The organism is Burkholderia sp. Tr-20355 (assembly GCF_017104685.1).
Classification (GTDB): Bacteria; Pseudomonadota; Gammaproteobacteria; order Burkholderiales; family Burkholderiaceae; genus Burkholderia; species Burkholderia seminalis.
Window position 1 is genome coordinate 1 of sequence record NZ_JAAGPK010000040.1, and the last position, 56,699, is coordinate 56,699.

The 56,699-nt window shown below is 67.8% G+C and carries 52 protein-coding genes and 1 other RNA gene (1 of these 53 running past the window's edge); 25 read left to right on the forward strand and 28 right to left on the reverse strand.

Going from position 1 to position 56,699, the window contains the following annotated elements:
• The first annotated feature begins 54 nt into the window (after window positions 1-54).
• Entirely contained in the window at window positions 55-1,359 is a 1,305-nt protein-coding gene (locus G3N62_RS13340) for a class I SAM-dependent RNA methyltransferase (protein WP_034187133.1), read from the forward strand.
• A gap of 88 nt (window positions 1,360-1,447) precedes the next feature.
• On the opposite strand, the gene G3N62_RS13345 is transcribed toward G3N62_RS13340, so the two are convergent.
• Window positions 1,448-1,609 (reverse strand): toxin-antitoxin system, toxin component, encoded by a 162-nt coding sequence (locus G3N62_RS13345; RefSeq protein WP_124669291.1) that lies wholly within the window; start codon window positions 1,607-1,609, stop codon window positions 1,448-1,450.
• A 362-nt stretch (window positions 1,610-1,971) separates the two neighbouring features.
• Here G3N62_RS13345 and G3N62_RS13350 point away from each other — a divergent pair, with 362 nt between their 5' ends.
• Window positions 1,972-2,376, forward strand: a complete 405-nt coding sequence (locus G3N62_RS13350) for a glyoxalase (protein WP_034187132.1) — start codon at window positions 1,972-1,974, stop codon at window positions 2,374-2,376.
• 73 nt (window positions 2,377-2,449) lie between these two features.
• Window positions 2,450-3,136, forward strand: coding sequence for a YafY family protein (locus tag G3N62_RS13355; RefSeq protein ID WP_034187131.1), 687 nt, complete (start codon window positions 2,450-2,452; stop codon window positions 3,134-3,136).
• Between the two features lie 102 nt (window positions 3,137-3,238).
• Here the strand turns inward: G3N62_RS13355 and G3N62_RS13360 are convergent, their stop codons facing one another.
• A complete protein-coding gene (locus G3N62_RS13360; RefSeq protein WP_059557342.1) occupies window positions 3,239-4,162 on the reverse strand; it encodes a carbon-nitrogen hydrolase family protein in 924 nt (307 codons plus the stop codon).
• Window positions 4,163-4,242: 80 nt separating this feature from the next.
• On the opposite strand from G3N62_RS13360, the gene G3N62_RS13365 reads away from it, so the two are divergent.
• The 4 genes from G3N62_RS13365 to G3N62_RS13380 all read left to right on the forward strand — a co-directional run bounded on the left by G3N62_RS13365 (window position 4,243) and on the right by G3N62_RS13380 (window position 8,818).
• On the forward strand, window positions 4,243-5,163 hold the full coding sequence (locus G3N62_RS13365; protein ID WP_034187129.1) for a LysR family transcriptional regulator: 921 nt from the start codon (window positions 4,243-4,245) through the stop codon (window positions 5,161-5,163).
• Window positions 5,164-5,410: 247 nt separating this feature from the next.
• Window positions 5,411-5,920 (forward strand): NUDIX hydrolase, encoded by a 510-nt coding sequence (locus G3N62_RS13370; RefSeq protein ID WP_049030822.1) that lies wholly within the window; start codon window positions 5,411-5,413, stop codon window positions 5,918-5,920.
• The gene (mnmA, locus tag G3N62_RS13375; RefSeq protein ID WP_034187127.1) at window positions 5,917-7,080 is read left to right on the forward strand and encodes a tRNA 2-thiouridine(34) synthase MnmA; all 1,164 of its coding nucleotides are present in this window, start codon (window positions 5,917-5,919) and stop codon (window positions 7,078-7,080) included. Before G3N62_RS13370 ends, mnmA begins: the two co-directional genes overlap by 4 nt.
• Before the next feature lie 118 nt (window positions 7,081-7,198).
• The gene (locus G3N62_RS13380) at window positions 7,199-8,818 is read left to right on the forward strand and encodes an FMN-binding glutamate synthase family protein (RefSeq protein WP_034187126.1); all 1,620 of its coding nucleotides are present in this window, start codon (window positions 7,199-7,201) and stop codon (window positions 8,816-8,818) included.
• Window positions 8,819-8,925: 107 nt separating this feature from the next.
• On the opposite strand, the gene G3N62_RS13385 is transcribed toward G3N62_RS13380, so the two are convergent.
• Window positions 8,926-9,540, reverse strand: coding sequence for a glutathione S-transferase N-terminal domain-containing protein (locus tag G3N62_RS13385; protein ID WP_034187125.1), 615 nt, complete (start codon window positions 9,538-9,540; stop codon window positions 8,926-8,928).
• Between the two features lie 181 nt (window positions 9,541-9,721).
• Between G3N62_RS13385 and G3N62_RS13390 the strand changes: the two genes are divergently transcribed.
• From G3N62_RS13390 to G3N62_RS13435, 10 genes are all read left to right on the forward strand, one after another.
• Complete coding sequence (locus G3N62_RS13390; protein ID WP_034187124.1) at window positions 9,722-11,107, forward strand: aminopeptidase P N-terminal domain-containing protein; 1,386 nt, start codon at window positions 9,722-9,724, stop codon at window positions 11,105-11,107.
• 37 nt (window positions 11,108-11,144) lie between these two features.
• Window positions 11,145-12,332: a UbiH/UbiF/VisC/COQ6 family ubiquinone biosynthesis hydroxylase gene (locus G3N62_RS13395; protein WP_124669292.1), complete on the forward strand. Its 1,188-nt coding sequence runs from the start codon at window positions 11,145-11,147 to the stop codon at window positions 12,330-12,332.
• A gap of 138 nt (window positions 12,333-12,470) precedes the next feature.
• Window positions 12,471-13,538, forward strand: coding sequence for a tRNA dihydrouridine synthase DusB (dusB, locus tag G3N62_RS13400; RefSeq protein ID WP_124669293.1), 1,068 nt, complete (start codon window positions 12,471-12,473; stop codon window positions 13,536-13,538).
• The gene (locus tag G3N62_RS13405; protein ID WP_006476892.1) at window positions 13,535-13,768 is read left to right on the forward strand and encodes a Fis family transcriptional regulator; all 234 of its coding nucleotides are present in this window, start codon (window positions 13,535-13,537) and stop codon (window positions 13,766-13,768) included. Before dusB ends, G3N62_RS13405 begins: the two co-directional genes overlap by 4 nt.
• Window positions 13,769-13,812: 44 nt before the next feature.
• Window positions 13,813-15,378, forward strand: a complete 1,566-nt coding sequence (purH, locus tag G3N62_RS13410) for a bifunctional phosphoribosylaminoimidazolecarboxamide formyltransferase/IMP cyclohydrolase (RefSeq protein WP_034187122.1) — start codon at window positions 13,813-13,815, stop codon at window positions 15,376-15,378.
• Between the two features lie 151 nt (window positions 15,379-15,529).
• Window positions 15,530-16,072 carry a crossover junction endodeoxyribonuclease RuvC gene (gene ruvC / locus G3N62_RS13415; RefSeq protein WP_006476894.1) on the forward strand — a complete coding sequence of 181 codons (543 nt, stop codon included), beginning with the start codon at window positions 15,530-15,532 and terminating at the stop codon, window positions 16,070-16,072.
• 164 nt (window positions 16,073-16,236) lie between these two features.
• Window positions 16,237-16,818, forward strand: a complete 582-nt coding sequence (ruvA, locus tag G3N62_RS13420; protein ID WP_031402135.1) for a Holliday junction branch migration protein RuvA — start codon at window positions 16,237-16,239, stop codon at window positions 16,816-16,818.
• Window positions 16,819-16,926: 108 nt separating this feature from the next.
• Entirely contained in the window at window positions 16,927-17,997 is a 1,071-nt protein-coding gene (ruvB, locus tag G3N62_RS13425) for a Holliday junction branch migration DNA helicase RuvB (RefSeq protein ID WP_006483430.1), read from the forward strand.
• A gap of 23 nt (window positions 17,998-18,020) precedes the next feature.
• On the forward strand, window positions 18,021-18,974 hold the full coding sequence (locus G3N62_RS13430; RefSeq protein ID WP_124669294.1) for an oxygenase MpaB family protein: 954 nt from the start codon (window positions 18,021-18,023) through the stop codon (window positions 18,972-18,974).
• Between the two features lie 152 nt (window positions 18,975-19,126).
• A complete protein-coding gene (locus G3N62_RS13435; protein WP_124669303.1) occupies window positions 19,127-20,254 on the forward strand; it encodes a ParB/Srx family N-terminal domain-containing protein in 1,128 nt (375 codons plus the stop codon).
• Window positions 20,255-20,308: 54 nt separating this feature from the next.
• Here G3N62_RS13435 and G3N62_RS13440 read toward each other — a convergent pair whose 3' ends face one another.
• The 3 genes from G3N62_RS13440 to tyrS are packed head-to-tail and all read right to left on the reverse strand — an operon-like array spanning window position 20,309 to window position 22,691.
• A complete protein-coding gene (locus tag G3N62_RS13440; RefSeq protein ID WP_124607873.1) occupies window positions 20,309-20,971 on the reverse strand; it encodes a histidine phosphatase family protein in 663 nt (220 codons plus the stop codon).
• Window positions 20,972-20,994: 23 nt separating this feature from the next.
• The gene (dtd, locus tag G3N62_RS13445; protein ID WP_034182741.1) at window positions 20,995-21,453 is read right to left on the reverse strand and encodes a D-aminoacyl-tRNA deacylase; all 459 of its coding nucleotides are present in this window, start codon (window positions 21,451-21,453) and stop codon (window positions 20,995-20,997) included.
• Complete coding sequence (gene tyrS, locus G3N62_RS13450; protein WP_034187119.1) at window positions 21,450-22,691, reverse strand: tyrosine--tRNA ligase; 1,242 nt, start codon at window positions 22,689-22,691, stop codon at window positions 21,450-21,452. The genes dtd and tyrS overlap by 4 nt, the downstream gene beginning before the upstream one ends.
• Before the next feature lie 142 nt (window positions 22,692-22,833).
• Between tyrS and G3N62_RS13455 the strand changes: the two genes are divergently transcribed.
• Complete coding sequence (locus tag G3N62_RS13455) at window positions 22,834-23,982, forward strand: anhydro-N-acetylmuramic acid kinase (protein ID WP_034187118.1); 1,149 nt, start codon at window positions 22,834-22,836, stop codon at window positions 23,980-23,982.
• Between the two features lie 107 nt (window positions 23,983-24,089).
• Here the strand turns inward: G3N62_RS13455 and erpA are convergent, their stop codons facing one another.
• From erpA to rplM, 3 genes are all read right to left on the reverse strand, one after another.
• Window positions 24,090-24,461, reverse strand: a complete 372-nt coding sequence (gene erpA / locus G3N62_RS13460; RefSeq protein ID WP_034187117.1) for an iron-sulfur cluster insertion protein ErpA — start codon at window positions 24,459-24,461, stop codon at window positions 24,090-24,092.
• A 228-nt stretch (window positions 24,462-24,689) separates the two neighbouring features.
• The gene (gene rpsI / locus G3N62_RS13465) at window positions 24,690-25,082 is read right to left on the reverse strand and encodes a 30S ribosomal protein S9 (RefSeq protein WP_006476904.1); all 393 of its coding nucleotides are present in this window, start codon (window positions 25,080-25,082) and stop codon (window positions 24,690-24,692) included.
• A gap of 10 nt (window positions 25,083-25,092) precedes the next feature.
• Window positions 25,093-25,521, reverse strand: a complete 429-nt coding sequence (rplM, locus tag G3N62_RS13470) for a 50S ribosomal protein L13 (protein WP_009687896.1) — start codon at window positions 25,519-25,521, stop codon at window positions 25,093-25,095.
• A gap of 307 nt (window positions 25,522-25,828) precedes the next feature.
• On the opposite strand from rplM, the gene G3N62_RS13475 reads away from it, so the two are divergent.
• Window positions 25,829-26,134, forward strand: a complete 306-nt coding sequence (locus G3N62_RS13475; protein WP_069706505.1) for a DUF1090 family protein — start codon at window positions 25,829-25,831, stop codon at window positions 26,132-26,134.
• Between the two features lie 411 nt (window positions 26,135-26,545).
• A complete protein-coding gene (locus tag G3N62_RS13480; protein ID WP_175028623.1) occupies window positions 26,546-27,010 on the forward strand; it encodes an OsmC family protein in 465 nt (154 codons plus the stop codon).
• Window positions 27,011-27,079: 69 nt separating this feature from the next.
• Here the strand turns inward: G3N62_RS13480 and rnpB are convergent.
• From rnpB to pyrC, 3 genes are all read right to left on the reverse strand, one after another.
• An RNA gene (gene rnpB, locus G3N62_RS13485) (RNase P RNA component class A) lies at window positions 27,080-27,491 on the reverse strand.
• Between the two features lie 12 nt (window positions 27,492-27,503).
• Window positions 27,504-28,382, reverse strand: a complete 879-nt coding sequence (locus G3N62_RS13490; RefSeq protein WP_124669295.1) for a DUF3025 domain-containing protein — start codon at window positions 28,380-28,382, stop codon at window positions 27,504-27,506.
• Window positions 28,379-29,443 carry a dihydroorotase gene (pyrC, locus tag G3N62_RS13495; protein WP_011350953.1) on the reverse strand — a complete coding sequence of 355 codons (1,065 nt, stop codon included), beginning with the start codon at window positions 29,441-29,443 and terminating at the stop codon, window positions 28,379-28,381. The genes G3N62_RS13490 and pyrC overlap by 4 nt, the downstream gene beginning before the upstream one ends.
• 205 nt (window positions 29,444-29,648) lie before the next feature.
• Here pyrC and G3N62_RS13500 point away from each other — a divergent pair, with 205 nt between their 5' ends.
• Window positions 29,649-30,560, forward strand: coding sequence for a class II glutamine amidotransferase (locus G3N62_RS13500; RefSeq protein ID WP_034187113.1), 912 nt, complete (start codon window positions 29,649-29,651; stop codon window positions 30,558-30,560).
• Between the two features lie 604 nt (window positions 30,561-31,164).
• A complete protein-coding gene (locus G3N62_RS13505; RefSeq protein ID WP_124669296.1) occupies window positions 31,165-36,390 on the forward strand; it encodes an autotransporter outer membrane beta-barrel domain-containing protein in 5,226 nt (1,741 codons plus the stop codon).
• 84 nt (window positions 36,391-36,474) lie between these two features.
• Here the strand turns inward: G3N62_RS13505 and G3N62_RS13510 are convergent, their stop codons facing one another.
• The 6 genes from G3N62_RS13510 to G3N62_RS13535 form a co-directional block, all read right to left on the reverse strand.
• Window positions 36,475-37,200, reverse strand: coding sequence for an amino acid ABC transporter ATP-binding protein (locus G3N62_RS13510; RefSeq protein ID WP_206141243.1), 726 nt, complete (start codon window positions 37,198-37,200; stop codon window positions 36,475-36,477).
• The gene (gltK, locus tag G3N62_RS13515) at window positions 37,197-37,874 is read right to left on the reverse strand and encodes a glutamate/aspartate ABC transporter permease GltK (RefSeq protein ID WP_034186442.1); all 678 of its coding nucleotides are present in this window, start codon (window positions 37,872-37,874) and stop codon (window positions 37,197-37,199) included. The genes G3N62_RS13510 and gltK overlap by 4 nt, the downstream gene beginning before the upstream one ends.
• Window positions 37,874-38,614 carry an amino acid ABC transporter permease gene (locus tag G3N62_RS13520; protein WP_034186441.1) on the reverse strand — a complete coding sequence of 247 codons (741 nt, stop codon included), beginning with the start codon at window positions 38,612-38,614 and terminating at the stop codon, window positions 37,874-37,876. Before G3N62_RS13520 ends, gltK begins: the two co-directional genes overlap by 1 nt.
• Window positions 38,615-38,698: 84 nt before the next feature.
• Window positions 38,699-39,592, reverse strand: coding sequence for a glutamate/aspartate ABC transporter substrate-binding protein (locus G3N62_RS13525; RefSeq protein ID WP_034186451.1), 894 nt, complete (start codon window positions 39,590-39,592; stop codon window positions 38,699-38,701).
• A gap of 218 nt (window positions 39,593-39,810) precedes the next feature.
• On the reverse strand, window positions 39,811-41,097 hold the full coding sequence (locus tag G3N62_RS13530; RefSeq protein WP_034186440.1) for a Glu/Leu/Phe/Val dehydrogenase: 1,287 nt from the start codon (window positions 41,095-41,097) through the stop codon (window positions 39,811-39,813).
• Window positions 41,098-41,380: 283 nt separating this feature from the next.
• Window positions 41,381-42,334: a LysR substrate-binding domain-containing protein gene (locus G3N62_RS13535; protein WP_049030013.1), complete on the reverse strand. Its 954-nt coding sequence runs from the start codon at window positions 42,332-42,334 to the stop codon at window positions 41,381-41,383.
• Between the two features lie 296 nt (window positions 42,335-42,630).
• On the opposite strand from G3N62_RS13535, the gene purB reads away from it, so the two are divergent.
• On the forward strand, window positions 42,631-44,019 hold the full coding sequence (gene purB / locus G3N62_RS13540) for an adenylosuccinate lyase (RefSeq protein WP_034186437.1): 1,389 nt from the start codon (window positions 42,631-42,633) through the stop codon (window positions 44,017-44,019).
• Window positions 44,020-44,112: 93 nt separating this feature from the next.
• On the opposite strand, the gene G3N62_RS13545 is transcribed toward purB, so the two are convergent.
• Entirely contained in the window at window positions 44,113-45,537 is a 1,425-nt protein-coding gene (locus G3N62_RS13545; protein WP_124670821.1) for an FAD-dependent oxidoreductase, read from the reverse strand.
• 277 nt (window positions 45,538-45,814) lie between these two features.
• Between G3N62_RS13545 and G3N62_RS13550 the strand changes: the two genes are divergently transcribed.
• On the forward strand, window positions 45,815-46,462 hold the full coding sequence (locus tag G3N62_RS13550) for a TetR/AcrR family transcriptional regulator C-terminal domain-containing protein (protein WP_124670820.1): 648 nt from the start codon (window positions 45,815-45,817) through the stop codon (window positions 46,460-46,462).
• Window positions 46,463-46,535: 73 nt separating this feature from the next.
• Here the strand turns inward: G3N62_RS13550 and G3N62_RS13555 are convergent, their stop codons facing one another.
• The 4 genes from G3N62_RS13555 to edd all read right to left on the reverse strand — a co-directional run bounded on the left by G3N62_RS13555 (window position 46,536) and on the right by edd (window position 51,136).
• Window positions 46,536-47,039 (reverse strand): gluconokinase, encoded by a 504-nt coding sequence (locus G3N62_RS13555; RefSeq protein ID WP_034186434.1) that lies wholly within the window; start codon window positions 47,037-47,039, stop codon window positions 46,536-46,538.
• 13 nt (window positions 47,040-47,052) lie between these two features.
• Window positions 47,053-48,414 carry a GntP family permease gene (locus G3N62_RS13560; protein WP_034186433.1) on the reverse strand — a complete coding sequence of 454 codons (1,362 nt, stop codon included), beginning with the start codon at window positions 48,412-48,414 and terminating at the stop codon, window positions 47,053-47,055.
• Window positions 48,415-48,633: 219 nt separating this feature from the next.
• On the reverse strand, window positions 48,634-49,260 hold the full coding sequence (gene eda, locus G3N62_RS13565; RefSeq protein WP_034186432.1) for a bifunctional 4-hydroxy-2-oxoglutarate aldolase/2-dehydro-3-deoxy-phosphogluconate aldolase: 627 nt from the start codon (window positions 49,258-49,260) through the stop codon (window positions 48,634-48,636).
• Between the two features lie 19 nt (window positions 49,261-49,279).
• Entirely contained in the window at window positions 49,280-51,136 is a 1,857-nt protein-coding gene (edd, locus tag G3N62_RS13570) for a phosphogluconate dehydratase (protein WP_059558028.1), read from the reverse strand.
• A 293-nt stretch (window positions 51,137-51,429) separates the two neighbouring features.
• Here edd and G3N62_RS13575 point away from each other — a divergent pair, with 293 nt between their 5' ends.
• Window positions 51,430-52,278 (forward strand): MurR/RpiR family transcriptional regulator, encoded by an 849-nt coding sequence (locus G3N62_RS13575; protein ID WP_021158790.1) that lies wholly within the window; start codon window positions 51,430-51,432, stop codon window positions 52,276-52,278.
• Between the two features lie 132 nt (window positions 52,279-52,410).
• Here G3N62_RS13575 and G3N62_RS13580 read toward each other — a convergent pair whose 3' ends face one another.
• The 5 genes from G3N62_RS13580 to leuS all read right to left on the reverse strand — a co-directional run.
• Window positions 52,411-52,833 (reverse strand): CopD family protein, encoded by a 423-nt coding sequence (locus tag G3N62_RS13580; RefSeq protein WP_107938103.1) that lies wholly within the window; start codon window positions 52,831-52,833, stop codon window positions 52,411-52,413.
• Window positions 52,834-52,852: 19 nt separating this feature from the next.
• Window positions 52,853-54,124 carry a glutamate-5-semialdehyde dehydrogenase gene (locus G3N62_RS13585; protein ID WP_034186430.1) on the reverse strand — a complete coding sequence of 424 codons (1,272 nt, stop codon included), beginning with the start codon at window positions 54,122-54,124 and terminating at the stop codon, window positions 52,853-52,855.
• 167 nt (window positions 54,125-54,291) lie between these two features.
• Window positions 54,292-55,386, reverse strand: a complete 1,095-nt coding sequence (gene holA / locus G3N62_RS13590; protein WP_034186429.1) for a DNA polymerase III subunit delta — start codon at window positions 55,384-55,386, stop codon at window positions 54,292-54,294.
• A gap of 18 nt (window positions 55,387-55,404) precedes the next feature.
• Window positions 55,405-55,956, reverse strand: coding sequence for an LPS assembly lipoprotein LptE (gene lptE, locus G3N62_RS13595; RefSeq protein ID WP_034186428.1), 552 nt, complete (start codon window positions 55,954-55,956; stop codon window positions 55,405-55,407).
• A 38-nt stretch (window positions 55,957-55,994) separates the two neighbouring features.
• A protein-coding gene (gene leuS / locus G3N62_RS13600; protein WP_034186427.1) for a leucine--tRNA ligase crosses the window boundary here: on the reverse strand, window positions 55,995-56,699 show its 3' end. It continues 1,890 nt past the right edge of the window; only the last 705 of its 2,595 coding nucleotides appear in the window; the start codon falls outside the window, past its right edge; the stop codon is at window positions 55,995-55,997.

Here is a 56,699-nt window from a genome sequence, read left to right on the forward strand (position 1 = left end):
TCCGGCCGCCCGCGCCGCGTACAATAGTGGACTTTTGCACGTCCTCACCGCCTTATGTCCTCGCCCACCCTGTTTGAATTCTTCGCCCCCTGCCCGCGCGGCCTCGAAGCGGCGCTTGCCGCCGAGCTGGCCGAAATCGCCGGCCGCCACCTGAACGGCGCGCCGTTCACCGCGGGCGCGCAGGTGCCGGGCGGCGTCCATTTCAGCGGCGGCTGGGCCGCCGGCATGGCCGCGAACCTCCATTCGCGGATCGCGAGCCGGATCCTGCTGAAGATCGCGCACCGCGCGTACCGCAACGAGCAGGACGTCTATGCGCTCGCGCTCGAGCAGCCGTGGGAGCGCTGGTTCGCCGCCACGCAGACGCTGCGCGTCGACATCACCGCGATCAAGTCGCCGCTGAAGAGCCTCGAGTTCGCGACGCTGCGCGTGAAGGACGCGATCTGCGACCGGATGCGCGACAAGACCGGCGCGCGCCCGAGCATCGACACCGGTGCGCCGGACGTGCGCGTGTTCGCGTTCCTGACGGCCAACGAATGCACACTGTACCTCGACACGTCGGGCGAGCCGCTGTTCAAGCGCGGCTGGCGCCTCGACAAGGGCGCGGCACCGCTGCGCGAGAACCTCGCGGCCGGCATCCTGCGCCTGACGGGCTGGACGCCCGGCACCGCGCTGTACGACCCGATGTGCGGCAGCGGCACGTTCCTCGCGGAAGCCGCGCAGATCGCGCTCGGCGTCGCGCCCGGCGTCGAACGCCGGTTCGGCTTCGAAAAGCTCAAGCAGTACGACATCACCGCGTGGCAGGGCCTGAAGGTCCCGGCGCTGGACGCGAAGCGCGCGGCGCGCGGCAAGCGCAATGAAGCGCTCGGCGTGTATGGCAGCGACATCTCCGGCGACATGCTCGAGAAGGCGCGCGCGAACCTCGAGCGCGCGGGCGTGCCGTCGGTGTGGCTCAAGCAGGTCGACGCGCGCGGGATGACGCCGCCGTGCGACGCGCCGGGCATCATCCTCGCGAACCCGCCGTACGGCGAGCGGATCGAAGTGCGCGGCCGCAGCGCGCGCGGCGAGGTGCGCGAAACCGGCCGCAACCGCGGCAACGACGATGCGTTCCGCCGCACGCACACCGACGCACCGGACAGCGAGTTCTTCAACGTGCTGGGCGATGCGCTGAAGCAGCGCTTCACGGGCTGGCAGGCGTTCCTGCTGACATCCGACCGTTCGCTGCCGGGCCAGCTGCGGCTGCGCGAATCGGCAAAGACCCCGCTGTTCAACGGCGCGCTCGAGTGCCGGCTGTTCCGCTTCGACCTGATCGCCGGCAGCGTGAAGGCGCGTCCGGCCGCGCCGGAAGGCGGCGACGCGTAATCCGCGTCCATCGGGGCCGCCCGTGCGGCCGCCGCGGCACAGACAAGCGCCGCCGTTACCGCACCCGCGGCAACGGCGGCGTTTCGTTTCAGTGCTTCGACTCCGACCCGCGCGCCATCCTGAATGGCAGTGCACGCCCGGTCTCGAGCAGCGTCTTCAGGCTCGACAGCACGACCGGCCAGCCGCCGCGAATCCCGCGATCCCTCTCCGAACCGGGCGCGAGCCCGTCGTGCGTGACGGTCCGCTTCACGACGCCGGCCGGCGGCTCGACGAGGTAGATCCCGCGCGATTCTTCACCCTCCCCCCGACGGCGTGCGCCACGTGACGACCAGCCGGCGCGGCGGACCGTTCTCGATTACCTCGCCGACGATGTCGACCCGCGACGGATCGTCGTCGTCCTGACGTTCCCAGCACGAGCCCGGCCGCCAACAAAACGAGGTCCATGCCGCTCCCGGGTCAATGGCGTCATTGCGCAACCCCATGGTTGCATGTCAAGGGTGACAACTCTACTGACAATACGGTGTCAGCAGCCCGCGCTCACACTTCAATCCCGGCGCAATGCAGGCTGGTTTCCACACCGAACCCGAATAACAACGCAACAAGGAGCTCGTCATGACGTCCGCAACGGCCACCGCCACCCTGGAACGCGCAATCGCGTGGTTCGACATCCCGTCCCTCGATTTCGAACGGGCGATCCGCTTTTACGAAACCGTGCTGCAAACCACGTTGCAGCGCGCGATCATCGGCGGCGTGCCGATGGCCACGTTCGATCACGAAGCGTCGAGCACCGGCGGCAGCATCGTGTTCGATCCGCAGCAGATCAAGCCGAGCGCGAACGGCGTGCTCGTCTACCTGAACGCCGGCGAATCGGTCGTCGCGGCGCTCGAACGCGCGAAGCGCGCGGGCGGCGTCGTGCAAGGCTCGGTCGTCGAGCTGCCGAACAACTACGGCTACGTCGGCTACCTGATCGACACCGAAGGCAACCGCGTCGGCCTGCACGCGCCGAAATGCCACTGAGCGCACCGGCCGGCGGCCCGGCGCGGCGCTATCATCGCGAAATCCCCGTAGCCAGAGGAATCGAGGTGCTGTCATGACCCGCCGTGCCGACCGCCTGTTCCAGATCGCCGAGCTGTTGCGCGGGCGTCGTCTCACGACCGCGCAACAGCTGGCCGACTGGCTGTCGGTGTCGCCGCGCACGGTCTATCGCGACGTGCGCGACCTGCAACTGTCGGGGGTGCCGATCGAAGGCGAGGCCGGCATCGGCTACCGGCTGAACCGCAACGCGAGCCTGCCGCCGCTCACGTTCACGGCCGAGGAGCTGGCGGCGCTCGCCACCGGCGCGCGGATGCTCGAAACCTGGGGCGGCGCGCGTTTCGCGAGCGGCGCGCGCTCGGCGCTCGCGAAGATCGCGTCGGCGATGCCGGCCGACAAGCGCACGGCGCTCGACCGCCTGCCGGTGTTCGCGCCGTCGTTCCACATCGACGAGACGTTCTGCGCCAAGGTCGACGCGATCCACCAGGCCATCGACACGCGCCACGTCGTCGGTTTCGACTATCGCGACCGGCTCGGCGCGCATTCGCAACGCCGCGTCTGGCCGCTCGGGCTCGTGTACTGGGGCGGGCGCTGGACGATCGGCGCGTGGTGCGAGCTGCGCGGCGATTTCCGCACCTTCGACATCGCGCGCATGGGCGACATCACCGTGCACGAGCAGTTTCCGGACATGGAAGGGCGGCGGATCGCCGACTACATGCGGATCGCGGAAGCGCCGATGCGCTGACGCGGCACGGCAGCGGGCGTCCACCGCGCAAGGGGCGCACGCCGCCGCCCGCGTTTCCCGGGGCGCCATCCGGCGCCCGGTCCGGCCTTCATTACTCGCCGATTAGCCGCCGAACACCACCGGCCGCTTCGGCCGCTCGTCCACGTGCAGCGAAAACACGTCCGCCCGCGCGTAGTGGCCGACGACGTCGAAGTCGTAACGCGCCCGCACGAGTTCGTCGGTATCGATACGCGCGGTCACGAGCCCGGCCTCGCCGATCAGCGGCTCGGTCAGCAGGTCGCCGAGCGGCCCGACGATCACGCTGCCGCCGCGGATCAGCGGCCGCTCGGGATCCCAGCCCGGCACGTCGATACCGAGCGCGCGCGGCGACGGCTGCACCTGGCACGCGCTCACGACGAAGCAGCGCCCTTCGTGCGCGATGTGCCGCATCGAGTTCTGCCACAGATCGCGCTCGTCGACGGTCGGCGCACACCAGATCTGCACGCCTTTCGCGTACATCGCGCAGCGCAGCAGCGGCATGTGGTTCTCCCAGCAGATCGCCGCGCCCGCGCGGCCGGCTGCCGTCTCGACGACGGGCAGCGTCGAGCCGTCGCCCTGCCCCCAGATCAGCCGTTCGGTGCCGGTCGGCATCAACTTGCGGTGTTTCGCGACGAGCCCGTCGCGCGGATCGAAGAACAGCGCCGTGCAGTACAGCGTGCTGCCGCCGCGCTCGATCACGCCGACCACGAGGCTCGCGCCCGTGCGCTGCGACAGCGCGGCCAGCTCGTCGGTTTCCGGACCCGGCACGTCGATCGCCTGCGCGGCGTAGCGCGCATACGCGTCGCGGCCCTCGGGCAGCCGATAGCCGAGGCGCGTGCCGAAGATCTCGCCTTTCGGATAACCGCCGAGCACGGCCTCGGGCAGCACGACGAGCGACGCGCCGCTGTCGCGGATCGCGGTTTCGTAGCCGAGGATCGTGTCGAGCGTGGCGCGCGTGCCGGCGGGCGATGCGCCGATCTGCAGCGCGGCGATGACTGACGTGGACATGAAGGCGTCTCCGGTGAATGAGGTGACGCCATCTTTATCGATATCATTTCATCGATCAAATCGATACAACGATAACTGACATGAATGCAGATGATATCGCCGGCCTCGACCTGAACCTGCTGAAGGTGTTCGAGGCGCTGTACGAGGAAGGCGGCGCGAGCCGCGCGGCGCTGCGGCTCGACCTCACGCAGTCGGCCGTCAGCGCGGCGCTTGCGCGGCTGCGCGTGATCTACGCCGATCCGCTGTTCGTGCGCACCGGCCGCGGGCTCGCGCCGACGCCGCGCGCGGACGAACTGAAGCCGATCCTGTCCGACGCGCTCGACCGCTGCCGCGAAAGCCTCGCGATCGCGGCCGACAGCGGCGACCGCGTCGGCCGCACGATCTCGGTCGGGCTGTCGGACGACTTCGAGATCGCGCTCGGCCGCGCGTTGATCGATGCGGTCGCGCGGGAAGCCGCGGGCATCCGGCTGATCTTCCGGCAGACCCACAGCGGCATCGCCGGCGACGCGCTGCTGCGGCACGGCGTCGATCTCGCGATCGCGTCGGGCGGGTTCTCGGCGAACGGGCTGAGCCGGCGTGCGGTCGCGACGGGCGGGTACGCCTGCCTGATCGATCCGGCCGCCCGCGCGCAGCCGCCGCGCGCGCTGACGCTCGCCGATTTCCTGCGGCGCGACCACCTGCTCGTGTCGTCGGGCGGCGTGATCGGGATCGTCGACGAGGCGCTGGCCGCGCTCGGCCACAAGCGGCGCGTCGCGGCGTCGACCACGCATTTCGCCGCGTTGCCGTACCTGCTCGCCGGCTCCGACGCGGTCGCGACGATTCCCGCGCACGCGGCGCGCGCGATCGCCCATTCCACGCCGCTGCGCGCGCTTGCCTGCCCGGTCGACCTGCCGCGCTATCCGGTCGAAATCGGCTGGCGCACGAGCACGCAGCGCGACCCGGCGATCGTGCGCGTCCGCGACACGATCGCCGCGTGCGTCACGCGCCTCGTCGCGCCGTGAATGCACGTGCGTCGGGATTGCCGGCCGCGCCGCCGGCGCGGCCGCACACCACCCGCAACCGCGCTGGCGCCGTTTTCCACCCGAGACGACGGCCGTGCCCGCATCTTCCGCACGATCGATCGCGCACGGCCGCGGCGCCCGCCGGCACCGCATCGCCCCTCGACGGCAAGACGCGCGGCTTACGGGGTCGGATTCGCCAGACCAGACGGCCGGCAGCGTTCGGGCGCAACCGGTAAAATGCCGATCCATGAAACCCGAAATCTGGACCCCGCATGTGACGGTCGCCGCGCTCGTCGAGCACGCCGGCCGCTTTCTCGTGATCGAGGAAGAAACCTCGACGGGCCTGCGCATCAACCAGCCGGCAGGCCATCTCGAGGCCGGCGAAACGCTGGCCGACGCCGTGATCCGCGAAACGCTCGAGGAAACCGCGCACCCGTTCACGCCCGACGCGCTCGTCGGCGTCTATCTCGCGCACTACGACCGCCCCGGCACCGCCGGCGCGACCTACCTGCGCTTCACGTTCTGCGGCACGGCCGGCGAACCGGTCGCGGGCCACGTGCTCGACGACGGCATCGTCCGCACGCTGTGGATGACGGCCGACGAACTGCGCGCGTGCAGCGAGCGTCACCGCTCGCCCGCCGTGATGCGCTGCGTCGACGACTATCTCGCCGGGCGGCGCATTCCGCTCGATTTCGTGCACACGCATTCGGTCGCGCCGCGCCCCGAAGCATTCGAACGTCAGGCGGTCAACAAATGAGCAAGCGCCGTGTAGTAGTGGGCATGTCGGGCGGCGTCGATTCGTCGGTGACCGCGTGGCTGTTGAAGGAACAGGGCTACGACGTGGTCGGCCTGTTCATGAAGAACTGGGAAGACGACGACGACGGCGAATACTGCTCGACGCGCCAGGACTGGATCGACGTCGTGTCGGTGGCCGACCTGATCGGCATCGACGTGGAGGCCGTCAACTTCGCCGCCGAATACAAGGACCGCGTGTTCGCCGAGTTCCTGCGCGAATACTCGGCCGGCCGCACGCCGAACCCCGACGTGCTGTGCAACGCCGAGATCAAGTTCAAGGCGTTCCTCGACCACGCGATGTCGCTCGACGCGGAAATGATCGCGACCGGCCACTATGCGCGCGTGCGCGAGCGCGACGGACGCTTCGAACTGCTGAAGGCCTTCGATCATACGAAGGACCAGTCGTACTTCCTGCACCGGCTGAACCAGGCGCAACTGTCGAAGACGATGTTCCCGCTCGGCGAGATCCCGAAGACGAAGGTGCGCGAGATCGCCGCGCAGATCGGGCTGCCGAACGCGAAGAAGAAGGATTCGACCGGCATCTGCTTCATCGGCGAACGGCCGTTCCGCGATTTCCTGAACCGCTACCTGCCGACGAAGCCCGGCCCGATGAAGACGCCCGACGGCAAGGTGGTCGGCGAGCACATCGGCCTCGCGTTCTACACGTTCGGCCAGCGCAAGGGCATCGGCCTGGGCGGCAGCAAGAGCGGCAGCGGCGAACCGTGGTTCGTCGCCGCGAAGGACATCGCGTCGAACACGCTGTACGTCGTGCAGGGCCACGATCATCCGTGGCTGCTGTCGCGCCAGCTCGTCGCCGGCAACGTGAGCTGGGTCGCCGGCGAGCCGCCGGCCGACGGCTTCGCGTGCGGCGCGAAAACGCGCTACCGGCAGGCCGACGCCGCCTGCGCGTTCGGCGCGGCCGCGCCCGGCCCGGCAGGCGAAGCGCGCTTCTCGCTCGCGTTCGACGACGCGCAGTGGGCCGTCACGCCCGGCCAGTCGGCCGTGCTGTACGACGGCGAGATCTGCCTCGGCGGCGGCATCATCGAGCTCGCGGCAACCGACGCGCCCGGTCGGGCCGCACCGGCGGAAGGCCACGCACCGGCGCTCGCCGACGCACGCTGACACGTATTCGGTTTAGACTTGCGGCACGCCGCGCCCGGCGGAACACGATTCCGCCGCGGCCGGCGCGCCGCCGCGCAGCGCACGCATGGCGGCATTTCAAGATTCTTATGGAGTCCCCATGCTTTCACGACGCTATCTGGCGATGTGGTGTGCCGTCCTGTTGCTCGTCGCGGCGGCCGCGCTCGCGTCGGCCCACGTGCTGTCCTGGTTGTGGATCATCATCCCCGTCGCCCTCGTCGCGCTCGGCCTGTACGACCTGAAGCAGGACCGTCACGCGATCCTGCGCAACTACCCGCTCTGGGGCCACTTCCGCTTCCTGTTCGAATTCATCCGACCTGAAATCCGCCAGTACTTCGTCGAGGACGACACCGACGAGAAACCGTTCTCGCGGGCGCAGCGCAGCCTCGTGTACCAGCGCGCGAAGAACGTCGCCGACAACCGCCCGTACGGCACCGAGCTGAACGTGAAGGCCGTCGCGCACGAATGGATCAGCCACTCGCTCGCGCCGACGAAACTGCCGAACCACGATTTCCGCATCCGCGTCGGCGCGAATCGCGCGCAACCGTACGACATTTCGATCTTCAACATCTCGGCGATGAGCTTCGGCTCGCTGTCCGCGAACGCGATCCGCTCGCTGAACCTCGGCGCGAAGAAAGGCGGGTTCGCGCACGATACCGGCGAAGGTTCGCTGTCCAAGTACCACCGCGAGAACGGCGGCGACATCATCTGGGAAATCGCGTCCGGCTATTTCGGCTGCCGCAACGAAGACGGCACGTTCAACCCCGACAAGTTCGCGAAGCAGGCCGCCGATCCGCAGGTCAAGATGATCGAGGTGAAGCTGTCGCAGGGCGCGAAGCCCGGCCACGGCGGCGTGCTGCCGGCCGCGAAGATCACGCCGGAAATCGCCGAGACGCGCGGCGTGCCGATGGGCAAGGACTGCATCTCGCCCGCGACGCACTCGGAGTTCTCCACGCCGCGCGGGCTGCTCGAATTCGTCGAACGGCTGCGCACGCTGTCGGGCGGCAAGCCGACCGGCTTCAAGCTGTGCATCGGCCATCCGTGGGAATTCTTCGGCATCGCGAAGGCGATGATCGAGACCGGCATCGTGCCCGACTTCATCGTCGTAGACGGCGCGGAAGGCGGCACCGGCGCGGCGCCGCTCGAATTCACCGACCACGTCGGCGTGCCGCTGCAGGAAGGGCTGCTGCTCGTGCACAACACGCTCGTCGGGATCGGCGTGCGCGACCGCGTGAAGATCGGCGCGAGCGGCAAGATCATCACCGCGTTCGACATCGCCCGCACGCTCGCGATCGGCGCGGACTGGGTGAACTCGGCGCGCGGCTTCATGTTCGCGGTCGGCTGTATCCAGGCGCAGCACTGCCACACCGACCGCTGCCCGACCGGCGTCGCGACGCAGGACCCGGTGCGCCAGCGCGCGCTCGTCGTGCCCGACAAGGCCGAGCGCGTGTACAACTTCCACCGCAATACGCTGCATGCGCTGCAGGAACTCGTGCAGGCGGCCGGCCTCGGCCATCCGTCCGAGCTGCGCGCGCATCACATCGTGCAGCGGGTCGCGCCGCACGAGGTGCGGCTGATGTCGCAGTTGCTGAAGTACCTGAAGCCCGGCGCGCTGCTCGACGGCCGGACCTGCGGCTTCACGCTGTACGACAAGTGGTGGCCGATCGCGCGCAGCGATTCGTTCACGCTCGGCGAGGCCGTGTACGCGTCGATCGAGTGACGCGCGCGGCCGCCCCGTTCCGCCGGCGGCCCGCGCGGCAAAAAGAAAAGCGCCCCGCGGGGCGCTTTTCTTTTGTCTGCCGAATGCGTGAATGCGTGGCCGGCCGCTCAGCTCTGCGGCAGCGTATCGGCGAACGATTGCCGCTGCTGCAGCTTCACGAAATGCTTGTCGAGGTTCGGGTGGCGATCGCGCCAGTTGAGCTCGGGCATCCGGAAATCGAGGTAGCCGAGCGCGCAGCCGAGTGCGATGTCGGCCAGCGTGTAATGATTGCCGACGCACCAGGTCTTGCCGCCGAGGCCCTGCGACATCGCGACGAGACCGTCGTCGATCTTGCGCTGCTGGCGGGCGATCCAGCTCGCGCTGCGCTGCGCCTCGTCGCGCATCGTGTGTTCGACGCGAATCGCGACCGCCGCGTCGAGCACGCCGTCGCCCAGCGCTTCCCAGCAGCGCACCTCGACGCGCTCGCGGCCCGACGGCGGAATCAGCTTGCCGACCGGCGACAGCGTGTCGACGTATTCGCAGATCACGCGGGAATCGAACACCGCGGCACCATCCTCCATCACGAGGCACGGCACCTTGCCGAGCGGGTTCGATGCATGAATATTCGTGTCCGGCGCCCACACGTTCTCGAGCTCCAGCTTGTAGTCGATCTTCTTTTCAGCGAGCACGATCCGCGCCTTGCGGACGTACGGGCTGCCGAGCGAACCGATTAATTTCATCATCTGCCTTTTTTGGGGAACCGCCGAGAGTATACGTTGTCGCCGATCATAACCGGCCGGCGCGGCCGGGTAGAAAATCGCCGGCCCGGCCTGTGGATGGTTTGCAACAACCGCCGCGCGGCCTTCCGGCGCGGCTTCGGGCGCCCCTCTCACGCACCGCGTCGCGCGGCGCTACAATCGCACGATGAATGCGCCCATCGATACCGCCATCGCCGTCGACGTCTACCGCCAGCGCCGTGAACGCGTGCTTGCCGCACTGCGTGCCGCGGGCGGCGGCGTCGCCATCGTTCCCACCGCGCCGGAACTGCTGCGCAACCGCGATACGGCCTACCCGTACCGGTTCGACAGCTACTTCCATTACCTGACGGGCTTCACCGAGCCGGATGCCGTGCTCGTGCTGAACGCGGCCGCGCCGCACGGCGCGCCGGAGTCGATCCTGTTCTGCCGCGGCAAGAACATCGACCGCGAGATCTGGGAAGGCTTTCACTACGGCCCCGAGGCCGCGCGCGACGCGTTCGGCTTCGATGCGGCATTCGCGGTCGACGTGATCGACACCGAGATGCCGCGCCTGCTCGCCGACGCGGGCACCGTGCACTACCGGTTCGGCGCATCGGCCGACTTCGACCGCCAGCTCGCCGGCTGGATCGACGCGGTGCGCGCGCTGGCGCGCACGGGCGTCGCCGCGCCGGACGCGCTGCTCGACCTCACGCCGCTGCTCGACGACATGCGGCTCGTGAAGGACGAACACGAACTCGCGATCATGATGCGCGCCGCGCACATCTCCGCGCTCGCGCACCGCCGCGCGATGCAGGCGTGCCGGCCCGGCATCCGCGAATACGAACTCGAGGCCGAGCTGCTGTACCTGTTCCGCAAGCACGGCGCGCAGTCGCCCGCGTACGGCTCGATCGTCGCGGCCGGCGCGAACGCGTGCGTGCTGCACTACCCGGCCGGCAACGCGGCCGCGCGGGACGGCGACCTGATCCTGATCGACGCCGCGTGCGAACTCGACGGCTATGCGTCGGACATCACGCGCACGTTCCCGGCCAACGGGCGCTTCTCGCCCGCGCAGCGCACGCTGTACGACATCGTGCTCGCCGCGCAGCAGGCCGCGATCGATGCGACGCGCGCGGGCGTGCCGTTCGAGGCGCCGCACGATGCGGCCGTGCGCGTGCTCGCGCAGGGGTTGCTCGACACCGGCATCATCCCGAAGGCCCGCTTCTCGAGCGTCGACGACGTGATCGCCGAGCGCGCGTACACGCGCTTCTACATGCACCGCACGGGCCACTGGCTCGGGATGGACGTGCACGACTGCGGCGACTACCGCGAGCGGCTCGCCGCGCGTGACGCCAACGGCGCGCTGCCGTGGCGCACGCTGAAGCCCGGCATGACGCTGACGGTCGAGCCCGGCCTGTACGTGCGCGCGGCCGACGACGTGCCGCCCGAGTACTGGAACATCGGCATCCGCATCGAGGACGACGCGATCGTGCGCGAGCACGGCTGCGAACTGATCACGCGCGGCGTGCCGGTCGACGCCGACGAGATCGAAGCGCTGATGCGCGCGGGCGCATGACCGGCCGCCGACCGATACCACCGTTTCACGAATCAAGATGACGACCGCTTCCCCCCCGGCCACGCCGGACTACGACCTCGCCATCGTCGGCGCGGGCCCCGTCGGGCTCGCGCTCGCCGGCTGGCTCGCGCGCCGCAGCGCGACGCAGCGCGCATCGATCGCGCTGATCGATGCGCGCGAACCGGCCGCGACCGCGAACGACCCGCGCGCGATCGCCGTGTCGCACGGCAGCCGCGTGCTGCTCGACACGCTCGCGTGGCCCGCCGATGCGACACCGATCGAACATATCCACGTGTCGCAGCGCGGCCATTTCGGCCGCACGCTGATCGACCGCGACGAACACGATGTCGCCGCGCTCGGCTATGTCGTGCGCTACGGCTCGATCGTGCAGGCGCTCGCCGGCGCCGTGCACGGCACGCGGGTCGACTGGCTCACGTCGACCACCGCACGCGCGCCGCGGCAGGACGCCGACGGCGTCACGCTGACGCTCGACGGCCCGCAGGGCGAGCGCACGCTGCGCGCGCGCATCGTGATCAATGCCGAAGGCGGGCTGTTCCACGAACAGCAGGCCGATACGGCCAAGCACCGCCGCGACTACGGACAGACGGCGCTCGTCGGCACGGTCACGGTATCGGCACCGCGCCCGAACGTCGCGTGGGAACGCTTCACGCACGAAGGTCCGCTCGCGCTGCTGCCGCTCGGCGGCCCACGCCAGGCCGACTACTCGCTCGTCTGGTGCTGCACGCCCGACGAAGCGGCACGACGTGCCGCGCTGCCCGACGACGCGTTCCTGCGCGAGCTCGGCAGCGCGTTCGGCGAACGCATGGGCGACTTCGTCGCGATCGCCGGACGCGCGTCGTTCCCACTCGGGCTGAACGCCGCGCAGACCCTGGTCAGCGGCCGCGTCGCGTTCGTCGGCAACGCCGCGCAAACCCTGCACCCCGTCGCGGGCCAGGGGCTCAACCTCGGGCTGCGCGATGCGCATACGCTCGTCGACGTGCTGTCCGCGCAAGGCTTCGAAGCAACCGCGCTCGCGGCCTTCAACGCGCGCCGCGCGCTCGACCGGCGCTTCACGATCGGCGCGACCGACACGCTGGCGCGGCTGTTTACGATCGATTCGGGCCCGCTTCCGCTGCTGCGCGGCGCGGCCCTCACCGCGCTCGAATTCGTGCCGCCGCTCAAGAAGGCGATCGCGCGCCAGATGATGTTCGGCCAGCGCAACTGACGCGCCGCGCACCGCGCGGTTGCGCGCGGCCACGCCAGGCAAACCGGGTCAAATCGGCGGGGCATGGGAATACGGTAAAATGCCCGTTTTCCGTCTTCCCTTCCCCTGCCCGCGCCGGTCGCGGGCGGTGCCATTGCGATGCCCGTTATCGGCCCTCACGTATTGCGTAACAACCTGTTCGTCGCCCCGATGGCCGGCGTGACGGATCGTCCGTTCCGCCAGCTGTGCAAGCGGCTGGGGGCCGGTTACGCCGTGTCCGAGATGGTCGCGTCCAACGCGCAGCTGTGGAAAAGCGCGAAGACGATGCGGCGCGCGAACCACGAAGGCGAGGTCGAACCGATCGCGGTGCAGATCGCCGGCGCCGATCCGGCGATGATGGCCGAAGCGGCCCGCTACAACGTCGACAACGGCGCGCAGATCATCGACATCAACATGGGCTGCCCGGCGAAAAAGGTCTGCAACGTCGCGGCCGGCTCCGCGCTGCTGCAGAACGAGCCGCTCGTGCAGCGGATCGTCGAGGCCGTCGTCGCGGCGGTCGGCAAGGGGCCCGATGCGGTGCCCGTCACGCTGAAGATCCGCACCGGCTGGGACCGCGAGCACAAGAACGCGATCACGGTCGCGCGCCTCGCCGAAGCGGCCGGCATCTCGATGCTCACCGTGCACGGCCGCACGCGCGCCGACCTGTACCGCGGCGACGCCGAATACGACACCATCGCGGCCGTGAAGGCGGCCGTTCGGATTCCGGTCGTCGCAAACGGCGACATCACGTCGCCCGCGAAGGCGAAGGCCGTGCTCGATGCAACGGGCGCCGACGCGCTGATGATCGGTCGTGCCGCGCAAGGCCGGCCGTGGCTGTTCCGCGAAATCGATCATTTCCTGCAAACCGGCGAGCTGCTGCCCCCGCCGCGGATCGACGAGATCCAGCACGTGATGAACGAACACCTGGAAGACCACTACGCTTTCTATGGTGAATTCACGGGCGTCCGTACTGCGCGCAAGCACATCGGCTGGTACACTCGCGGCCTTTCCGGCGCCAACGGGTTCCGGCACAGGATGAACACGCTCGATTCCACCCGCGAGCAGCTCGCCGCCGTCAATGCCTTCTTCGAGGCGCAAAAGGCGCTGTCGGACCACCTCGTCTACGTCGATGACGAAGAGGAAAACGGCCAGGGCGAGTCGGACGACCATAACCAGTTAGCAGCATGAGCAAGCACAACATCGAACAATGTGTCCGCGAGAGCCTGGACGTGTATTTCCGGGATCTAGACGGCTCCAATCCGCACGACGTCTATGAAATGGTGATGTCCTGCGTCGAAAAGCCGATGCTCGAGGTCGTGCTCGTACAGGCGGGCGGCAACCAGTCGCTCGCCGCGGAGTACCTCGGCATCAACCGCAACACGCTGCGCAAGAAGCTGCAGCAGCACGGCCTGCTGTAGCCGGCCGTCCCGTCCCCGTTTCCCTGGCTATTGGTGGTTCCATCATGATCAAGCAAGCGCTCATTTCCGTTTCCGACAAGACCGGCATCGTCGACTTCGCGAAGTCGCTGTCCGACCTCGGCGTCAAGCTGCTGTCGACGGGCGGTACCGCGAAACTCCTCGCCGACGCCGGCCTGCCCGTTACCGAAGTGGCCGACTACACGGGCTTCCCGGAAATGCTCGATGGGCGCGTGAAGACGCTTCACCCGAAGGTGCACGGCGGCATCCTCGCGCGCCGCGACCTGCCCGAGCACATGCAGGCGCTGGAGCAGCACGGCATCCCGACGATCGACCTGCTCGTCGTGAACCTGTACCCGTTCGTCGCGACGATCGCGAAGGACGACTGCACGCTCGCCGACGCGATCGAGAACATCGACATCGGCGGCCCGACGATGCTGCGCTCGGCCGCGAAGAACCACCGCGACGTGACGGTCGTCGTCGATCCGGCCGACTACGCGGTCGTGCTCGATGAAATGAAGGCGAACGGCAATACGGTCGGCTACCCGACCAACTTCCGCCTCGCGACGAAGGTGTTCGCGCACACCGCGCAATACGACGGCGCGATCACGAACTACCTGACAAGCCTGACCGACGAGCTGCAGCACGCGTCGCGCAGCACGTACCCGGCCACGCTGAACATGGCGTTCGACAAGGTGCAGGACCTGCGCTACGGCGAGAACCCGCACCAGAGCGCGGCGTTCTACCGCGACCTCGCGACGCCGGCCGGCGCACTGGCGAACTACCGCCAGTTGCAGGGCAAGGAACTGTCGTACAACAACATCGCGGATTCGGACGCGGCGTGGGAATGCGTGAAGACGTTCGACGCGCCGGCCTGCGTGATCATCAAGCATGCGAACCCGTGCGGCGTCGCGGTCGGCAACGACTCGGCCGACGCATACGCGAAGGCGTTCCAGACGGATCCGACTTCCGCATTCGGCGGCATCATCGCGTTCAACCGCGAAGTCGACGAGGCAGCCGCGCAGGCAGTCGCGAAGCAGTTCGTCGAAGTGCTGATCGCCCCGTCGTTCTCCGACGCCGCGAAGCAGGTGTTCGCCGCGAAGCAGAACGTGCGCCTGCTCGAGATCGCGCTCGGCGACGGCCATAACGCCTTCGACCTGAAGCGCGTGGGCGGCGGCCTGCTCGTGCAGTCGCTCGATTCGCGGAACGTGCAGCCGAGCGAGCTGCGCGTCGTCACGAAGCGCCAGCCGACCGCGAAGGAAATGGACGACCTGCTGTTCGCGTGGCGCGTCGCGAAGTACGTGAAGTCGAACGCGATCGTGTTCTGCGGCAACGGCATGACGCTCGGCGTCGGCGCCGGCCAGATGAGCCGCGTCGATTCGGCACGCATCGCAAGCATCAAGGCGCAGAACGCGGGCCTCACGCTGGCCGGTTCGGCGGTCGCGTCGGATGCGTTCTTCCCGTTCCGCGACGGCCTCGACGTCGTGGTGGCCGCAGGCGCGACCTGCGTGATCCAGCCGGGCGGCTCGATGCGCGACGACGAAGTGATCGCGGCGGCCGACGAGCACGGCATCGCGATGGTCCTGACGGGCGTGCGCCACTTCCGTCACTGATCGCATGCGGCCCGCGCGGGCCGAACACGAAAACCCGGCGGCGTCGCACCCGCCGGGTTTTTTATTGCGCGGCGCCTTCGCCCGCAACCGGGCGGCCGGCGCGTCGCACCATTCGTTGTAGTATCGCTGCATCGGGCAACTCTCCTCACTCATGCGAATTCTCGGCATCGACCCCGGCCTGCGCGTCACCGGCTTCGGCGTCATCGACGTCAGCGGCCACCGGCTCGCCTATGTCACGAGCGGCGTGATCCGCACGCCGACGGCCGACCTGGCCACCCGGCTCGGCACGATCTTCCAGGGCGTCTCGACGATCGTGCGCGAACATGCGCCCGACCAGGCCGCGATCGAAAAGGTGTTCGTCAACGTGAACCCGCAGTCGACGCTGCTGCTCGGCCAGGCGCGCGGCGCCGCGATCTGCGGCCTCGTCGCGGGCGGCCTGCCGGTCGCCGAATACACGGCGCTGCAGCTGAAGCAGGCGGTGGTCGGCTACGGCCGCGCGACCAAGACGCAGATGCAGGAGATGGTCACGCGCCTGCTCAATCTCTCCGGCCAGCCGGGCTCGGACGCGGCCGACGCGCTCGGCATGGCGATCTGCCATGCGCACGGCGGCAACACGCTCAGCACGCTTGGCGGCCTCGCGCCGGCGCTCGCACAGAAAGGGCTGCGCGTGCGGCGCGGGCGACTGGTCGGCTGACGCCGGCGCGCGCGGTCACCCGGCATGCCGGTTCGGTGCCGCGACCGTCCCGAACGCGCGCGGCGCACCCACGACACGTATCGCCTCGGCCTGACGGCCGGGCCCATCGGCATTGCGCCGCGCGTGCGCTACACTCGCGCTTTATTCCTCTCGTCCCGCCCTCCATGATCGGTCGCATCGCCGGCATCCTGCTCGAAAAGAACCCGCCTCATCTGCTCGTCGACTGCAACGGCGTCGGCTACGAAATCGACGTGCCGATGAGCACCTTCTACAACCTGCCGCAGACGGGCGAGCGCATCGTGCTGCTCACGCAGCAGATCGTCCGCGAGGACGCGCATCTGTTGTACGGCTTCCTGACGCCGCAGGAGCGCACGACCTTCCGCGAGCTGCTGAAGATCACCGGCATCGGCGCACGCATGGCGCTCGCCGTGCTGTCCGGCATGAGCGTGCAGGAGCTCGCGCAGGCCGTGACGATGCAGGACGCCGCGCGCCTCACCCGCCTGCCCGGCATCGGCAAGAAGACGGCCGAACGCCTGCTGCTCGAGCTGAAGGGCAAGCTCGGCGCCGACCTCGGTGCGCTTGCCGGCGCCGCGTCGCCGTCCGATCACGCGACCGACATCCTCAACGCGCTGCTCGCGCTCGGTTACTCCGAGAAGGAAGGCCTGGCCGCGATCAAGAACGTGCCGGCCGGCACCGGTGTGTCGGAAGGCATCAAGCTCGCGCTGAAGGCGCTGTCGAAGGCGTAACGCGCGGTCGATCCGGCCGTCGAAACCAGTGTCGCGCGGCGCCGCGCCGCGCGCCAGTCGGCCGTTCGGCCAGGTGGGCCGGACCGCGTCGCGCGGTACAATGGCCGCATGATCGAAACCGACAAACTCGCCACCGAGCAGCGGATCATCGCCGCCACGCCCGCCTCGTCGCACGAGGAGGTGTTCGAACGTGCGCTGCGGCCGCGCCAGCTCGACGACTACGTCGGCCAGGAAAAGGTGCGCGGCCAGCTCGAGATCTTCATCGAAGCCGCCAAGCGCCGCTCCGAGCCGCTCGACCACGTGCTGCTGTTCGGGCCGCCGGGCCTCGGCAAGACGACGCTCGCGCACATCATCGCGCGCGAAATGGGCGTGAACCTGCGCCAGACGTCCGGCCCCGTGCTCGAGCGCGCGGGCGATCTCGCCGCACTGCTGACCAACCTCGAAGCCAACGACGTGCTGTTCATCGACGAGATCCACCGGCTGTCGCCGGTCGTCGAGGAAATCCTGTATCCGGCGCTCGAGGATTACCAGATCGACATCATGATCGGCGAAGGCCCGGCCGCGCGCAGCGTGAAGCTCGACCTGCAGCCGTTCACGCTGGTCGGCGCGACCACCCGCGCGGGGATGCTGACCAACCCGCTGCGCGACCGTTTCGGGATCGTCGCCCGGCTCGAGTTCTACGATGCCGATCAACTGTCGCGCATCGTGCGGCGCTCGGCGTCGCTGCTGAATGCGCAGATCGATCCGAACGGCGCGCTGGAAATCGCGAAGCGCTCGCGCGGCACGCCGCGGATCGCGAACCGGCTGCTGCGCCGCGTGCGCGACTTCGCCGAAGTGAAGGCCGACGGCCAGATCACCGCGGCCGTGGCCGATGCCGCGCTCGCGATGCTCGACGTCGATCCGGTCGGCTTCGACCTGATGGACCGCAAGCTGCTCGAAGCGATCCTGTACAAGTTCGACGGCGGCCCGGTCGGCATCGACAACCTCGCAGCCGCGATCGGCGAGGAGCGCGACACGATCGAGGACGTGCTCGAACCGTACCTGATCCAGCAGGGCTTCCTGCAGCGCACGCCGCGCGGGCGCGTCGCCACGCTGCTCACCTATCGCCACTTCGGACTGTCGGTGCCCGACGCCCGCCGCCCCGAACGCGACGAGTGGGATACCCCCGACGGAAAGTAATCCGTCACCCGAGCCCCCCCGCCATGACGACGCCGCCCAGCCGCCACCCCGCCGCACCCGCACCGGGCCCGCGCTGGGCCGAGCCGATCCGCAGGCGGCTGGTGGCCGGCATCACGCACCTGACGGCGGGCGGCGGCGGGCCGTCGCTCGATCTCTCTTCGCCGCCCGGAGACCCGGGGCTGTTCGGCCCCGATGCCGTCTGCTGGCGCGTGCATGCGGATTTCACGTCGATGATGACGGGCGGCATCGCCGCGCTGCTGCTGCAGGCGCTCCATCCGCTCGCGCTCGCGGGCGTCTGGGATCACTCGTCGTTTCGCACCGACATCCTCGGCCGCTTGCGGCGCACCGCCACGTTCATCACGGGCACGACGTTCGGCAGCCGCGCCGACGCCATCGCGCTGATCGAGCGCGTGAAATCGATCCACGCGCGCATCTCGGGCACCGCGCCCGACGGGCGGCCGTACCGCGCCGACGATCCGGCCTTGCTCGCCTGGGTACACGTCGCGGAAGTGTCGAGCTTCCTGGCCGCGCATCTGCGCTACGTGAATCCGTCGTTGTCGGGCGAGCTGCAGGACCGCTACTACGCCGAAACGGCGTTGGTCGCCGAACTGCTCGGCGCCCAAGGGGTACCGCGTTCGCGCGCCGAGGTCGCTGCCTATCTCGCGCGCATGCAGCCGGAACTCGAGGCCGGGCCGCACACCTTCGACGTGATGGAGATCCTGCTGAATGCGCCGGTCGCGACGCCCGCGCTGCGACCGGCCGCGTCGCTGATGATGCATGCCGGAATCGACCTGTTGCCGCCGTGGGCGCAGCGCATGCTCGGCGTGTCGACGTTCGCGCCGCTGCGGCGCGCGGTAGTCCGGCCCGGCGTACGGGCCGTCGCCCCCGTGCTGCGCTGGGCGCTCGTCAACGGCGCGTCGAAACGCGCACGCCGTCGCGCGACCGCGCCCCCGCCCGACGGCACCCCGTCCGCCTGACGATCCGGCTCTTCCGATCATTTCAATTGGCTGTCAAATTCCCGTGACAAGCTGACGGGCTTGCACACGCCCACGGTCGTACGCCCCGCCCGTCCCGCCTGCCCGTGATCCGCGCGAGGTCCCGTTCACCCAACCGATACCCGATGCCCGCGATGCTCCGCCTGCCGATCCGTTTCGCCCTCGCCGCCAGCCTGTCCGCCGTCTTCGCCCTCACCGCATGCGGAGGCGACGATATCGCCGCCGTGGCGCGTACCGATGCGCAAACGCCGTCCGGCGGCACCACGACCCCGCCGGCCCCCCCGCCGCCGGCCACCGTCACGCCGCAACCGGGCAAGTGGAAAGCCGCGCGCGCGGGCGACCTGATCGACGTGACGCTCGGCGACCTCCATCCGACACAGGGTGCGATCGGCTACGACCAGATCTATTACAAGCTCGGCCGCTACGAGCTGCAGCCCGACAAGAAGTTCGACGACTTCTGCGCGGACGAAGGGCTCGGCGGTCTCGCATCGGGCGGCTACACGGCCAGGTCGTCGCTACGCGAACCGGCGAGCTATACATGCACGACGACCGACGCGAACGCCCGCGACCGCTCGGTGCTGAACCCCGTCGTGATCGGCCCGAACGGCGATGCGCTGTACCTGACCGACGGCCATCACGGCCTGTCGACCTACTACGAGACGCCCGACGGCGGCCCGGCGCTGCACGTGCACGTCGTCGTCAAGGACAACCTCGGCGACTACTCGGGCGACGCGTTCTGGCAGCAGATGCAAAGCCGCGGTTATCTGCGCCTGAAGAATGGCGAAGGCAAGGCGATCACGGCCGCGCAACTGCCGACCGGACTCGGCCTGTCGCTGGGGATGACGAACGATCGCTACCGGTCGCTCGTCTATTTCACGCGCGACATCGGCTACGGCAAGCCCGCGCAAGCGACCGACTACCTCGAGTTCTACTGGGCCGACTGGCTGCGCGCGCAGCCCGGCACGTTCGCGCTGGCGAGCTACGACCTCGCGCGCGGCGGCACGACCGATCCCGATCCGGCGAAGGCCGACACGGGCTACCTGAATGCGGTCTGGAATGCGTCGACGCGGATGGTCGCGGCAACGGACCCGGTGATCGACGGCAAGACGGGCGCCGATCTCGGGCGCGCCGATGCGATCAACGGCGGGAAGAAATACAGCAAGGGAGAGTTCGACAAGCTGCGCCAGCCGATCACGGCCGACAAGCCCGGCAAGATCGCGTACGCGCTCGACTACAAGACCCGCCACGCGTTGCCGCGGTAAGCGGCACGCGGCGACGAAAGCCCCGACCGGCAACGCCGCACGGGGCCCGTGGACTCAGCGCACCTTGCGGTACCCGTCGTCGTCGCTCGCCGCTTCCAGATGCGACACGTCGGCCCACTGCACGACCTGCGCGCGGCCATCCACGTAATCGACGACGTTGACGCTCGTATTGAGCAACTGGTAAGTGCGCGGCGCCGACAGCTCGATCGCGTTCGCGAAGCGGTACACGCAGTCGAGCACGCCGCCGTGCGCGACGCACGCGATCCGGCCGCCCGGATGCGCGGCGACGATCGGTTCGAGCGCATGCAGCACGCGGTGATAGAACGCGCGCTGCGACTCGCCGCCTTCCGGCGCGAAGCCCGGATCGCGCGTCTGCCAGGCCGCGTAAGCGTCCGGGAACAGCGCCTCGATCTCGGTGCTGTCGTGCCCCTGGAACGCGCCGTACGAGCGTTCGCGCAGCCCTTCGCGCAACTGCAGCGGCAGACCGAGCGCCTCGGCAAAAGGTTGCGCGGTCTGTTGCGCGCGCATCAAGTCGCTCGAATAGATCGCGTCGATCCGCGCGCCGTCGCGCGCCTCTCGTTCGAGCCGGGCCGCCAGCCGCTTCGCCTGTGCGAGGCCGGTGTCGGCCAGCGGGATGTCGATATGACCCTGGATGCGCTTGATGCGGTTCCAGGCCGTCTCGCCATGGCGGATGAAAAGAATCTGCGTGCTGGCCATCGCCGCGCGTCTCCGGGAAAGAATCAGGGCCGCACTTGCAGCCAGAACGTCACGGGGCCGTCGTTGACGAGCGACACCTGCATGTCGGCGCCGAACTCGCCCGTTTCGACGACCGGATGGCGCGCCCGCGCGGCCGCGACGAAATAGTCGAACAGCCGCGCGCCTTCGTCGGGCGGCGCGGCCGGCGTGAAGCTCGGACGCAGCCCGCTGTTGGTGTCGGCCGCCAGCGTGAACTGCGACACGAGCAGCAGCCCGCCCGCGCGGCCCGCGCCGTCGATGTTCGACACCGGCAGGTTCATCTTGCCGGCTGCGTCGCTGAACACGCGGTAGCCGAGCATCTTCGCGAGCAGCTTGTCGGCTGCCGCGTCGGTGTCGCCGCGTTCCGCGCAGACCAGCGCGAGCAGGCCCGCGCCGATCTCGCCGGTCGTCCGGTCGCCGACGCGGACGTCGGCGCGCTTCACGCGCTGGATCAGCGCGATCATGCGGTCAGCGTGACGCGCGCGAAGCGGCGCTTGCCGACCTGCACGACGAACTCGCCGGCTTCGACCTTCAGGCCCTTGTCCGACACCGTCGCGCCGTCGATCTTCACGCCGCCCTGCTCGATGTTGCGCAGCGCTTCGCTCGTCGACGGCACGAGGCCGGCCTGCTTCAGCAGCTGGCCGATCGCCAGCGGCGCGCCGGCGAGCGTGACCGCCGGAATGTCGTCCGGCACACCGCCCTTCGCGCGATGGTTGAAGTCCTCCAGCGCGCGCTCGGCATCGGACTGCGAGTGGAATCGCGCGACGATTTCCTGCGCGAGCAGCACCTTGAAGTCACGCGGGTTGCGGCCGCCTTCGGCCTCGCGCTTGAAGCCGGCGATCTCGTCGAGGCTGCGGAACGACAGCAGCTCGAAGTAACGCCACATCAGCGTGTCCGAGATGCTCATCAGCTTGCCGAACATGTCGGTCGGCTTCTCGCTGATGCCGACGTAGTTGCCCTTCGACTTCGACATCTTCTCGACGCCGTCGAGACCCTCGAGCAGCGGCATCGTCAGGATGCACTGCTGTTCCTGGCCGTACTGCTTCTGCAGCTCGCGGCCGACCAGCAGGTTGAACTTCTGGTCGGTGCCGCCGAGCTCGAGGTCGGCGTTCAGCGCGACCGAGTCGTAGCCCTGCATCAGCGGGTACAGGAATTCGTGGATCGAGATCGGCACGCCGCCCTGGAAGCGCTTCGTGAAGTCTTCGCGCTCGAGAATCCGCGCGACCGTATAGCGCGACGCGAGCTTGATCATCCCGTCCGCGCCGAGCGGCATCGACCATTCGCTGTTGTAGCGGATTTCGGTCTTTTCACGATCGAGCACGAGGGCGGCCTGCTCGAAGTAGGTCTTCGCGTTCGATTCGATCTGCTCGCGCGTGAGCGGCGGGCGCGTCGCATTGCGGCCCGACGGATCGCCGATCAGCGACGTGAAGTCGCCGATCAGGAAGATCACCGTGTGGCCGAGGTCCTGCAGCTGACGCATCTTGTTCAGCACGACCGTGTGGCCGATGTGGATGTCGGGCGCGGTCGGGTCGAGGCCGAGCTTGATGCGAAGCGGCGTGTTCGTGGCCGCGCTGCGCGCGAGCTTCTGCGCGAACTCTTCCTCGATCAGCAGTTCGTCGACGCCGCGCTTCGTGACGGCGAGCGCATGCCGGACTTCGTCGGTGATCGGGAAAACAGGCTTGGAACTGGGTTCGGTGCTCATCGGTGCCGGGAAGAATGTCGCAAAAACAGGGATTTTCCCATAACTTGCGCGCGCATCGCTTAACGGCGCGTCAGGTTGCGCGGATAATCGGGCGCAAGGCGCGCGGCACCGGCCCGCGCCGCACGATCCAGGAGAACCCAACGTGCCGCAACGACAGCCGCAAAATGCCCATCCGGCCGACGGCATCTACTTCGGGCTGATGTCGGGAACCAGCATGGACGGCGTCGACGGCGTCGCCGTGCGTTTCGAGGCCGGCCGCGCGCCGGTCGTGCTCGCGGAAGCGTTCGTCGGCTTCGCGCAATCGCTGCGCGACGCGTTGTTCGCGCTGCAACAACCCGGCGACGACGAAATCGACCGCGAATCGCTCGCGGCGAACGCGCTCGTCACGCGCTATGCGGTGTGCTGCCACGAATTGCAGCGCACGGCCGGACTGTCGCGCGACGAGATCCGCGCGATCGGCGTGCACGGGCAGACGGTGCGTCATCGCCCCGAGCGCGGCTATACGCGGCAGCTCAACAACCCGGCGCTGCTCGCCGAACTGACCCAGGTCGACGTGATCGCCGATTTCCGCAGCCGCGACGTGGCCGCCGGCGGCCACGGCGCGCCGCTCGCGCCGGCCTTCCATGCCACGGTGTTCGGTGCGCCCGGCGAAACGCGCGTCGTCTGCAATCTCGGCGGGATCAGCAACATCACGATCCTGCCCGGCGACGGCGGCGACGTGCGCGGCTTCGACTGCGGCCCCGCGAACGCACTGATCGACGCATGGGCGACCCGCCATCTGGGCAAGCCGTACGACGACGGCGGCAAGTTCGCCGCGCGCGGCACCGTGCACGCGCCGCTGCTCGATGCACTGCTCGACGAACCGTATTTCGCCGCGCCGCCACCGAAAAGCACCGGCCGCGACCTGTTCAATCCCGCATGGCTCGACGCGAAGCTCGCCGCGTTCGCCCAGGTCGCGCCGGAGGACGTGCAGGCAACGCTCACCGTGCTGACCGCGGTGTCGGTCGCACGCGAGGTGGCCAAACACGCGTCGGGCTGCAAGGCCGTCTTCGTCTGCGGCGGCGGCGCACGCAATCCGGTGTTGCTCGACGCGCTGCGGCACGCGCTGCGCGAGGCCGGCGTGCCGGCCACCGTCGATACGACGGCGGCGCTCGGCGTGCCGCCGCAGCAGGTCGAGGCGCTCGCGTTCGCGTGGCTTGCGTACCGCTTCACCGCGCGCCAGCCCGGCAATCTCGCGACGGTTACCGGCGCAGCCGGCAATCGCGTGCTCGGCGCGCTCTATCCGCGCTGACGCGAGACCTGCGGTGCGGCGGACGCAGCACGGCAGACGGGTATAAAAAAACGGGGCATGAAGCCCCGTTTTTCATGCCGGCGAACCGGTGCGGATCTGAAATGCGCTCAGACCGAGAACGACGAACCGCACCCGCAGGTGGTGGTCGCGTTCGGGTTCTTGATCACGAACTGGGCGCCGTTGAGATCGTCCTTGTAGTCGATCTCGGCGCCGACCAGATACTGGTAGCTCATCGAATCGATCAGGAGCTGGACGCCGTTCTTGTCCATCACGGTGTCGTCCTCGTTGACTTCCTCGTCGAACGTGAAGCCATACTGGAAGCCGGAGCAGCCGCCACCCTGCACGAACACGCGCAGCTTGAGGTCGGGGTTGCCCTCTTCGTCGATCAGTTGCTTGACCTTGTCGGCCGCCGCGTCGGTAAAGACAAACGGAAGCGGCATATCGGTCGTCGTTGCTGCGGATTCGGTAACAGCGTTCATTCGAACTCTCCAAAAAGCTTTAGCCGCTATTGTAGGGCCGATCAGAAGATCGTGCTGAAGTCCATGAAATCAATAGGTTCTTGTCGATTTCGTCAAACGTGCCCGCGCGGGCGGCCGCGGCGGCGGCCCGGGACAGGCAAAAAGCGGGCATAAAAAAACCGCCAGCGTGGAAGCTGGCGGTTTTTCCGGCGGACGCCACCCGAGGGGCGGCGAGGCCATGAAGCGGAATTAACGCTTCGAGAACTGCTTTGCGCGGCGTGCCTTGCGCAGACCGACCTTCTTACGCTCGACTTCACGCGCATCGCGCGTGACGAAGCCTGCGCTCGACAGCGACGGCTTCAGCGTCGCATCGTAGTCGATCAGTGCACGGGTGATGCCGTGGCGCACTGCGCCTGCCTGGCCCGTTTCACCGCCGCCGTTCACGTTCACCTTGATGTCGAACGTCTGGCCGTGGTTCGTGAGTTCCAGCGGTTGACGCACGATCATCAGCGACGTTTCGCGCGAGAAGTAGTCAGCGATGGGCTTGCCGTTGACGATGATGTCGCCCTTGCCAGCCTTGATGAAGACACGTGCGACTGCGCTCTTGCGGCGGCCCGTACCGTAGTTCCAGTTACCGATCATGTGGGTCCCCTTAGATCTCGAGCGCCTTCGGCTGTTGAGCCGAGTGCGGATGCGTCGCTTCTGCGTAGACCTTCAGCTTCTTGATCATCGCGTAGCCGAGCGGGCCCTTCGGCAGCATGCCCTTGACCGCCTTCTCGAGCGCGCGGCCCGGGAAGCGTTCTTGCATCTTGCCGAACGTCGTTTCATAGATACCGCCCGGGTAACCCGAGTGACGGTAGTACTTCTTGTCCAGCGTCTTGTTGCCCGTGACCTTCAACTTGCTCGCGTTGATGATGATGATGAAATCACCAGTGTCGACGTGCGGGGTGAACTCAGGCTTGTGCTTGCCGCGCAGACGGCGTGCCACTTCGCTGGCAACACGGCCGAGAACCTTATCCGTCGCGTCAATCACGTACCATTCGCGCGTCACCTCATGGGCTTTTGCGGAAAACGTCTTCATGATCGATCCAAAAAAAATGCTTTGCCCGATGTGTTCTTCCTGCTTGTCTGTGTGCGCTTCGAGGCGCGGTGCAGGCTCTCCCTGTTCTTTTTCCGTGGGCATGAAAGCGGAAAAGCCCTGAATTATAAAGGAAATACGGCGAAGCGGTCAAAGGGAATCCACGTCCCGTGTCCGCGGCGGCCGAAATGGGCCAAAATTCGGTCGTGCCCCAACCAGCCAGGCGAACCGAGCGTCTGGGGCGGCACCCGTCGACGCGCGGCACCTGACCTTGCCGCGCCCGACCGAACCCGGAAAACAACAAACAAGCATGATGAAACAAAGACTTACGCCCTTTCTCGCAGCCGCGCTGCTGGCCATCGCGGCGCCTGCCGTCGCCGCTCGCACCGGCTGCGAAGCCAAGCTCGACGCGCTCGATGCGCGCATCGCCGACGCCCGGAACGCTCATGCCGAGGATCGCGTCGCCCGCCTGCGCGCGGTGCGCGAACGCGTCCGCCACTTCTGCGCGCGCGGTCACGGCCATGCGTCAGCCGTCCATGCACCTGCGCCTGACACGCGCTCGCGCGGCGCGGCGCCCGACGCGGCATCGCCGCCTGCCGCACGGCAGCCCGCGTGACGCTGCCGGCGCGCGCAAGCCGCGCGCCGATGTTTGCACGGGACGAAAAAAAGCCCGAACGGATGGTTCGGGCTTAATCCACCTTAGGAGGAGGGTGGAGGAGACATTCGGAGGGTGCCGCAGCGCGACAACCAATGAGGCTCATTATACGAATGCGTCGCCGACTGAACAAGAAAATTTGCATGGCGAAATCCAAAACCATAATGCGAAATTCACGAGGTGACGCTCGAAAACAATGATTTTCCCTTTTAAATCAATGGCATGATTCCGACGTCCGGGAACAGGAATCTCCGTCATCTAGAGCAGAACCCCTAAAAGAAGCAGGGAAATTGCCGTCGGACGCCCTGCCCGCACGGCGCCGGCATTGCACGTCGTGCAGCGCATCAGCCGACCGTTGCGCTGCGGGCTACAATGCCGGATCGAATCCGAATCAGGCAACGCTGGAGTGCAAGCATGGAATGCAAAGTAAGCTGGATGGGCCAGGACGGCATGGCGTTTTCCGCCGAGACCGGCAGCGGGCATCTCGTCGCGATGGACGGCGCGCCCGAGGGCGGCGGCCACAACCTCGCGCCGCGTCCGATGGAAATGGTGCTGCTCGGCACCGGTGGCTGCACGGCCTATGACGTCGTGCTGATCCTGAAGAAGAGCCGCCAGGAAGTCACCGGCTGCTCGGTCACGCTGAAGGCCGAGCGCGCGAGCGAAGACCCGAAGGTGTTCACGAAGGTGCACTTCCACTTCACCGTCACCGGCCGCAACCTGAACCCGGGCACGGTCGAGCGGGCGATCAACCTGTCGCACGACAAGTACTGCTCCGCGTCGATCATGATCGCGAAGACGGCCGAACTCACGCATTCGTTCGACATCGTCGCCGCCTGAACGCACCGCGCGCACGCATGAAAAAGGGCCGGCGCTCCGCAAGGAGACGCCGGCCCTTTCGCATTCGAACGGCAAAGCAGGCCGATAAGCCGGATTCTGTGCACGCCGCGCGCCGAAGCGCGCCACGCGTGGCAGCCATTCCTCTAGGCGCGCCATTGCTGACGCGCTCAAGCTTCCTACCCGCAGGCGAGACGGGGGCCCCGTCCTGCATCCGAAGATGCACGCCTGCCTACTTGGAATTGCTCCGGGTGGAGGTTACCGTGCCGGCGGACGTCGCCGTCGCCGCGGTGCGCTCTTACCGCACCGTTTCACCCTTACCTGATCCCGGCTTGCGCCGGGCCATCGGCGGTTTGCTTTCTGTTGCCCTGTTCCGCGTGTCGCCACGGATGGCCGTTAGCCATCACCCTGCCCTGTGGAGTCCGGACTTTCCTCGCCCCCGCGCGCCCGAAGGCGGCGAGGCCGCGACTGCCTGGCCTGCTTTGCGACGCGCATTCTAGCACTGCGCGCCGCCGCCGGCAGCACGCACGCGTCGGCCGCTGCGGAATACCGCCGGATCGTCATAAAACGCGGCATCGGCATTCGCGGCGCACCAGCCCGGTACGCCGAGTACCGGCAGCGGCGCGAAATCGCGGCTCGTCAGCGCGCGCGTCGCGAGTTCGGCGGCCACCCGCGTGTCGACATGCGCGTTGCGCTGCGCGTCGGACCATGAAAAATAGTCGGCGCTCACTTCGACGATCCACGTGTGCGCGGTGCAGGACTTGTAAGGCGTCACGAGCTGTTCGAGCAGCGCATGGCCGACGAGCCGCGCTTCGCAGCGCGTGCCCCACGCGTCGCGCGCGGCGACCAGCAGCCGCGGCCAGTCGAAGCCGCGCAGCGCAGCGGCGAGCGCGCGGTCGGCCGTGACGAACAGCGCGGCGTTCTCGTCGAACAGCGTGAGCGCGTCGCGCAGCGAACCGCGCACGGGCCCGACACCGCCCGCCGCGTCGATCGCGGCGGCCTGACGCGCGTTCAGCGCGGCCTTGGTGCGCGGATACGCGAACCAGACGAGTGCATTGAAGAAGTCGTGAAGATGGTGGCGAGTCGGCACCCCGCCGGTGTCGGCGACATGGGTTTCGTATGCGATGCCGGGCGGCAGCGCGGCCTGCGGCACGAACCGCAGCGGCCTGCCGCGACCGCTGACACGCGCGCCGTCGCGCAACGCGCCATTCAGCGCATCGAGCAGCGCGGCGTCACCCGCCAATACGGCCGCCTGGACGGCGCGGCCCGGCTCCGCATAGGGTCCGAGCCACGGCGCGGACCAGTCGATCCGCGCGAAATCCGCCGCCATGCGGCCGGCCGCATGGCCGGACCCGCGCGGCGGCGCAACGGTCACGCCAGTTTCCAGCCGATCGTCTCGCCGCCGCGCAACGGCACGACCGGCGTGTCGCCCGCGAAGATCTCGCGCGGCAGTTCCCACGCCTCGCGGCGCAGCGTGACCGTCTCGGCGCTGCGCGGCAGCCCGTAGAAATCGGCGCCGAAGAAGCTCGCGAACCCTTCCAGCTTGTCGAGCGCGCCGGCCGTGTCGAACGCTTCCGCGTACAGCTCGAGCGCGTGCAGCGCCGTGTAGCAGCCGGCGCAGCCGCACGCGGTTTCCTTCGCGTCGCGCGCATGCGGCGCGCTGTCGGTGCCCAGGAAGAAACGCGGGTTGCCCGACGTCGCGGCCTCGACCAGCGCCACGCGATGCGTCTCGCGCTTCAGCACGGGCAGGCAGTAGTAATGCGGGCGAATCCCGCCGACGAACAGCGCGTTGCGGTTGTACAGCAGGTGATGCGCGGTGATCGTCGCGCCGAGCAGGCCGGGCGCCGCGTCGGCGTCGCGCACGTAGTCGGCCGCGTCCTTCGTCGTGATGTGCTCGAACACGACCTTCAGGCCCGGGAAATCGCGGCGCAGCGGCGTCATCACGCGGTCGATGAACACCTTCTCGCGGTCGAACAGGTCGATCGACGCATCGGTCACCTCGCCGTGCACGAGCAGCGGCATGCCGGTTTCCTGCATCGCCTCGAGCGTCTTCGCGCATTTGGCGAGATCGGTGACGCCGTGGTCGGAATTCGTCGTCGCGCCGGCCGGGTACAGCTTCACGCCGTGCACGAAGCCGCTTTCGCGCGCGCGGCGGATCTCGTCGGGCGGCGTGTTGTCGGTCAGGTACAGCGTCATCAGCGGTTCGAACGTCATCCCGGCGGGCAGCGCGGCGAGGATGCGCTCGCGATAGGCCTGCGCCTGCGCGGTGGTCGTCACCGGCGGTTTCAGGTTCGGCATGACGATCGCGCGGCCGAACTGGCGCGCGGTGTGCGGCAGCACGGCGGCCAGCATGTCGCCGTCTCGCAGGTGCAGGTGCCAGTCGTCGGGACGGGCGAGCGAGAGCGTCGCCGGGGAGGAAGCGTTCGAGGCAGTCATAGGAGGCGTCGTGAGGAACGTGCTTGCCGTTGGCGGGGCCGGAACACGCATGCGCGGGCCGACTGACGGCAAACCGCAACACGGGACCTTTGGCCAGCGGAATCCGCTTTTTACCGCTCAGGGCTCGGTGATATGCTTGAAGCCGCATTGTACCGGGGTTCGCCCGGTTCGTTACCCCCCGCTTCAGCCTGCCGCCCCAAGTAAAATGTGCCAACTCTTAGGAATGAACTGCGCCGCGCCGACGGACGTCACATTCTCCTTCACAGGTTTCGCGGCCCGGGGCGGGCTGACCGATCACCATGCCGACGGCTGGGGCATCGCGTTCTTCGAGGACAAGGCCTGCCGCCTGTTCATCGATCACCAGGCATCGGCCACGTCGCCGATCGCCGAAATGGTGAAGCGCTACCCGATCAAGTCCAAGAACACGATCGCGCACATCCGCAAGGCGACGCAGGGGCACATCCTGCTCGAGAACAGCCACCCGTTCATGCGCGAGCTGTGGGGCCGGCACTGGATCTTCGCGCATAACGGCGACCTGCAGGACTACGCGCCGAACATGGACGGCAGCGTCTACCACCCGGTCGGCACGACCGACAGCGAACAGGCGTTCTGCGTGCTGATGCAGGGGCTGCGCGAGGCCTTTCCCGGCGCGCAGCCGCCGCTGCCGGAGTTGTTCGAGCGCGTCGGCGAACTCACGCGCGGGATCACCGATCACGGCGTGTTCAACTTCCTGATGTCGAACGGCCAGGCGCTCTTCGCGCACTGCTCGACGCGCCTGCACTATCTGGTGCGGCGCTGGCCGTTCTCGACCGCGCATCTCGTCGACGAGGACCTGTCGATCGACTTCGCGAAATACACGACGCCCGAAGATCGCGTCGCGGTGATCGCGACGCAGCCGCTCACCGACAACGAGGTCTGGACCGCGTTCGAGCCGGGCGAGCTGATCATGTTCCAGTGCGGCGACGTCGCCGCGCGGATGCAGATCCCGGTGCCCGAGCGTGTGCTCGAGAAACTGCGCAACCCGGCGCTCGACGCATCGGCGTCCGCGCCGCGCGAGGTCCGTGAGGCACTCGCCACCGCCGCCGACGGCGACTCCGACGACGCAATCGATTTCTGAACCCGGTACGGCACGCGCCGCAACCTGCGTCCTTTCCGCTCGAGCGAACCTCGCGTCGAGGTCGACGCATCTCTTACCGGTGAAAATCGGCGCGCCTCGGCCGATGCCGTTTCACTCGGGCCGCCATTCGGCGCAATGAATCAGCACCATGAGAAATTCGCTTGATTTTATTAATTTACAAGCGAAAATAAAAAACAACCAAATCAAGAAACGGCAAATTCTTCCCATTAAATATAATCTCGGGCGCGCATTCTAGCTTATCGGTTGCCGTCAATCCGTGCGGTATCCCACCCACCCCACCGGCCATTCCTGACTTTCACCCCAGCCTCCGGGTCCATTGACCTGCATGGCTTTCGGTTCGATTAACCACACAAATCAAAAATACAACCCACTACGGTTGGCATCCCCACATTTCCCGATTTCTCGATAATCGACCGTGCTCCGAATCAGTAGACTCCGCCCATCGCTGGTGTAACGAAACACGATTGGCGCGATACGCAGCCACGGCCGCCGCACGCCCCTTTCGGATTATTTCTCCACCGCGGATTGCGAATTCGCCGAATTCCGGCGAATGCCATTTCAAAACAAGAAATAGGGGCTTGTCGTGAATCACTCATTTCGATCGATATGGAGCGAAACCGCCGGCTGCTGGGTCGCGGTGGCGGAAACGGCACGGGCGCGCGGCAAGCGCTCGGGTAGCGCATCGAGCACGAACCGCCGCGCGGTAGCGCTTGGTGCATTGCTGGCCATGCTGTCGGCCGGCGGCGCGCATGCATCGACCTGCGGCAGCGGCGCGGCCGTCGCGAGCGGCGGCGCCTGCGCGCTCGGCAGTTTCAGCCCGACCGTCAACGACAACCTGGCCGGTACCACCACCGTGTCGGGCGGCGACACCGTCGGCGTGTCGGGCGCATGGACCGGCGCCGGCGGCGACCCGGGCTACACGCTCACGCCGATCGGCAGCACGACCATCGTGTCGGGCAACCCGAACCAGCCGCTGCTGTCGCTCGGCGGCAAGACGCACAGCGTGAGCACGCCCGACTCGATCACCGGCACCCGCACGTCGGTCGCGACCTACGACTCGTCCGCGTTTTCCGCGTCGACGGCCGGCGCGACCGAAGTGCCCGTCTACCACGACGTGAACGGCGATCAGTACGTGAACACGCGCATCGGCACCGTCGCCGCCAGCGGCGGATCGCTCAACGTGTCGATCGGCAATGCGGCGAACGCGCCCGACGCAGCCGGCAACGCGATCTCAATCGCCGCGAAGGAGACCGACCTTACCTTCGCGGACGGTACGGGCTCCACGACAAGCACCGTCACCTGGAACTCGCGCAATCAGATCCGGTTCACCACCGGCGACTATCTTGCGGACGGCGGCGCCGTCGGCAGCCGCCAGCTCGACGTGCCGGCCTACGCGGGCACCTTCACCGCGTTCGACGGCAGCACGTGGAAGGTCACCGACGCCGCATCGCTTGCCGCGTACAACGACTTTCTCGTGCGCTCGGTGCAAAGCGGCGCGCTCGGCTCGCAGGCCGCCTACGACAGCGCGTTCAGCCAGGCCGTGACGTTCTCGCAGCAAAGCTTCCAATATCAGAACACCGTGTCCGCGGGCGACAAGAACACGCTGCCGATCGATTTCCTGTCGGTCATGCACGGCACGGGCGCGAATGCGACGCTGCAGATCGGCAAGGACGGCCAGATCGACTTCCGCGGCGTCAACACGATCGTCCCGAGCTCGGCCGTCCTCGCGGAGAACGGCGCGCACTTCATCAACGACGGGCGCCTGTCGGGCGACTTCACGCTGGTGCGCCTGCTGAGCGGCGCAAGCGGCGTCAACAACGGCGTGATCTCGTCCGGCTACGCGTCCGGCGACAACTTCGACACGAGCGGCAGCGCGCCGCCCGACAACTTCAACTACCACGCGTACACCGAAGGCAACGGCGTGTTCGCGAACGGTGCGGGCACCTCGTTCGTGAACAACGGCGTGATGAACGTCGGCGCGTGGACGTTCGACGGCACCCAGCCGGACCTGCAGAACTACGCGGTTGCCGTGACCGGTGGCGCGACGGCATCGAACGCCGGCACGATCAACGTCGGCGTCAACGCGACGACGCTCGACAGCCAGGTGATCGGCGGCCTCGTCGACGGCGGCAGCTTCACGAACCAGGCCGGCGGCACGATCTATCTCGGCCGCGCGGCCCAGTACGCACCCGGCGGCACGGCAAGCGACGTCGCGCTCGCCGCGCACGCATACGGCATCCTGCTCGGCGCATCGGGCACCGCGAGCAACCTCGGTACGATCGTGATCGGCTCGCAGACGCAGAACGGCGCCGCGCTCGCGAGCATCGGCTCGACGTCCGGCACGCTGACCAACGCGGGCGCGATCGTCGTCAACGGCGCTGCGCCCGGCACGCCGCTCGCCAATGTCGGCATGCTCGCGGCCGATACGGCCGCGACCGTGACCAACACCGGCACGATCACGCTGAATGGCGTGAACGGCATCGGCGTGATGGTGCTCGGCACCGGCACGCAAGCGACGGCCGCGACGTCGACCGGCACGATCGACGTGGCCGGCGGCCTCGATCCCGCGTCGGGCACGCGCAACTACGGCGTGTGGGCCGAAGGGCCGCTTGCGAAGGCCACGCTCGACGGCGCGCTCAACCTGACGGGCACCGGCGCGATCGGCGTGCACGCACGCTCGGGCGCGACGATCGACGTCGGCGCGAACGCGGTGCCGGCCTTCATGTCGGGCACGAACCAGATCGGCTTCTACGCATACGGCGCGGGCTCGAAGATCAACGTGGCCGCGCAGCACCTCGGCGTCGACACCGACGACTCGACGCTGTTCCGCGTCGCGGGCGGCGCGGCGTACACGGGCGCGTCGGCGGCCGGCGCGCTGACGACCGACATCAACGGCCAGCGTGCGCATGGCGTGCTCGCGACCGACACCGGCACGACGCTGTCGACCGGCAACGCGACCTACAACGTCAACGGCGCGAACGGCATCGCGATCGCGGTCGAGGGCGGCGCGAGCGGCACGATCGACACGGGCGCGACGATCAACCTGAACGCGGCCGGCGCGATCGCGGGCGTCGTCGACGGGCAGGCGCACGACCTCGCCGGCGCGAACGCGGGCGGCCCGGTCGCGACGACGCTGACCAACCATGCCGCCGTGACGTCGTCGACCGCCGGCGTGACGGGCTTCGTCGCGCAAAACCTCGGTACGCTCGAGAACCGCAATACGGTGCTGCTGACCGGCGCCGGCTCGACGGGCGTCGTCGTCGGCACGCAAGGCACGGTAAACAACGCGTCGACGATCCGCGTATCCAACGGCACCGGCGCGCTCGTGCAGGGTGCATCGGCGACGCTCGCCAACGCCGGCTCGATCGAAGCGGACGACGGTATCGCTGGGGTGCGCCTGACGGGCACCGGTGCATCGGTCGCGCTGTCGGGCGCCGGCACCGTGATCGCGAACGGCAGCGCCGACGGCGTGCTGATCGACTCGACCGTCACGGGCGGCGGCCTCGCGGCCGGCATGACCTCGATCACGGCTGGCGGAGCGGGCAGCGGGATCCGCAATCTCGGCGCGAACGCAACCATCGCGCTGGCCGGCACGCAGATCGCCACGACCGGCAACGGCGCCGACGGCGTCACGTCGACCGGGGCGGGCGCGCACATCGCGACCGATGCGGCGACGGTCGTCCGCACCGCCGGCGCCAACGCGCGCGGCCTTTACGTATCAGGCGCCGCTTCGACGCTCGCGGCCAACGGCACGACGATCGCGACGACCGGCGCCGGCGCGCATGCGGTCGTCATCGACAGCGGTGCGACGGCGCTGATGTCCGGCACGACAATCGCCACCTCGGGCAGCGTAGCCGACGGCATCGTCGCGCAGAACGGCGGGCGCATCGCCGACACGGGTTCGTCGATCGACAGCGCAGCCGGCAACGGCGCCACCGCGAACAGCGGCGGCTTGCTCGCGTTGACCGGCACGACGCTCAAGGGCACCGCGGCCGGCGTGCTGACGTCGGACACGCTCGCGAACGGCGCGACGAGTTCGGTCCTGGTCGACGGCGGCAGCGTGACGTCCGTCGCCGGGCCGGCCTTCGCCGCGCGCGGCGGCACGGCGGACATCGCGGTACGCAACGGCACGGTCGTGACGGCCGGCAACGGCACGCTGCTGAACCTTGCGAACGGCAGCAACGTGACGTTCAACGCATCGGCCGTGAACCTCGCGGGCGACATCGTCTCCGACGCATCGAGCACCGGCAACGTGTTCCTCGTGAACGGCACGACGCTGACCGGCAAGATCGATCCGGTCGCGCTGACGGTCGACGGCTCGAGCACGTGGCGCATGACGGGCAGCTCGGTCCTGAGCAACCTGAACAACGAGGGCCTCGTCGCGTTCGCCGCCCCCGTCGGTTCGCCGACGCTCACGGGCAGCTACAAGACGCTGACGACCGGCAGCTACCTCGGCAGCGGCGGCACGATCGCGCTCAATACGTATCTCGGCGCCGATGCGTCGCCGACCGACCGGCTGATCGTGAACGGCGGCGCCGCGAGCGGCATGACCGGCCTGAAGATCGCGAACACGGCCGGCACCGGCGCACAGACGACCGGCGACGGGATTCCGGTGGTCGTCACGGCCAACGGCGGCACGACCACCGCGTCGGCCTTCCATCTCGCCGGGCCCGTCCAGGCCGGCGCGTACGAATACCGGCTCTATCGCGGCGGTCAAAGCGACGCGAACGGCTGGTACCTTCGCTCGCAGCTCGACCAGACCGACCCCGGCGACCCGATCCACCCGTCCGGCGGCGGCGACGGCGGCAACAACGGGAACGGCAACGGCGGCACGCTCGCGTACCGCCCGGGCGTCGCCGGCTACGCGCTCACGCCGCTCTTGAACGCCGACTACGGCTTCTCCACGCTCGGCAAGCTGCACGAGCGCGTCGGCGACATCTACAACGTCGAGAAGCAGCAGCCGGGCAACCGCGACGGCGTATGGGGGCGCATCGGCGGCCAGAGCCTCGATGCGAACGCGGGCCGCTTCGCGGCCGACGAGCGCACGTTCTTCGCGCAGTTCGGCAAGGACTGGACGCTCGACCAGGCGCCGAACGGCGCGGGCAGCACGCATGCGGGCGTGACCGCCAGCATCGGCGTGTCGAACGCGAGTTTCAGCGACATGGCGCGCGCCGACGCGCAGGACCTGTCGACCTCGACGGGCTCGGTCGAGATGCACGCGCAGAGCGTCGGTGGCTACTGGACGCGCTATCTGCCGGACGGCACCTACTTCGACAGCGTCGGGCAGGTCACGCACTACGGCAACCGCTATCGCGACAGCTACGGCAACGAGGCGTCGCAGAACGGTTTCGGTATTGCGCTGTCGCAGGAAGTCGGCAAGCCGTTCGCGATCGGCGGCACGCCGATCGCGATCGAACCGCAGGCGCAGCTGATGTACCAGTACCTGAAGCTGAACGGGTTCAACGACAACGTGTCGGCCGTATCGGGCACGACGACGAACGCGCTGCGCGGCCGCGTCGGCGTGCGCATCTTCCGGCCGAACCTCCAGTCGGATGCGGGCGGCGGCGCCGCGACGCCGTACTTCACGGCCGACGTGCTGCACGACTTCCTGTCGCCGGGCCAGACCGTCGTCGGCGGCACGCCGTTCGCGACGCACCTCGGCCGCACCTGGTACGAGCTCGGGGTCGGCGTGAGCGCGAGCTTCGGCAAGTCGGGCGAGCTCTACGCGAACGCGAAAATCGCGCGCAACATCGGCGGCGATTACCGGCGCGGCATCGTCGGGCAGGTCGGCTACCGCTACAGTTGGTAACGCACGCGACCGGCGGCCGAAAAAAAACCGCCCGGCTCGATGCCGGGCGGTTTTCGCATGGACGCGCGCGAAACGCGCGAACGCTCAGTGCAGGATCTTCGCGAGGAAGTCCTTCGCGCGTTCCGATTTCGGATTCGAGAAGAAATCGTCCTTGCGGTCGTCCTCGACGATCGCGCCCTTGTCCATGAAGATCACGCGATGCGCGACCTTCTTCGCGAAGCCCATCTCGTGCGTGACGACCATCATCGTCATCCCTTCCTGCGCGAGTTCGACCATCACGTCGAGCACTTCGTTGATCATCTCGGGATCGAGCGCGGACGTCGGTTCGTCGAACAGCATCGCGATCGGGTCCATCGACAGCGCGCGCGCGATCGCGACACGCTGCTGCTGGCCGCCCGACAGCTGCCCCGGGAACTTGTGCGCATGCGCCTTCAGGCCGACGCGCTCGAGCAGCTTCACGCCCTTCTCGGTCGCTTCGTTCTTGCCGCGGCCGAGCACCTTGGCCTGCGCGAGCGTCAGGTTCTCGGTGATCGACAGATGCGGGAACAGCTCGAAATGCTGGAACACCATCCCGACCTTCGAACGCAGCTTCGACAGGTTCGTCTTCCTGTCGCCGACCGACTGGCCGTTCACGAGGATCTCGCCCTGCTGAAACGGCTCGAGGCCGTTGACGGTCTTGATCAGCGTCGACTTGCCCGAACCCGACGGGCCGCACACCACGACCACTTCGCCTTTCTTGACCTCGGTCGTGCAGTCGGTGAGGACCTGAAACTGGCCGTACCACTTCGAAACGTTCTTGATGGAAATCATCTTGTGACCTTTTTCTGGAGACCCTTGACGAGAGCAGACGCCAACGAGCAAATCACGAAATAACATGCGCCGGCGAACAGGACCATCTCAACGGTCGTGCCGTCGCGATCGCCGATGTTGGCCGCCGTGCGGAAGAAGTCCGCGAGACTGATCACGTACACGAGCGACGTATCCTGGAACAGGACGATCGCCTGCGTGAGCAGCAGCGGCACCATCGCGCGGAACGCCTGCGGCAGGATCACGAGGCGCATCGCCTGCGCGTAGTTCATGCCGAGCGCGAACGCGGCATTCACCTGCCCGCGCGGCACCGCCTGGATGCCGGCGCGGATGATCTCGGAATAATACGCGGCTTCGAACAGCGAGAACGCGACCATGGCCGACGCGAGGCGGATGTCGATCGTCGGCGACAGCCCGAGCACGCCCTGCAGCAGCTGCGGCACGATCAGGAAGAACCACAGCAGCACCATCACGAGCGGGATCGAGCGGAACACCGTCACGTAGCCCTGCGCGAACCACGCGAGCGGCTTGACGCCCGACAGCCGCATCAGCGCCAGCAGCGTGCCCCAGACGATCCCGACCACGATCGCGATCAGCGTGATCTGGAACGTGACGACGGCCCCCGTCCACAGCGTCGGCAGCGCGCCGGGAATACTACTCCAGTCGAACTGATGCATCACTTGCCTCCGATATAGCCGGGCAGCCGCGTGCGGCCTTCGATCCAGCGCATGAACGCCATCACGACGAGGTTGATGATCACGTACGCGAGCGTGACGGCGATGAACGACTCGTACGTCTGCGCGGTGTAGTCGACGAGCTGGCGCGCCTGCGCGGACAGGTCGAGCAGGCCGATCGTCGACGCGACGGCGGAGTTCTTGAAGATGTTCAGGAATTCCGACGTGAGCGGCGGCACGATGATCCGGTACGCAACGGGCAGCAGCACGTAGCGATACGTCTGCCATTGCGTGAAGCCCATCGCGAGACCGGCCGCGCGCTGGCCCTTCGGCAGCGCGTTGATCCCCGAGCGCACCTGTTCGCACACGCGCGCGCCGGTGAACAGGCCCAGACAAACGATCGACGCGGTAAAGAACTGCGTGGTCGGCGGCAACTGCTTGATCCAGGTACCGATCGACGCGGGCAGCAGCTCGGGTATCACGAGATACCAGACGAAGAACTGCACGATCAGCGGAATGTTCCGGAAGATCGACACGTACACGGTGCCGATCGCGGACAGCCATTTGTTCGGCGCGGTGCGCAGCACGCCGAACAGCGACCCGACGATCAGCGCGATGACCCAGGCGACGAGCGACACTTCGATCGTCACCCAGAAGCCGGACATCAGCCATCCGAAATAAGTCGTCGGCTCGCCGGTCGACACGGGGCTCAGGAAGATGCCCCAGTTCCAGTGGTAAGACATGGGCAAGACTCCAGCAAAAAGAGACGGAAGAAGCGTGGCCTCTTCCGTCTCATTAGCGTCATTTCTGCATCAACGGCCGTGCGGTCAGTCGAGTGCCTTGTCGTTCGGGTTCGCGTACAGCTTCTTCATCGAATCGGACAACGGGAAGTTCAGGTTCAGCCCCTTCGGCGGGATCGGATTCTCGAACCACTTCGCGTAGATCTTCGCGGCTTCGCCCGACTTCTCGACTTGTGAGATCGCGTCGTCGACGACCTTCTTGAAGTCGGCGTCGCCCTTGCGCATCATGCAGCCGTAGGCTTCTTCCGATTGCGGCGTGCCGACGATCACCCACTCGCCCGGCTGCTTCGCCTTCGCGCGCTCGCCCGCGAGCAACGCGTCATCCATCATGAACGCGACCGCGCGGCCCGATTCCAGCGTGTTGAAGGAATCGCCATGATCCTTCGCGCTGATGATGTTCATGCCCAGCTGCTTGTCGTTGTTCATCTTGCGCAGCAGGCGCTCCGACGTCGTGCCGGCGGTCGTCACGACCGTCTTGCCCTTCAGGTCGGCGAAATCCTTGACGCCCGAATCCTTCTTCGTCATCAGGCGCGTGCCGATCACGAAGATCGTGTCGGAGAACGCAGCCTGCTGCTGGCGCTCGGTGTTGTTGGTCGTCGAGCCGCACTCGATGTCGACCGTGCCGTTCTGCACGAGCGGAATGCGGTTCTGCGACGTGACGGGGATGTTCTTCACCTGCAGGTTCGGCAGGTTCAGCTTCTTCTTCACCGCGTCCACGATCTTCATCTGGAATTCGCGCGAATAGCCGACCACCTGCTGGTTCTGGTCGTAATAGGAGAACGGAATCGACGATTCGCGGTGGCCCAGCGCGATCACGCCCGTGTCCTTGATCTTCTTCAGCGTGCCCGTCTCCTGAGCATGCGCGCCGCTTGCGAACGCGCAAAGCGCCGCGACCATCAGGACTGCCTTGTGGTATTTCATTTTGGTCATCTCCTTGGCTAAAACCCGCGCCAGTGTATCAAAGTAATATTTTTGAAAGTACTGGTTGTTTACCGCACTACGAATCGCCCTGCACGAAGCCTTCCTCCCGGCTCCTGGCGCCCGAATGCGCGCGCGGGCGAGGCCGGATCCGGCATCGCCCGCGAGGGTTCATTTCCGCAATCGGGGGGATTGCGTCATGAATGGATCATAGTCAACGATCAGGGGTAGAGGCCACGCATTTCGCGCGCCATCAGGATGCGCTTGCACGCGACGATGAACGCCGCCGTACGCACCGTCACCTTGTGCTCTTCCGCGACCGCCCACACGCCGGCGAACGCTTCGCGCATCACGCGCTCGAGGCGGTGGTTGATCTCGTCTTCCGTCCAGAAGAAGCTCGAGAAATCCTGCACCCATTCGAAGTACGAGACGGTCACGCCACCGGCGTTCGCGATCACGTCGGGGATCACGAGCACGCCGTTCGCGCTCAGGATGTCGTCCGCCGCCGTCGTCGTCGGGCCGTTCGCGCCTTCGACGATGATCTTCGTGCGGATCTTCGCCGCGTTCTTCTCGGTGATCTGGTTTTCCAGCGCCGCCGGGATCAGGATGTCGGTCTCGACCGTCCAGAACTCGTCGTTCGGCATCGGCTCGGCGCCTTCGAAGCCCGCGACGCCGCCCGTGCGTGCGACGTGGTCGAGCAGCTTGTTCGAATCGAGGCCGGCAGGCTGGTAGATCGTGCCCGTGTGATCCTGCACCGCGATCACCTTCGAGCCGGCTTCCTGGAACAGCTTCGCCGCGATGCCGCCGACGTTGCCGAAGCCCTGCACCGCGATGCGCGCGCCTTCGATTTCCAGCCCCTTCTTCTTCGCCGCTTCCGAGCCGACGACGAACACGCCGCGGCCCGTCGCTTCCTTGCGACCGAGCGAACCGCCGAGCGCGATCGGCTTGCCGGTCACGACGCCGGTCGACGTCTGGCCCTGGTTCATCGAGTACGTGTCCATCATCCACGCCATCACCTGTTCGTTGGTGTTGACGTCCGGCGCCGGAATGTCGGTGTTCGGCCCGATGATGATGCCGATTTCGCTGGTGTAGCGGCGCGTCACGCGCTCGAGCTCACCCCGCGACAGCTTGCGCGGGTCCACGCGGATGCCGCCCTTCGCACCGCCGTACGGCACGTTCACGGCCGCGTTCTTCACCGACATCCATGCGGACAGCGCCATCACTTCCGACAGCGTCACGTCCTGGTGGTAGCGCACGCCGCCCTTGCCCGGGCCGCGCGACACGTTGTGCTGCACGCGATAGCCTTCGAAGTGCGCGACGGTGCCGTTATCGAGCTCGATGGGGCAATCGACGATCAGGATGCGCTTCGGACGCTTCAGCGTTTCGAGCCAGCGCGACAGCGAACCGAGGTACGGCGCGACGCGATCGACCTGCTGAAGGTAGTTGCCCCACGGGCCGAGATCGTCGGCGTGCAGGTAGGACGGGATGGACTGCTGTTGCGAAGACATGGAAGCTCCAACGTTCAACGGATTGCGCACATTGTCGAAAAACCCGTTTTTTTTATCCAATGCCGTTTGCTTATTCGATTATGCGTTTCTTGCATGATCGCGATTTTTCGCAAATCCGCGGTCGATTTGCGCAAGAACGCCCGCGATCGGCCGTGCATCGCGCCGGCGAAAAAATCGGCTGGCATGCGCGCGGGCCGGCCGCCGGACAGCCGCCCGACAGGCACCGCAAGGCCGCCGTCAGCCGGCCGCGACCGACCGGCGGCGGTCGATTAACCGCCGGCGGTTAATTCGGGGTGTCGCGCAGCTCGTCGCGCACGACCTCCCACAGCGCGCGCACGAGTTTCTGGCGCGGATCGTCGCCCTGCAGCGCGAGCTTGTCGCAGTACAGCCGGATCTCCATCGTCAGCGTGAACGGATGCGCGCCGCCGCGCGCCGACCGGTCGAGCCGGATCAGCCGGCCGCCCGCGACCGAATCCTCGACCGCGCTGTGCGGCAGGAACGCGACGCCGTGGCCCGCGAGCGCCATCGCCTTCAGCCCTTCGGCCATGTCGGTCTCGTAGACGCGGTCGAGGAACAGCCGGGTCGGCGCGTTCGCGATGATGACCTCGGTCATCCGGCCGAGATACGCGTTCGGCGTATACGACAGGTACGGCACGCGCGCGTCGGCCGCGCCCGGCAGCGTATGGCGCGGCCGGCCGGCGCGGCCGGGTGCCGAGAACGGGCTGATCGGCTCGCTGCCGAGGACCAGCATGTCGTAGCGCGCCGGGTCGAGCGCGACCGGATGGCTCGGGTGGTGGTAGCCCATCACGAGATCGCAGCCGCCCTCGACGAGCGACAGCACCGCGTCGTGCACGTTCAGCGCGCGCAGCCGCGTGTGGACCTGGCCCATCTTCGCCTCGATCCGCTGCAGCCAGCGCGGAAAATACGTGAGCGACAGCGTGTGCGGCACCGCGAACTCGATCGTCGGCACCGGCGCGCCGACGTGGCCGCGCAGCAGCGTGCGCGCCTCGTGCGCCTGCGACAGCATCGTCAGCGCCTGCTCGTAGAAGATCTGCCCGGCCTGCGTGAGCCGCGTCGGATAAACCGAACGATCGATCAGTTCGGTCGCGAGCCACGCCTCCAGCGCCTGGATCCGCCGCGAGAACGCCGGCTGCGACACGTGCCGCAGTTCGGCGGACCGGCTAAAGCTGCGCGTTTCCGCGAGCGAAACGAAGTCTTCGAGCCATTTCAGTTCCATGCAGGCGGGGCGCGGCGGGCGGCGGTCGGGAAGAAGCCTGCATTCTACCGGCGGGCAGCCCCGGTCGGCGGCGGCGGCGCGGACACGCGCAAGCGGCCCTTTCTGGCGCCGGCCCGCCGTCACGCGCCCGCCGTCCCGCACTGGTCGCCCGCACTGGTCGCCCGCACTGGTCGCCCGCGCCGGTGCCCCGCGCCGGTAGTGGCCGGACCGGTTCGGCCGGGATCGCCCCGCGCCAATGGTAAAATGCCGGATTCTCCTTCCCCCTCGCTCGACCCGGCCCCAAGGCCCGCCCGATCATGTCCGACACTCGTCCCGATACGCTTTTCGCCCTCACCGCGCTCTCGCCCATCGACGGCCGCTACGCCAGCAAGACCGAAGCGCTGCGCGACTGGCTCTCCGAAGCCGCCTTCATGCGCCACCGCGTCACCGTCGAGGTGCACTGGCTGATCGCGCTGTCGCGCGCCGGCTTCGCGGAAATCCCGCGCTTCTCCGATGCGTCCGAGCAGTTCCTGCTGCAGCTCGCCGAGCGCTTCACCGCGCACGACGCCGCCCGCATCAAGGAAATCGAGCGCGTGACGAACCACGACGTGAAGGCCGTCGAATACTGGCTGAAGGAATCGGTGAAGGGCCAGGCCGAACTCGAGCAGGCCAGCGAATTCATCCACTTCGCGTGCACGTCCGAGGACATCAACAACACGTCGCACGGCATGATGCTCGCCGGCGCGCGCGAACACGTGATCCTGCCGGCGCTGCGCACGGTCTACCAGCGCCTCGTCGCCCTCGCGCACGCGCACGCCGAGCAGCCGATGCTGTCGCGCACGCACGGCCAGCCGGCCAGCCCGACGACGCTCGGCAAGGAACTCGCGAACGTCGCCGCGCGTCTCGCCCGTGCGATCACCCGCATCGAGAAGGTCGAGATCCTCGGCAAGATGAACGGCGCGGTCGGCAACTTCAACGCGCACCTGTCCGCGTATCCGGCATTCGACTGGGAAGCGTTCTCGCGCGACGTGATCGAGAACCGCCTGAAGCTCACGTTCAACCCGTATACGATCCAGATCGAGCCGCACGACTACATGGCCGAGCTGTTCGACGCCGTCGCGCGCGCGAACACGATCCTGCTCGACCTCGACCGCGACGTGTGGGGCTACATCTCGGTCGGCTACTTCAAGCAGAAGACGAAGGCCGGCGAGATCGGCTCGTCGACGATGCCGCACAAGGTCAACCCGATCGACTTCGAGAACTCGGAAGGCAACCTCGGCCTCGCGAACGCGACGCTGCGCCACCTCGCCGACAAGCTGCCGGTGTCGCGCTGGCAGCGCGACCTGACCGACTCGACGGTGCTGCGCAACATGGGCGTCGCGCTCGGCTACTCGCTGCTCGCGTACGACTCGCTGATCCGCGGCCTCGACAAGCTCGAGGTGAACCCGCAGCGCCTGAACGAAGATCTCGACAACTGCTGGGAAGTGCTGGCCGAGCCGGTGCAGACGGTAATGCGCCGCTACGGCATCGAGAACCCGTACGAGCAGCTGAAGGAACTGACGCGCGGCAAGGGCATCACGCGCGAGGCGCTGCAGGAATTCGTCGGCACGCTCGCGATCCCGCAGGACGCGAAGGATCTGCTGCTTGCGATGACGCCCGCGTCATACATCGGCAAGGCCGTCGAACTCGCGAAGCGGATCGCGTAAGCACCGCCGTCCCCGGACGAAAAAAAGCCCGATGCGAGCGATTCGCATCGGGCTTTTTCATTGACGGCGCGCGGCAGCCTGAACACCGGACCATCAGAACGAGATCATCCGCCCCGGGTTCAGCGCGCTCATCACGCTCATCGCGGCCTTCGCGGCGGGAATCGCGATCGGCGACAACTGCCGGCCGAGCGGAATCGCGCGGTGATCGATGCCCGTGAGCATCGAGAAATCGTCGTTGCGGCCGACGAAATCGTCGCAGATCGCCTTGCCGATCCGCACCGTCTGCGCGACGCCGTGGCCGCTCCAGCCCTGCACCATGTACATCGGCACGCGGGCGTCGGTCTTGCGGCTGTCGGTGGCGCCGTTCAGCGTGAAGTCGCTGACGCCGCTCCAGCAGTAGTCGAGCGCGATGCGGCCGTCGGTCTGCGGAAACACCGTGTTCAGCCGCGTCAGCAGATACGCGTTGACGTCGGGCTGCGCCCAGCAGGTGCCGGTGCCCTGCCCGCCGAACAGCAGGCGGTTGCCGCGCACCGGCCGGTAGTAGTCGATCTGGAACTGCGTGTCGTACACGGGCATGCCGGCCGGCATCAGCGTCGCGACATCGACGTCGAGCGGCGCCGTCACGCTCACGTAGGTAAAGAACGGCACCGTGGTTGCCGCGCCGTCGTCCAGCAGCCGGAACGTCGTGTTGTGCAGCGCGAGCACGACGCCCTTGCGCGCGGTGATCGTGCCGCCCGGCGTCGTCGCGACGACGCCCGCGGGCGTCTCGTCGAGTTCGAGCACCTCGGTGCCCTCGAACAGCGCGCCGCCGTTCAGCCGGAAGCCGTGCACGAGGCCGCGCACCAGCGCGAGCGGATGGATCTGGCCGCCGATCGCATCGATCGCCGCGCCGTGATACAGCCCCGAGCGCACGTATTCGTCGTGCAGCTGATGGCGGCCGACGAGCGTCACGCCCGCGTCGCCGAGATGGCGGCGCGCATCCGCGCCGTCGAGCAGCGCGCTCATGTGGCCCGGGTGAACGGCCGCCGTGATGTGGCCGCGCTTGCGGTCGAGGTCGAGCGCATAGCGCGCGCCGATCGCATCGATCAGGTCCATCGACTCGGCCGACGCGAAGCGCCACAGCCGCTTCGCGTCGTCGTGCGACAGGTGGTCGATCATGTCGGCCGCCTCCCAGCGCGCGAGGCCGGGCGTCAGCTGGCCGCCGTTGCGGCCGGACGCGGCCGAACCGACGTGGTGCTTGTCGACGAGGATCGTGTCGACGCCCGCTTCCGCGAGATGCAGCGCGGCCGATGCGCCGAGCAGCCCCGCGCCGATCACGAGCACGTCGCACACCACATCGTGCGCGAGCGGCGTTCCGTTCGCATGACGCGACAGCGACGCCTCATACCAGTTGGCCGGGCGCTCGCCGTCGTAGCGAGCCGGGTCGCACCAGTTCCAGTTGTCTTTTTCGATGTTCAGTTGCGTTTGCTCGAAACGCGATTCGCCCTGGATCAGGGGTCGTTGGTGGTTGGACGTCATGATTGCACTTGCATGGTCTTGGGCCGCCTGTCGAATAGCCTTCTGGCTTCGCGGGTGGGGCAGCCGGTTCCACATGGGTGTCAACGAGAAGAGGGGGCGCGATGGCCCGTGTTGACGGCGGGCACGCTCGTGCCGCCTGGATCCCGGACTGTGCGAAAGCACGTCTTGAAAGGTGCCGGGACACCCAATTTCTACACCGCAGAAATAATTCTACAGTGTAGAATAAGCTTTCGTCAAGTTTACGGCCGGTCCCGCACCGGCGTGCCCGCCCGCCTCGATGAAGGACAAACCCGCCCAAGGCCCGCGCGGCCTCGACAAGGACGCGATCGTCGCGGCCGCCCTCGCGCTGCTCGAAGACGTCGGAGAAGCCGCATTCAGCGTGCGCAAGCTCGCGCAGTCGGTCGGCTGCGACCCGATGAGCGTGCTGTATCACTTCAAGTCGAAGGAAGGCCTGAACCGCGCGATCGCGAACGCGCTGTCGCGCTCGCTCGTGCCGGTCGACCCGTCGCTGCCGTGGCGCGAGCGGCTGCGCGACCTCGCGCGCCAGTACCGCGCGCTCGCGCTGCGCTACCCTGCCGCGTTCGCGCTGCTGCAGCGGCACATGAGCACGGGGCCGGCCGACCTCGCACACATCGAGGCCGTGCATCGCGCGCTGACCGACGCCGGCATCCCGGGCGCGGCGCTGCCGGCGGTGTGTGTCGGCTGGTACGCGAGCGTGATCGGGCTCGCTGCCGCCGAAGCCGGCGGCCTCACGCGTGCGGCCAACGACGTCGAACTCGCGGAGATGAACGCGCTGTCCGACGCCGAGCATCCGCTCGTCAGGTCGGCCGCCCCGCTCTATGCGCAGCTGGACCCGGCCGTCGTGCACGACACGATGCTCGACGTGCTGCTCGACGGCATCGCGCGGCGCGCGCACGCGGCCTGACCGGCCGGCTTCGCGCCAACGCAAAAGGCGCCCCGAAGGGCGCCTTTTGCGTGACGATTGCCGCGAACCGCGCTCAATGCTGCTGCGCGGTACCGATCTTCAGCATGACCTGATCGACGATCCGTTCGGGCGTCAGCTCGATGCTGACCTCGATCGCTTCGTCCGGGCCCGGCTCCTCGAGCGTATCGAGCTGGCTCTTCAGCAGCGACGGATCGAAGAAATGGCCGGTGCGGCTCTTCAGGCGCTCCTGCAACACCTCGAACGACCCCTTCAGATACACGAACCGCACATCGGTGTCGGTGCCGCGCAGCACGTCGCGGTACGACCGCTTCAGCGACGAGCACGTGAACACGGCCGTTTCGCCGGCACGCTGCTTTTCCTCGATGGCCGCGCGGATCGTGCGCAGCCACGGCCAGCGGTCGTCGTCGGTCAGCGGAATGCCGTTGTGCATCTTTTCCTTATTCGCCGCGCTGTGAAACGCGTCGCCGTCGGTATAGCTGCACGACAGGCGTTCCGCCAGCATTTCGCCGATCAGCGACTTGCCTGCGCCCGATACGCCCATTGCGATCAGAATCATTGACTACCCCTTGTTACAAAACCATGCTCAGCAGCAGCGTGAAGCCCAGACCAAGCACTGAAATGATGGTTTCGAGCAACGACCAGGTCTTGAACGTCTGACCGACCGTCATCCCGAAGTATTCCTTGATCAGCCAGAAGCCGCCATCGTTCACGTGCGAGAAGATCAGCGAGCCCGAACCGGTGGCCAGCACCAGCAGCTCCGGGCTGACCGTCGTGCCGGCCGCCGCCGCGATCGGCGCGACGATGCCGCAGGCCGTCGTCATCGCGACCGTCGCCGAGCCGGTCGCGAGACGCATCAGCGCCGCGACGAACCAGCCGAGCAGCAGCGGCGACAGATGCGCGTGCTTCGCGGTCTCGACGATCTGCTGCGAGATCCCGCTGTCGCGCAGGACACCGCCGAAGCCGCCGCCCGCGCCGACGATCAGCGTGATCCCGGCGATCGGCGCCAGACACTCGCTGCAGAACTTCTGGATCTGGTCGCGGTTGAAGCCCTGCAGCTTGCCGAACGTGAAGAAGCTCACGAGCACGGCGATCAGCAGCGCGACGTCCGAGTTGCCGGCGAAGCGCAGCAGGTTGTTCGGCAGCGACTTCGGCGTGAACAGCAGGTCGGCCCAGCTGCCGACGAGCATCAGCACGACGGGCAGCAGGATCGTGAACAGCGTGATGCCGAAGCTCGGCAGTTCGCGCGTGCGGCCGTCCGTGCGCGAATCGACGAATTGCGACGCGAGCGGGTTGTTGTCCGGCAGCTTCACGAACTTCGAGATCGTCAGCGCGAACAGCGGGCCCGCGATGATCGCGGTCGGCACGCCAACGAGCAGGCCGAACGCGATCGTCTTGCCGATATCGGCGCCGTATTGCTGGACAGCCAGCAGCGCGGCCGGGTGCGGCGGGATCAGCCCGTGCACGACCGACAGGCCGGCCACCATCGGCAGGCCGACGACGAGCAGCGACTTGCCGGTGCGCTTCGCGACGTTGAACGCGATCGGGATCAGCAGCACGAAGCCGACTTCGAAGAACACCGGCAGGCCGACGATGATCGCGACGAACATCATCGCCCAGTGGATGTTCTTTTCACCGAACCAGTCGATCAGCGTGGTCGCGATCCGTTCGGCGCCGCCCGATTCGGCCATCATCTTGCCGAGCATCGTGCCGAGGCCGACGACGATCGCAATGTGACCGAGCGTGCCGCCGGTGCCCGTCTCGAACGACTTGACGATCTTGTCCATCGGCATGCCGACGACGAGACCAAGGCCGAGCGAAACGATGATCAGCACCAGGAACGGGTAGATCTTGTAGCGCGCGATCATCAGGATCAGCGCGGCAATCGCGATCAGCGTGAATACGAGCAGCATGCTGCCTTGGACAGCCCCCATGTGGCACTCCTCCTAGAATTGTTCGAACCGGGCGAGCTGTTGCGAGTATGCCCGGCTATGCAGGTCTCCGAAACACGGGGGGTACCCACCCCGTCAGGACGCTGAATTTTACTTATCTTTACGGCCTGCGGATAGAACCGGTTCCATCAGCAAAAACCCTCGGTAAAACAAGCACTAAGCGCTCGCTTCCGAGGGTTCTTTCTTCATTTCATACAAGCATTAGCGCGGCAGCTGGCTCGCGGCTTGCGCGAGGCGCGTGACTTCGGCCCAGTCCTGCGCGGCAAGCGCGGCCTTCGGCGTGAGCCACGAGCCGCCGACGCACACGACGTTCGGCAGTTTCAGGAAATTCGGCGCGGTGTCGACCGTGATGCCGCCGGTCGGGCAGAACTTCAGCGCCGGGAACGGGCCGTGGAACGCCTGCAGCATCGGCACGCCGCCTGCCTGCTGCGCGGGGAAGAACTTCACGATCTCGTAGCCGAATTCAAGCGCCTGGATGATGTCGCTCGGCGTCATCACGCCCGGCAGCAGCGGCAGGCCCGCGTCGAGCGACGCGAGGTGCAGGTCCTTCGTCAGGCCCGGCGACACGCCGAACTTCGCGCCGGCGCGCTTCGCCTGCGCGCAGTGCTCGGGTTTCGTGATCGTGCCGACGCCGACGACGATGTCGTCCGCGAGCTGGCTCGCGCGCTGGATCGCCTCCAGGCCGGCCGGCGTGCGCAGCGTGATCTCGAGTACCTTCACACCGCCTGCGTGCAGCGCGCGCGACACGTGTTCGCCCTGCTCGACCGAGTCGAATGCGAGCACCGGGATGACCGGGCCCAGCTTCACGATTTCAGCAATCGTCTTCATTGAATTGGCTCCTTGAAATTCATGCGGCGACGTGGGCGGCCGTTTCGCCGACCAGCGTCCCGAAAACCGATGCGCCCTGCTCGGCCGGCGCCGCGGCCGCGCGGAACACGCCGAACAGTTCACGCCCGAAGCCGACCTCGTTCTCGGCCTGGTGCAGCGGCTGCGCGACCGGGCGCGCATGCCACTCCGCGTCGTCGATCTCGATGTCGAGCACGCCGGCTTCCGCGTCGATCACCAGCGTATCGCCCGTCTTCACCTTGCCCAGCGGGCCGGCCAGCAGCGCTTCCGGCGACACGTGGATCACGGCCGGCACCTTGCCCGACGCGCCCGACATGCGGCCGTCGGTCACCAGCGCGACGTGGAAGCCCTGATCCTGCAGCACGCCGAGCAGCGGCGTCAAACGGTGCAGCTCGGGCATCCCGTTCGCGCGCGCGCCCTGGAAGCGCACGACCGCGACGAAATCGCGCTTCAGCTCGCCGCGATCGAACGCTTCCTGCACGGCTTCCTGCGAATCGAACACGATCGCGGGCGCCGTCACCTTGCGGTGCTCGGGCGCGACCGCCGAAATCTTGATCACGCCGCGGCCGAGCCGGCCCTGCATCAGGCGCAGGCCGCCGTCCGGCTGGAACGGGTCGCGGATGCCGCGCAGCACCTTCGTGTCGTGGCTCTCGGCCGCGCCGTCGACCCACGTCAGCTTGCCGTCGATCAGCTTCGGCTCCTTCGTGTAGTGCGACAGTCCCTTGCCGGCAACCGTCGTCACGTCCTCGTGCAGCAGGCCGCCTTCGAGCAGGTTGCGCACCAGGAACGCGACGCCGCCCGCCGCGTGGAAGTGGTTCACGTCGGCCTTGCCGTTCGGGTAGATCTTCGCGAGCAGCGGCACGACGGCCGACAGTTCGTCGAAGTCGTTCCAGTCGATCAGGATGCCGGCCGCGCGCGCGATCGCGACGAGGTGCAGCGTGTGGTTGGTCGAGCCGCCCGTCGCGAGCAGCGCGACGATGCCGTTGACGATCGCCTTCTCGTCGATCACATGGCCGATCGGCGTGTAATGGCCGCGCTCGACGGTCAGGTCGAGCACGCGGCGCGCGGCCTCGGCCGTCAGCGCGGTGCGCAGCGGCGTGTGCGGATGAACGAAGGCCGAGCCCGGCAGGTGCAGGCCCATCAGCTCCATCAGCATCTGGTTGCTGTTCGCCGTGCCGTAGAACGTGCAGGTGCCGTGGCCGTGATACGCGGCCGATTCGGCTTCGAGCAGCGCGTCGCGGCCGACCTGGCCGGTCGCGAACTGCTGGCGGATCTTCGCCTTGTCGTCGTTCGACAGGCCGCTCGTCATCGGGCCGGCCGGCACGAAGATCGTCGGCAGGTGGCCGAACTGCAGCGCGCCGATCAGGAGGCCCGGCACGATCTTGTCGCAGATGCCCAGGCACAGCGCCGCGTCGAACATGTTGTGCGTGAGCGCGATCGCCGTGCCCATCGCGATCGCTTCGCGCGAGAACAGCGACAGCTCCATCCCCGGGTTGCCCTGCGTGACCCCGTCGCACATCGCCGGCACGCCGCCGGCGAACTGCGCGACCCCGCCGTTCTCGCGCGCGGCCGCCTTGATGATCTCGGGGAAATCCTTGTACGGCGCATGCGCGGACAGCATCTCGTTGTACGAGGACACGATGCCGATGTTCGGCTCGCGAATCGCCTTGATCGAGAACTTGTCGTTGCCTTCGAGGCCCGCGAAGCCGTGCGCGAGGTTCGCGCACGACAGCGCGCCGCGTGCCGGGAACTTGCCCTGCGCGCCGTCGATGCGCTGCAGATAGGCGGAACGGGTCGATTGGCTGCGGGCGATCACGCGTTCGGTGACCTTCGCCAGGGTGGGGTGCAGCGATGTCATGCTGGGCGCTCCTGTATGCCGGCCGACACCGGCGGTTGGAATCGTGGGGACGGTCGAGTGCGTCGACCGAACGAAGCCAGTCTAGTAGAAAAACTACAAGCACGCAATGCGAATCGACAGCCGCGCAACCTTCATTCCCGCCACCAGCAAGGCCAAACATAGTGAAAACCCTAATTTCATCTGCCGTCATCCCACCAAAAGCACCACAATGACGCTAGTAATTTCATGTAGATTTTCTACAATTCGATTGCGATACACTCGCTCATCCGAACCCGATTTTCACGTACCGCCCCATGCTGCCTCGCATTGAAGCGATCCGCGCCGAGTTGCGCCCGTCCGAGCGCAAGCTCGCCGACTACATCCTCGCCGCGCCGCGCGAGGTGCTCGACCTCGCGATGACCGAGCTGTCGACGCGCGCGGGCGTCAGCCAGCCGACCATCGCCCGCTTCTGCCAGGCGCTCGGCTGCAGCGGCTTTCGCGAATTCAAGATCCGGCTCGCACAGAGCGTCGCGCCGGGCGTGTCGTCGGTCTACCGCGACGTCGAGCCCGACGAACCGGCGCCCGGCATCATCGGCAAGGTGTTCGACCGCACGATCGGCGCGCTGATCGAAGTACGCAACAGCCTGTCCGCCGGCAGCGTTGCCGAGGCGATCGCGCTGCTGTCGAACGCGTCGCGGATCGAGTTCTACGGCGCCGGCGGCTCGGGCATCGCCGCGCAGGACATCCAGCACAAGTTCTTCCGGCTCGGCGTGCCGAGCGTCGCGTACTCGGATCCGCACACGTTCTCGATGTCGTCCGCGCTGCTCGGGCCGCACGACGTCGTCGTCGCGATCTCGAACACCGGCCGCACGCGCGACATCGTCGACGCCGCGCGCTCCGCGCTCGCGTGCGGCGCGAAGGTCGTCGCGATCACGCAGAGCCATTCGCCGCTCGCGAAGCTCGCGACCGTGAGCCTCGCGTCGAACGTTGCCGAGGAAACGGACGTGTTCTCGCCGATGACGTCGCGGATGTCGCACCTCGCGATCGGCGACATCCTCGCGGTCGGCGTGGCGCTGTCGCGCGGCCCCGCGCTGATGGAACGGGTCGGCCGCGCGAAGGAAGCGATTACGCGGCGCCGGATCGACGACGGCACGAAGGATTGACGGCGCGTGGCGGTCGGCCGGCGCATGACCGGCGCATCAGCCGGCACGTAACACGCACGTCAACGACAAACGGCGCCCCGAGGGGCGCCGTCGCGCAGGGGTCCGCACCGGCCACCGCGCCGGCCGCGCCGCTCAGAACGGCTTGATCACGACCAGTGCGACCGCGGCAAGCATGCCGAGCACCGGCAGTTCGTTGAACACGCGATACCACTTGTCGGTACGCTTGTTCTCGCCGCGCTCGAACACTTTCAACAAGTGCCCGCAGTACGCGTGGTAGATCACGAGCAGCAGCACGACCGTCACCTTCGCATGGATCCAGCCCTGCCCCTGCCCGATGCCGATCACGAGCCACAGCCACAGCCCGCAGGCCAGCGCCGGCACCGCGATCATCGTCATGAAGCGGAACAGCTTGCGCGCCATCAGCAGCAGGCGGCGTACCGCGGCCGGATCGGTCTCCATGGCCAGGTTCACGTAGATGCGCGGCAGGTAGAAGAGCCCCGCGAACCACGCGGCGATCAGAACGATATGGAACGTCTTGACCCAGAGCATTGCCATTGGTGGTGCGCCTCGCGGGTTACTGGCGGCCTTCGCCGTGTCCGAGCACGACGTACTTCAGCGACGTCAGCCCTTCCAGGCCGACGGGGCCGCGTGCGTGCAGCTTGTCGTTCGAGATGCCGATTTCCGCGCCGAGGCCGAACTCGAAGCCGTCCGCGAAGCGGGTCGACGCGTTGACCATCACGCTCGCGGAATCGACCTCGCGCAGGAAACGCATCGCGCGGTCGTGATCCTCGGTAACGATCGCATCGGTGTGATGCGAGCCGTAGTGGTTGATGTGCTCGATCGCGGCGTCGAGGCCGTCGACGACCTTGATCGCGAGCACCGGCGCGAGATATTCGGTATGCCAGTCTTCTTCGGTCGCGTCGACGAGCGGACCGACGCCCGCATCGGCGAGCACCGCGCGCGCGGCCGCATCGACGCGCAGCTCGACCTGCTTGTCGCGATACAGCTTGCCGAGCGGCGGCAGCAGCGCAGCCGCGATGCCGCCCGACACGAGCAGCGTCTCCATCGTGTTGCAGGTGCCGTAGCGGTGCGTCTTCGCGTTGTCGCAGACGGTCAGCGCCTTGGCGAGATCGGCGCGATCGTCGACGTACACGTGGCAGATGCCGTCGAGGTGCTTGATCATCGGCACGCGCGCCTCGTTGATCAGGCGCTCGATCAGGCTCTTGCCGCCGCGCGGCACGATCACGTCGACGTATTCGGTCATCGTGATCAGCTTGCCGACCGCCGCGCGATCGGCCGTCGCGACGACCTGCACCGCGTCCTGCGGCAGGCCGGCCGCCTCGAGCCCTTCACCGATCAGCTTCGCGAGCGCCGCGTTCGATTCGAGCGCTTCGGAGCCGCCGCGCAGGATCGTCGCGTTGCCCGACTTCAGGCACAGCGCGGCCGCGTCGATCGTCACGTTCGGGCGCGATTCGTAGATGATGCCGATCACGCCGAGCGGCACGCGCATCTGGCCGACCTGGATCCCGCTCGGGCGATACTTGAGGTTGCCGATCTCGCCGATCGGATCGGCGAGCGACGCGACCTGGCGCAGCCCTTCGACCATCGTTTTCAGCGCCTTGTCCGACAGCGTCAGGCGGTCGACGAACGCTGCATCGAGCCCCTTTTCACGGGCGCGGGCGACGTCGCGCGCATTCGCGTCCTTCAGCACCTGCGCGTCGCGTTCGATCGCGCGGGCCACCGCGTCGAGCGCCGCGTTCTTCGCGGCCGTGCTGGCGCGCGCCATCGCGCGGGAAGCGTGCCGGGCGCGACGGCCCAGGTCGGTCATGTACTGATCGATATCCATCGTGTGACTCGAGAAGCGAGCCGCGCGGAGCGGCATGAATTCGTGGGGGAGCGCGCGGACGGCCATCCGGGGCGGCCATCCGCGCCAGGCCGCGGCAGACACGCCGCGCCGGCAATCGAAATATTGTAAGCGGGTTGCGCCGTGCGCGCTGACGGCCCGGACGGGACCTAGCGTCGCACGCGACCCGCGGTCGGCGGTCGTTCGCCGCGCGCGCCCGCGACCGTCATCGCGAGCTGGAACAGCCCGTCCCACGGATCGGGCGGCGGCTCGTCCTGCGTGCGGCGGCCCGGCACGACGGCCGTGAGCCCCTTGACCTGCCGGTCGAGCTTCGCGGCGAACGCGAGCGCCTTCTCGAGCACGCCTTCCGACACGCGGTTCAGCGCGGGGCCGATCAGCCGCTCGCGCGGCCCCCATACGCGGTTCTCTCGCAGCAGCGTCGCCAGCGGCTTGCCGGCCGTCGCGCCGCGCTTGATCCGCAGCAGCGTGCGCAGTTCCTCGACGACGGCCCACATCACGAGCACGATCGCCTCGCCCTCGCCCTTCAGCCCGTCGATCATCCGTGCGAGCCGCGCGGCGTCGCCGGCGAGCATCGCTTCGTTCAGCTTGAAGACGTCGTAGCGCGCGACGTTCAGCACCGCGTCGTGCACCTGCTCGAACGACAGCGTCCCTTGCGGATACAGCAGCCCGAGCTTCTGGATTTCCTGGTGCGCGGCGAGCAGGTTGCCTTCGACGCGCTCGGCAATGAACTGCAGCGCGCGCCGCCCGTCGTCGCCGGGCGCGGCCCGCTGGCCCTGCATCGCGAGACGCTGGCCGATCCAGTTCGGCAGTTGCGCGCGATCGACCGGATCGATCTTCAGCGCGACGCCGCCGTTCTGCAGCGCGGTAAACCACGCGGATTTCTGCGTGGCCGCATCGAGACGCGGCAACGTGACGAGCATCAGCGCGTCGGGATTGGGCGCGGCCGCGAGCGTCTTCAGCGCATCGGCGCCTTCCTTGCCGGGCTTGCCCGACGGAATGCGCAGCTCGATCAGCTGGCGCTCGCCGAACAGCGACATCGCCTGGGTCGCGCCGAGCAGCACGCTCCAGTCGAAGCCGCGCTCGACCGTATGCACCGAACGCTCGGTGAAGCCGGCCGCGCGTGCGGCCGCACGAATGCGGTCGCACGCTTCCTGCGCGAGCAGCGGCTCGTCGCCGTAGACGGTATAGAGCCCGGCCAACCCCTTCGCGAGGTGCGGCTCCAGCGCATCAAGTCGCAATTGCATCGCTACGTGCGCCGTCGATCAGAGCGGCGGCGGCGGCAGCGGCGCGCGCGGCGCGACACCCGGCACCACGTCCTCCGGCGCCGGCGTCAGCGAATGGACGATCGCGAGACGTCGCATCAGCTGGTCGACCGCGTCGTTCTGCATGTCGCCGTACAGGATGTCGGCTTCCTGCGCCTTCGCGTTCGTGTACTGGTCGCTGTACGTCATCGCGCGGTTCAGCGCGATCGCGCTCGGCGGGATCAGCACGGTGCCGTCCTTGCTCGTCAGCGTGTAGTTCAGCGTATAGAACAGCGCGTATTCCTGCGCCGAGCCGAACTTGTTGAGCGTCAGCGTGTTCTGCCCACGCGACTCCCACATGCGCAGCACGGCGTCGGCGTCGTCCGCCGACTTGACGATCTTCGTGTCGCTGCCGGCCTCGACGAGGCGCGTGAGACGCGCCTCGACGGGCGCCGGCGCACCGGCCACCAGCAGGTGCTTGAACGCGTAGTCCTGCTGGCCGCGCAACTGGAAGCCGCATGCCGACAGCGCGACCGCGCTGCCGACGAGCATCAAAAACGATCTGCGGATCACCTTCGCTCCTTCTGGGTACGTCCGACGGCCGGCGGCCGTCAGACGACGATGTTCACGAGGCGGCCCGGCACGACGACGATCTTCTTCGCCGGCTTGCCGTCGCTGAACTTCGCGAATGCTTCGTCGGCCACCGCCGCGGCTTCGATCGCCTCGCGGCTCGCGTCCTTCGCCACCTTCAGCGCGCCGCGCACCTTGCCGTTCACCTGCAGCACGAGTTCGATCTCGGCCTGCTCGAGCGCGGCCTCGTCGACCTTCGGCCACGGCGCGTCGAGCAGCGGGCCGAATTCGTCCGCGTAGCCGAGTGCCTTCCACAGTTCGAACGTGACGTGCGGCACAACCGGGTACAGCACGCGCAGCAGCACGCCGTACGCTTCGCGCAGCACGCCGGGCGTCGCGCCCTTCGCGCCGTCGATCGCGTTCAGCATCTTCATCGCGGCCGACACGACCGTGTTGTACTGCAGGCGCTGGTAGTCAAAATCGGCCTGCTTCAGCACGCTGTAGATCTCGCGGCGCAGCGCCTTGTCGGCTTCGCCGAGCGCGGCTGCATCGAAGCCCGCGCGCGCGGCGAGCGCCTCGCGGTTGCCGTAGCCGAAGCTCCACACGCGGCGCAGGAAGCGGCTCGCGCCTTCGACGCCCGCGCCCGACCATTCGAGCTGCTGCTCGGGCGGTGCGGCGAACATCGTGAACAGGCGCGCGGTGTCGGCGCCGTACAGGTCGATCAGCACCTGCGGATCGACGCCGTT

Coding starts and splice junctions, on each gene's coding strand:
- rpsI (WP_006476904.1), bottom strand. CDS start 25,082: ATGATCGGTAACTGGAACTACGGTACGGGCCGCCGCAAGAGCGCAGTC.
- G3N62_RS13385 (WP_034187125.1), bottom strand. CDS start 9,540: ATGATGAAATTAATCGGTTCGCTCGGCAGCCCGTACGTCCGCAAGGCG.
- G3N62_RS13430 (WP_124669294.1), top strand. CDS start 18,021: ATGACGACGCCGCCCAGCCGCCACCCCGCCGCACCCGCACCGGGCCCG.
- G3N62_RS13350 (WP_034187132.1), top strand. CDS start 1,972: ATGACGTCCGCAACGGCCACCGCCACCCTGGAACGCGCAATCGCGTGG.
- G3N62_RS13500 (WP_034187113.1), top strand. CDS start 29,649: ATGTGCCAACTCTTAGGAATGAACTGCGCCGCGCCGACGGACGTCACA.
- dusB (WP_124669293.1), top strand. CDS start 12,471: ATGCCCGTTATCGGCCCTCACGTATTGCGTAACAACCTGTTCGTCGCC.
- G3N62_RS13435 (WP_124669303.1), top strand. CDS start 19,127: ATGCTCCGCCTGCCGATCCGTTTCGCCCTCGCCGCCAGCCTGTCCGCC.
- rplM (WP_009687896.1), bottom strand. CDS start 25,521: ATGAAGACGTTTTCCGCAAAAGCCCATGAGGTGACGCGCGAATGGTAC.
- ruvC (WP_006476894.1), top strand. CDS start 15,530: ATGCGAATTCTCGGCATCGACCCCGGCCTGCGCGTCACCGGCTTCGGC.
- G3N62_RS13365 (WP_034187129.1), top strand. CDS start 4,243: ATGAATGCAGATGATATCGCCGGCCTCGACCTGAACCTGCTGAAGGTG.
- ruvA (WP_031402135.1), top strand. CDS start 16,237: ATGATCGGTCGCATCGCCGGCATCCTGCTCGAAAAGAACCCGCCTCAT.
- purB (WP_034186437.1), top strand. CDS start 42,631: ATGTCCGACACTCGTCCCGATACGCTTTTCGCCCTCACCGCGCTCTCG.
- G3N62_RS13475 (WP_069706505.1), top strand. CDS start 25,829: ATGATGAAACAAAGACTTACGCCCTTTCTCGCAGCCGCGCTGCTGGCC.
- ruvB (WP_006483430.1), top strand. CDS start 16,927: ATGATCGAAACCGACAAACTCGCCACCGAGCAGCGGATCATCGCCGCC.
- holA (WP_034186429.1), bottom strand. CDS start 55,386: ATGCAATTGCGACTTGATGCGCTGGAGCCGCACCTCGCGAAGGGGTTG.
- G3N62_RS13585 (WP_034186430.1), bottom strand. CDS start 54,124: ATGGATATCGATCAGTACATGACCGACCTGGGCCGTCGCGCCCGGCAC.
- purH (WP_034187122.1), top strand. CDS start 13,813: ATGATCAAGCAAGCGCTCATTTCCGTTTCCGACAAGACCGGCATCGTC.
- dtd (WP_034182741.1), bottom strand. CDS start 21,453: ATGATCGCGCTGATCCAGCGCGTGAAGCGCGCCGACGTCCGCGTCGGC.
- gltK (WP_034186442.1), bottom strand. CDS start 37,874: ATGCATCAGTTCGACTGGAGTAGTATTCCCGGCGCGCTGCCGACGCTG.
- G3N62_RS13510 (WP_206141243.1), bottom strand. CDS start 37,200: ATGATTTCCATCAAGAACGTTTCGAAGTGGTACGGCCAGTTTCAGGTC.
- G3N62_RS13355 (WP_034187131.1), top strand. CDS start 2,450: ATGACCCGCCGTGCCGACCGCCTGTTCCAGATCGCCGAGCTGTTGCGC.
- G3N62_RS13575 (WP_021158790.1), top strand. CDS start 51,430: ATGCTGCCTCGCATTGAAGCGATCCGCGCCGAGTTGCGCCCGTCCGAG.
- G3N62_RS13580 (WP_107938103.1), bottom strand. CDS start 52,833: ATGGCAATGCTCTGGGTCAAGACGTTCCATATCGTTCTGATCGCCGCG.
- edd (WP_059558028.1), bottom strand. CDS start 51,136: ATGACATCGCTGCACCCCACCCTGGCGAAGGTCACCGAACGCGTGATC.
- G3N62_RS13370 (WP_049030822.1), top strand. CDS start 5,411: ATGAAACCCGAAATCTGGACCCCGCATGTGACGGTCGCCGCGCTCGTC.
- G3N62_RS13530 (WP_034186440.1), bottom strand. CDS start 41,097: ATGTCTTCGCAACAGCAGTCCATCCCGTCCTACCTGCACGCCGACGAT.
- mnmA (WP_034187127.1), top strand. CDS start 5,917: ATGAGCAAGCGCCGTGTAGTAGTGGGCATGTCGGGCGGCGTCGATTCG.
- G3N62_RS13390 (WP_034187124.1), top strand. CDS start 9,722: ATGAATGCGCCCATCGATACCGCCATCGCCGTCGACGTCTACCGCCAG.
- G3N62_RS13525 (WP_034186451.1), bottom strand. CDS start 39,592: ATGAAATACCACAAGGCAGTCCTGATGGTCGCGGCGCTTTGCGCGTTC.
- G3N62_RS13480 (WP_175028623.1), top strand. CDS start 26,546: ATGCCGGATCGAATCCGAATCAGGCAACGCTGGAGTGCAAGCATGGAA.
- eda (WP_034186432.1), bottom strand. CDS start 49,260: ATGAAGACGATTGCTGAAATCGTGAAGCTGGGCCCGGTCATCCCGGTG.
- tyrS (WP_034187119.1), bottom strand. CDS start 22,691: ATGAGCACCGAACCCAGTTCCAAGCCTGTTTTCCCGATCACCGACGAA.
- G3N62_RS13555 (WP_034186434.1), bottom strand. CDS start 47,039: ATGATTCTGATCGCAATGGGCGTATCGGGCGCAGGCAAGTCGCTGATC.
- G3N62_RS13405 (WP_006476892.1), top strand. CDS start 13,535: ATGAGCAAGCACAACATCGAACAATGTGTCCGCGAGAGCCTGGACGTG.
- G3N62_RS13440 (WP_124607873.1), bottom strand. CDS start 20,971: ATGGCCAGCACGCAGATTCTTTTCATCCGCCATGGCGAGACGGCCTGG.
- G3N62_RS13395 (WP_124669292.1), top strand. CDS start 11,145: ATGACGACCGCTTCCCCCCCGGCCACGCCGGACTACGACCTCGCCATC.
- G3N62_RS13340 (WP_034187133.1), top strand. CDS start 55: ATGTCCTCGCCCACCCTGTTTGAATTCTTCGCCCCCTGCCCGCGCGGC.
- G3N62_RS13520 (WP_034186441.1), bottom strand. CDS start 38,614: ATGTCTTACCACTGGAACTGGGGCATCTTCCTGAGCCCCGTGTCGACC.
- erpA (WP_034187117.1), bottom strand. CDS start 24,461: ATGAACGCTGTTACCGAATCCGCAGCAACGACGACCGATATGCCGCTT.
- G3N62_RS13535 (WP_049030013.1), bottom strand. CDS start 42,334: ATGGAACTGAAATGGCTCGAAGACTTCGTTTCGCTCGCGGAAACGCGC.
- G3N62_RS13360 (WP_059557342.1), bottom strand. CDS start 4,162: ATGTCCACGTCAGTCATCGCCGCGCTGCAGATCGGCGCATCGCCCGCC.
- G3N62_RS13550 (WP_124670820.1), top strand. CDS start 45,815: ATGAAGGACAAACCCGCCCAAGGCCCGCGCGGCCTCGACAAGGACGCG.
- pyrC (WP_011350953.1), bottom strand. CDS start 29,443: ATGACTGCCTCGAACGCTTCCTCCCCGGCGACGCTCTCGCTCGCCCGT.
- G3N62_RS13560 (WP_034186433.1), bottom strand. CDS start 48,414: ATGGGGGCTGTCCAAGGCAGCATGCTGCTCGTATTCACGCTGATCGCG.
- G3N62_RS13545 (WP_124670821.1), bottom strand. CDS start 45,537: ATGACGTCCAACCACCAACGACCCCTGATCCAGGGCGAATCGCGTTTC.
- G3N62_RS13380 (WP_034187126.1), top strand. CDS start 7,199: ATGCTTTCACGACGCTATCTGGCGATGTGGTGTGCCGTCCTGTTGCTC.